The sequence below is a fragment of the Micromonospora sp. NPDC049230 genome (genome assembly GCF_040647875.1).
Taxonomy (GTDB): domain Bacteria; phylum Actinomycetota; class Actinomycetes; order Mycobacteriales; family Micromonosporaceae; genus Micromonospora.
The window spans coordinates 55,267-111,744 of record NZ_JBEZCZ010000017.1; the positions used below are offsets into that span (position 1 = coordinate 55,267).

The window sequence follows — 56,478 nt, forward strand, 5'->3', positions numbered from 1 at the left end:
TTTCCATTGCCCGCACCTCCCCCGACACGCCCGGTCAAGCCGGCCCAGGACCGCCCACGCTCGATTCCGGCCAGGTGATCGACGGGCGGACCTTGGCGGCCACTGTACGTTTCATTCACGTCCCGGGACCGCTCGGTGAGCCCGGCTCAGGTGACGGGTTTCCGACTCGCTGACCGCATCCCGGCCATCGTGGGAAGAACAATGACGGCCGATGCCACCGCCGCACGCCGGTGGTGTCACGGTCCGCCTCGGCAACCGCCGCGTCGGCAACCGGGAGCAGCAGGAAGAGCGAGGTGGATCGGGCATGGAGGATCGGGAACCGCCGCTACCGCGCCCCGTCGCTCCCGCTGCCGCGACCACCGTTGCCCGACACGTGGAGGTGCATCGGCTTGCTGTCGCCGGTCAGCAGCCGGCGATCGCCCGGGACGTCGGTGCCCGGGTGTGTTGGATGTGGCTGCGCATCTCGCGGTTTGCCGCGGTCGAGGCCATGGCCACCGCGACCCTGACCCTCGGCCCGGAGGCCAGCGCTCTCTATCAGCGTGGCTGGGCGCGGACGTCGACCGGTCGGCCCTGGCCAGCACTGGAGGACTATCAGCAGGCCCTGACCATGCACCAGCAGGCCGGCAACCGGGCCGGCGAAGCCGCCACCCTCACCAACATCGGCAACGTGTACAACCGGTTGGGGGATCGACAGCGGGCCCTCGACCACTACCACCAGGCCCTCCCCATCCAGCGGGAGGTCGGCGACCGGGCCGGCGAAGCCGTCACCCTCAACAACATCGGCAGCGTGTACGACGGTTTAGGGGATCGACAGCGTGCCCTCGACCACTACCACCAGGCCCTTCCCATCCGGCGGGAGGTTGGCGACCGGGCGGGCGAAGCCGTCACCCTCAACAACATCGGCAGCGTGTACAACCGGTTGGGGTATCGGCAGCGTGCTCTCGACCACTACCACCAGGCCCTTCCCATCCGGCGGGAGGTTGGCGACCGGGCCGGCGAAGCCGCCACCCTCAACAACATCGGCCACCTGTACCACGGCTTGGGGGATCAGCAGCGTGCCCTCGACCACTACCACCAGGCCCTCCCCATTACGCGGGAGGTTGGCGACCGGGCCGGCGAAGCCGCCACCCTCAGCAACATCGGCCTCGTTCACGACGGGTTGGGGGATCGGCAGCGTGCTCTCGACCACTACCACCAGGCCCTCCCCATCCGGCGGGAGGTTGGCGACCGGGCCGGCGAAGCCGCCACCCTCAACAACATCGGCAGCGTGTACAACCGGTTGGGGGACCGGCAGCGTGCCCTCGACCACTACCACCGGGCCCTCCCCATTGCGCGGGAGGTCGGTGACCGGGCCGGCGAAGCCACCACCCGGTACAACATCGCGATGGCCCACCGGGCGGGCGGTGACCTCGACCAGGCGATCCGGGAACTCGAACACGTCGTCGACCTCGACCGGCAGGTCGACCACCCCGGCCTCGAAGCCGACACCGCCCTCCTCGAACAACTGCGCCAACAACGCGCGGAAGACAGCGGTTCTGAACCGCCTGCGGGACCGTGAGGGCAGCGCCGCCGACGACGAAGGCGATGTCCTGATGCCAAAGAGTGGCGTTCCGTCGACGCGCCGCAGGGCCCTTACAGGGAGGCGCGGGCGGAGAAGGCGATGCTGGCCAGCAGGAAACCGCCGTTGACGACGGTGAAGGCGACGAGCACCCAGAGGACCAACGCGGGAGCCACGGCCAGCACCAGCGCTGCCACGAAGACCACAGCGCCGTAGTCGCGGACCAGCTTCACCAGGCGCACCGGCAGGGAGGTCGAGGTGACCATGCTGGCGGCGTTCGGGCCGGCCTGCATGACCGACGTCACCAGGTTGACCATCCAGGTGCCCGCGAACGTCGCCACCAGCCAGGTCGGGGTCGACGGCTCCTGCGCGACGGCGGTGGCGGCGAGCGCGGCGACCAGGGCGATCTGCGCGGCCACGTCGCAGAGCACGTCGACCCGGGCCCCGGCCGCGCTGCCCTGCCCGGTCACCCGGGCGAGCTGCCCGTCGGCGCAGTCCAGGGAGTACGCCACCTGCCAGCCGACAAGGGCGAGCAGGCCGACCACCCAGGCCGGTACGTCCCCGTCCGCGACCGGGCCGGCGAGCGATACCACGGTGACCGAGGTGGCCAGCCCGAGCACCAGGTTGGTGATGGTCAGCGCCGTCGGTCGCAACCCGAGCCGCTGGGCGACGAGCGCGAAGACGGCACCCAGCCACTGGCTGATCGACTCGCTGAACAGGCCGCCGCCCCGGTTCACCCGGTGGAAGTCGGCGACGGTGGGACGGGGGTCAGCCAAGCTGGTCGCGGATTGCACCGGCGTAGTCTGCCAGCCGGTCCCGGGTCTCGGTAGGCGACAGCGCCAGGTGTTCGAGGATGGTGTACCGGTCCGGTCGGGTACGTGGCGCGAACTGCACCGCCTCCACGAACTGGTCGTCGCTGAGCGCCACCTCGGCGGGGAGCCGGGGCAGACCGTGCCGGGCCAGGCAGGCCGACATCTCCGCGAAGCGGCGCAGGTCACCGCGCAGCCAGGTGCAGAACAGCGCACCCAGCCCGGCCAACTCGCCGTGTGAGGCGGTGCCGGGGAAGAGCGCGTCGATGGCGTGCATGATCTCGTGGCAGCCGCCACTGCACGGGCGGCTGGTGCCCTCGATGGCCATGGCCAGGCCGCTGGAGATCAACGCGTCGGCCAGCACTGTGACGAAGGCGTCGTCGGCCATGTCGCCCGGGTGGTTGAGTACCGCTTCGGCACCGGCCCGGGACAGCGAGGCGGCGAGCCCGTCGAACGGTTCGACGCGTACCCGGCGGGCCAGCTCCCAGTCGGCGAGCGCGCTGATGTTGCTGATCACGTCGCCGATGCCGGCCCGGTTGTGCCGGTCCGGGCCGCTCTCCACGAAGTCCAGGTCGACGATCACCGCGATCGGGATGTGCACGCCGTAGGAGCCCTTGAGCCCGTCGGTGATGAGGCTGGCCACCGGGGAGGCGATCCCGTCGTTGGCGAGGCTCGTCGCCACCGACACCATCGGGAGGCCCCGGCGGGTCGCCGCGTACTTGGCCACGTCGATGGTCTTGCCGCCACCGATGCCGACGACCGCGTCGTACGAGCGGGCACGGAGCTTGCCGCCGAGGTCGTCGGCGGCGTCCAGGGTGCCCCCGGAGACGGTGAACACGTCGGCCGTTCGCAGTGACGGTCGGATCAGCTCCGCGATCTGGGTGCCCTGACCCGGGCCGACCACCACCGCGACGTCACCGCCGGCGGAGATCCGCCCGTCGGAAAGGATCGCGGCCAGGTCGGCCACCGCCCCCCGGCGTACGTCGATGTGCAGCGGGGTGAGGACGCTCCGAGCTAGTAGCGGCACGCGATCTCCCGTGCGCGGGCCAGGTCGGCGTGGTTGTCGACCTCGACCCACGGGACGTCGCCGATCGGCGCCGCCCGCACCTCCCCGCCCCGGTCGGCGAACTCCTGGTAGCCGTCCTCGTAGTAGAGGTTCGGGTCCCGTCGCCAGGTCGCCTCCAACGCGTCGGCGAGGGCGTCGGCGACCTGCGGCTCGATGAGCGTCGCGCCGATGTACTCCCCGTACGCCTCGCCCGGGTCCATGATCTTGGTGATCCGGGTGAGCTGGCCGGCGGCGTCGAAGGTGGTCTTCATCTCCTCCTCGGCCAGCGCCTTCAGCGTGTCCACCGCGAGCAGGATGCCCGGCCCGCGCTCGGCGAGCAGGGTCTTCTCCACGCTCACCGGGTGCACTGTGTCGCCGTTGACGAGCAGCACGCCACGGGCGAAGTACTCCCGGGCCAGCCAGAGCGAGTAGGCGTTGTTCCACTCCTCGGCCCTGTCGTTGTGCACCAGGGTCAGCGTGACCCCGTACCTCTTCTCCAGGTCGGCCTGCCGCTCGCGGACCGCGTCCGCCGCGTAGCCGACCACGATCACGATGTCGGTGAGCCCGACCTCGGCGAGGTTGCCCAACGCGATGTCCAGGATCGTGGTCTCGCCGTCCACCGGCACCAACGCCTTGGGCAGGGTGTCGGTGTACGGGCGCAGCCGTCGTCCCGCCCCGGCCGCGAGCACCATTCCGATCATCGCGACATCCTCCCTCGTCCTGCTCCCCGTCACCGCTGGAGGATAGCCCCGGCTGGCCTCGCGCTGGGGCCAACCGGGTCAGCCGGGCAGTGCGGCCAGGTCGGCGAGCATTGTCAGTCGCTCGTCCGCGCTGAGCACGGAGTACGGGCCGGCGGCCCGGCGGTCGGTCTCCAACTCGATGGCGAGCCGTTCGGGGCCGGCCGGCAGGGCGGTGATGCTCGACGCGGTGTGCCCGGCGGCGGCCCAGGCGGCGGCGTGCGCGTCGGCCCGGTGGTAGCGCAGCGTGCCGAGCCGGTTGAGCAGCAGCACGCCCGCCGGGGTGCCGTCCGGCTCGTGGGGAGGCGCCAACGCCGCGAAGGCCGAGCCACCCCGGTCGCCGTCGGTGTCGGCCAGCACCAGCGCGTACGACAGCAGGCGGCCGAGCACCGCGACCAGCCGGGACACCCGCTCGTCGTGCCCGGCCCACAGCTCCTCGGTGACCTCGGCGTGCACCTGGTACAGCTCGGCGAGGAAGGCCGCTCCCCGCTCGGTGGCGGACAGCGCGCCATCGGGGCGGCGGTGCAGCATCCCGTGCGCCACCTGCTTGTCCACCGTCCGGCGGGCGACGACCGGGTCTGCGTACCGGGTGATCGCCGCGAATCCCCGGGCGTCGACGGTGCCGCCCGGTGCCGCCAGCCGGGTGCGCAGGTCCACCAGGAAACCGCTCGCGGTCGGCCCGCCGTACCGCTGGCTCAGCTCGGCGCCTCCGCCGTCGCGGCCGGCCAGCATGCCGGCGCGGAAGACCCGGTCCACGGCCGGGGCGAGCAGCCCGGCGATGCGGTGCGGCGCCAGCTCGACGGTGTTCACAGACCGATCGACCGCAGGACGGCGAAGCCCTCCTCCGCGATCCGCCGGATCAGCCCGTCGTTGACGTCGCGGTGCTCGTCCAGCGCTGTCACCTCGTGCTCGGCCAGCCAGCGGTACTCGGTGTGCTTGCCGGCCTCCAACGTCGGGCGGTCGAGGTCACCGTCGACACGGACCAGGAAGTCGTACTCGATCCGGGTCAGGCCGTCGTCGCCCACGTAGGTGTACTCGCCCACCTGGCCCAGGACGTGGGAGAGGACCCAGCCGGTCTCCTCGGTGATCTCCCGGCGCAGCGCCTCGTCGATCTCCTCGCCCGGCTCCAGGTGGCCGCCGACGATGTCCCAGCAGTTGGGGAAGAGGCGTCGGTGCGGTGAGCGGCGCTGGAAGAAGATGCGGCCGTCGTGGTCGACGATCAGCGCGCCGGCGCAGCGCAGGGGCTCGGTGGACACGGTCCGACAGTAGCGAGCGGCCGGTGGTTCGGCGACGTTCGGTCTTGTCCCTGAAACATCCACGGACGACCATGTCCGTACCGGAGGCCACCGTCCCGAAGGAGTGATGTGTGATGCAGGTACGGGATGCCATGTCCAGCCAGGTCCTCGTCGTCGGTCCGGAACACACGCTGCGGCAGGCGGCCCGGATGATGTCGGCTCGCGGTGTCGGGTCGGCGGTCGTGATCGACCCGGATTCCGAGGGCGTCGGGATCATGACCGAACGCGACGTGTTGAAGGCCATCGGCGCCGGCCTGGACTGCGACGTGGAACGCACCGGCGCCCACCTGACCTGGGACGTGGTCTACGCCGGCCCGGAATGGACGGTGGCCGAGGCCGCCGCCGCGATGGCCCGGGGCGGGTTCCGGCACCTGGTGGTGCTGGACGGCCGCGAGGTGGCCGGGGTGATCTCGGTGCGGGACATCATGCGGGTCTGGGCGGGGGATCAGGCCGCCGTCGCCACGACCTGACCCGTGCAGGTGTGGCGGGCCGGATCGACGGGTAAGGATCCCTTGCGGGCGCGGAGATGCCGTGGCCCGCGGGGGAGGTCTCCGATGCGTGACGCGGAGCGGCTGGTCGAGCAGCAGTACGCCATGCTCCTGCGTCGGGACGTGGCCCGTCTTCCAGATCTCTACGCCCCAGAGGCGTTCTACTCCATGCCGGGCGTGACGGTCCGTCCGATCGAGCTGCCCGCACTCCTGCGCACCTGGACGGGTGCCTTCGGGGACCTGCGGGTCGACCCGCTCGGCGCGGTCCGCACCGGCGGTGGCGCCGCGGTCGAGCTGCGTCTGACCGGCACCCACACCGGCACGCTGCATTCGCCGTACGGCACCGTCGCGCCCACCGGACGGCTGGTGAGCTGGGAGGTGGCAGACGTGGTCCGGGCTCGACACGGCCGGATCACCGCCTGGCGCTCCTACTTCGACTGGAGTCAGCTCCTCGACGCGATCGGCGTGCAGTTTGACGGGCTGTCCCGGGTGGCGCACCACGACGCGCTCGCCCTTCCGGTCTGATCTGCCGCCGACCGGTGGAGTCGAGTCACCCGTCCCGGTGGCTCAGGATGCGGACATCGCCGTGCCGTCCGCGCGTCGCCCGCCGCCGCCCGTACGCTCAACATCCATGACCGCCGAGCAGTTGATCTCCTTTGCCCGTGGGGCTCCCTCGCTGGACATCGTCGATGTCGAGGGTCTCAAGGCCGCAGCCGTCCGCGCCTTCGACGCCGACCCCGCGGGGGTCACGGCGTACGGCACCTCCGTCGGTTACCTTCCGCTGCGGAAGTGGATCGCCGACAAGCACGGCGTCCAGGCCGACCAGGTGCTCGTTACCAACGGGTCGCTCCAGGCCGACGCGTTCCTCTTCGACCACCTGGTCCGCCCCGGCGACGCGGTGGTGGTGGAACGCCCGACGTACGACCGGACGTTGCTCAACCTCCAGCGGATGGGCAGTGAGCTGCACTCCATCTCGGTCCAGCCGGATGGCCTCGACACCGCCGAGCTGCGCAAGCTGCTGGAGTCCGGGGTCCGGCCCCGGCTCGCGCACGTCATCCCGAACTACCAGAACCCCGCCGGCATGACGCTGTCGCTGGAGAAGCGTCGGGAGCTGCTCGACCTCGCCGCCGAGTACGAGTTCACGATCTTCGAGGACGACCCGTACGCGGACGTCCGGTTCCGGGGCGAGGCGCTGCCGTCGATGCTCTCGCTGGACACCCGCAACGTGGTGGTGCACGCGTCCAGCTTCACCAAGACGGTCTGCCCGGGTGTGCGGGTCGGTTACCTGGTCGGCCCGGCGGATCTGATCGCCGCCATCGCCAAGAACGCGACGAGCCTCTACATCTCGCCGGGCATGGTGTCCCAGGCGATCGTGCACGAGTTCTGCGTCTCCGGCGACATCGACCGCTCGATCGAGACGGTACGAGCGGCGCTGGGCGAACGGGCTCGGGTGCTCGCCGAGTCGTTGCGCCGGCACCTGCCGCAGGCGCGGTTCGTGGAGCCCGACGGCGGCTACTTCCTCTGGGTCGAGTTCCCGCAGGACGTGCTTGTCGACCGGCTCGCCCCGGCGGCGGCCGAGCGTGGGGTGGCCGTGGTCAAGGGCAGCGACTTCGTGCTGGACGGTGGGCGGCACGCGCTGCGGCTGGCCTTCTCGGCGGTGACCGCGGACAAGATCGACGAGGGTGTCCGTCGGCTCGCCGAGGCCGTGGAGGCGGTCCGCAGCTAAGCCAACTGTCGGGTTCCCGACAGAAAGACGATGCCGGCCGCCCCGGGACTCCCGCCCTGGCGGTCGGCGGCCCACAATGCTGCGAGCGTCACCCATCAGCTGTCGCGGACGTCACCGGCCGGCCTCCGGGCCGGCCGCGACCTGGGTGACGCGGCAGCACAACCTCCCGCCCCCACAGGTGCCGGGTGGGCCGTGTCGTCCCCGCACACCCCCCGATGCGGCCCGGCCCGCCCGGTGCCGCCCCACGCGACCGCCGTCACAGGCGTCCGGGAGCCCGGTCGGCGTAGCCTGCAAGCCGCAGCCGAGCGTGGGAGGTGACGCGATGACGGATCGGACAGAGCGGGACCGGACGGCACCGCCGTCCACCGGCCGGGTGTTGCGACCTCGGGCGTGGCCCTCCCCGGTCCGGGCGATGACCCGGATCCTCAACGCCGACGGTTCGCCGCCCGTGCCGGCCCCGACGGGCACGGGCACCGGCCGCAGCGCAGTGGTCGACTGCGCGCTCTACGTCGACGGCAAGCGGCAACCCGGTGACTGGACGTACGCCGACGCGCTGACCGCTGCCCGCCAGGAGGAGCACGGCTTCGTCTGGATCGGTCTGCACCAGCCCGAGTTGGCCGAGATGACAGCCATCGCGGAGACCTACGGGCTGCACGAGCTCGCCGTCGAGGACGCGGTGAAGGCCGAGCAGCGCCCCAAGCTGGAGCGGTTCGGCGACGTCGTCTTCCTGGTGCTGCGTACCGCGCGGTACTGCGAGCACGCCGAGCTGACCGAGAACTCCGAGGTCGTGGAGACCGGGCAGGTGATGCTCTTCATCGGCCCGAACTTCGTGATCAGCGTCCGGCACGGGGATGCCTGCCGGCTCGCCCCGATCCGCGCCGACCTGGAAACCAAGCAGGAGTTGCTGCTGCACGGCCCGTGGGCGGTGGCGTACGGGGTGACCGACCGGGTGGTCGACCTCTACCTGGAGGTGGCCGAGCAGATCGAGGACGACCTCGACGTGCTGGAGGCCGAGGTCTTCGACAGGCAGGGCCACGGGCGGATCCAGCGGATCTATCAGATGAAGCGGGAGCTTGTGGAGTTCAAGCGGGCGGTGGTGCCGTTGCAACGGCCGCTGATGACGCTGACCTCGCAGGTCAACCGGGACGTGCCCAAGGAGATCCGCAAGTACTTCCGGGACGTGCAGGACCACCTGAGCCGCACCGTGGAGCAGGTGAACTCCTACGACGACCTGTTGAACTCGATCCTCCAGGCACGGCTGGCCCAGGTCACCGTCGACCAGAACAACGACATGCGCAAGATCGCCGCATGGGCGGCGATCGCCGCGGTCTGGACCTCCATCGCCGGCGTCGAGGGCATGAACTTCGACAACATGCCCGAGCTGAAGATGACGTACGGCTATCCGGTGGCCCTGGCCCTCATGCTCGGCGTCTCACTGGCCCTCTACCGCTGGTTCCGCCGCAACGGCTGGCTCTGACCGCGCGGCGGTAGCGCCCGGGACCGCTCCGCGAAAGCGCCGCGCACGCGGAAGCGCCGACGAGCGGGGGCAGCCCACTCGTCGGCGCTCGATGCGCTGTCGCTGCTGTCAGCGGCGGCCGTTGGTGCGGGCGGTGTCCTTCTCCTTGCCCAGCGCCTTGGTGAGGTCGTCGGTCGGCCGACCGGAGACGTCAGTGGCACCCTCGGCGACCGACGGGACCTTGTCCGTCGGGCGGATGCCGGTCTGCTTGGCCGGGCCGGTGGTGCTCGCGCTGGTGCCGCCGGCCACCGCCGAACTGCCGGCACCGGTCATCCCCGCGGCGCCGGTCATTGCCGCCCCGTCGGTGCCCTTGGTGGCGGACGGGGTGCGTACCTCGATCGAGTCGACCTCGTCACGCATCGGTTCGAGGCTGCCGCGGGTCGGGTCGTACTCGGCCCACTCCTGCTGCTCCCGGCGGCGACGCATGGCCACCGCGCCGGCCAGGCCGGCGACGACACCTGCTGCCAGCAGGCCGGTCATCATCGGGCCGCGACGGCGCGGCTGCTTCTTCTTGCCGGTGATCCGCATGGTCTTCGACTTGGCCTTCCTGGTCAGCGGCCCTGCCTGCGCGGCGCCGTCACGGGCCGCCGCCGCCAGCGGTGCCAGCGTGGTGAGTGTCGTCCCCCAGCCGGTCGACGCCTGGTCGCGAACCCTCGCCGCGGCCGGCCCGACGTAACCCCGGGCCACCTGGACCCGCGGGCCGACGGTCGCGCCGGCGCCCTTCGCGGCGTGGTTGGCTGCCTGCATCAGGTGGCTGATGCTCTGGTTCAGCTCGGCCTTGGCCAACTGCCCCTGGGACTTACGCCGCCCGAATCCAAACACGGTCCTACCTCCTGGGAGTTGTTCCTTCGTCATCCTCCACCAACGGATGCCTCCGCGATGCCAGATCGGGCACATGGGAGGATCCGCATGGAACTGACCAACGAGTGAGGAGTACCCGTGGCCGAGGCTGTCTACGCCACCCTGCACACCAACGCTGGCCCGATCCGGCTGGAGCTCTTCCCGAACCACGCGCCGAAGACCGTCCGCAACTTCGTCGACCTGGCCGAGGGCAACCGTGAGTACACCGATCCGCGCACCGGTCAGCCGGGCAGTGGGCCGTACTACGACGGCACCATCTCGCACCGGGTGATCAGCGGTTTCATGGTCCAGATGGGCGACCCGACGGGCACCGGTCGGGGCGGGCCGGGCTACAAGTTCGCGGACGAGTTCCACCCGGAGCTGCGCTTCGACCGGCCCTACCTGCTGGCGATGGCGAACGCCGGACCGGGCACCAACGGTTCGCAGTTCTTCATCACCGTGTCCCCGACGCCGCACCTCAACAACCGGCACACCATCTTCGGCCAGGTTGCCGACGAGCAGTCGGTGAAGGTCGTCGACTCGATCGCGAGCACCCCGACCGGCCCGAGCGACCGTCCGCTCCAGGACGTCGTCATCGAGCGGGTCGAGATCGAGCGGTCTGCTTCCTGACCGAGCGGCGAGGTACCTTTGCTCGCATGATTGAGCGCTCCGGAGCACCGCACCGGCCGGCGTCGGTGGATCGCGCGTCGGTGGTTCGCGCGTCGGTGGACGGAGGGTCGGCCCGGTGAGTGAGTCTCCGCCGACCGCCCCGGTCTGCTACCGGCACCCCGGTCGGGAGACCTACGTGCGGTGCACCCGCTGTGACCGGCCGATCTGCCCGGACTGCATGCGGGAGGCGTCCGTCGGGCACCAGTGCCCGGAGTGCGTCGACGAGGGACGTCGCAGTGTCCGGCCGGCGCGTACCGCCTTCGGTGGCGGTATCGCCGGCCGGCACGGCTACGTCACCAAGGCGCTCATCGCGCTGAACGTGTTGTTAATGGTGCTGTCCATCGCCTCGGACCGGGGCGGGGACGCGGCGGCGGGCGGTTCCGGCTTCGGCGGTCTGCTGGGCGGCGACACGCCGCTGACGCTGTGGGGCGGTGTGCTCGGCTACGCCTCGTACGTCCCCCTCGGCCCGGTGCACGGGGTCGCGGCGGGCGAGTGGTACAGGCTGATCAGTGCGATGTTCCTGCACTACGGCCTGCTGCACCTGCTGCTCAACTCCTGGGCGCTGTGGGTGATCGGCCGGGAGTTGGAGGCGGCGCTCGGTCGGTGGCGATTCCTCGCCCTCTACCTGATCGCGGGCTTCGGCGGCAACGTCGCGGTCTATCTGTTCAGTGCGCCCAACCAGCCGCCGACCGTCGGCGCGTCGACGGCCATCTTCGGCCTCTTCGCCGCGATGTTCGTGATCATGCGACGCCTCGGTCTCGACACCTCGTCGATCGTGCCGGTCCTCGTCGTCAACCTGGTCTTCACGTTCGCCGTGCCGAGGATCTCCATCGCCGGGCACCTCGGTGGGCTGGTGATCGGGGCGCTGACGGCGGTGGTGCTCGCGTACGCGCCGCGTGGTCGGCGCACGTTGGTGCAGGCCGTCGGCTGTGCGGTGATCGTGCTGGTCCTGCTCGGCGTTGCCGTCTTCCGCACCGTCTACCTGCTGGGCTGACGCAGCCGTCTACCTGCTGGGCTGCCTCATCCGGTCGAGGTCGGCCGGGCGGCCCGCAGCGCGGCGGCCACCTCCTCCGGGGTCGCGCCCAGGTCGTACCTGCCGAACAGGTGCAGCGAGTCGCCCGCGTCGATCTCCAGGGTTTCGCTCGTCAGCCCCAGCCGTGGCCGCCGGTCCACGGCGATCTCCTCGACCGCCGACCAGGGCAGCAGCCGCCGGCCCGCGAATCCGTGGATGACGGTGAGCCCCGCCGGGTCCACCGCCAACCGGACCGGCGCGACCAGGTCGCGTACCGCCCAGCCGGCCAGCGCGGCGGCGGCCAGGACGGCCACCACCAGCCGGACCGGGTCGCCGTCGGCGAAGAGCAGCCCGAGCGCGGCAAGCAGGACCGCGCCGGCCAGCTTCACCGCCGGCAGGGCCGCCGGCACCCGCCACTGCCGCACCGCGGGGATCTCGTTCACCAGCCCAGCATGCCAGCGGCGGCCGGGTGTCGGGGGTACGGGCATCTCGACGCCCGCCCGGATGGCCGAGCCCTGGACGACGTAGGATCGGGGCAGCCCAGGTTACCGGGGAGTAAACATGAGTGACGCGGTCATCGTCGGCGCGGTGCGTACCCCGGTCGGACGGCGCAGGGGCAGCCTCGCCGACGTCCACCCGGTCGACCTCTCCGCGCACGTGCTGCGTGCCCTCGCCGAGCGCACCGGGATCGACCCGGCCCAGGTCGACGACGTCTACTGGGGCTGCGTGTCCCAGGTCGGCGAGCAGTCGTGGAACGTCGCCCGCAACGCCGTGCTCGCCGCCGGCTGGCCCGAGACGGTGCCCGGCACCAGCCTGGACCGGCAGTGCGGCTCCAGCCAGCAGGCCCTGCACTTCGCCGCCGCGACTGTGCTCTCCGGTCAGGCCGACCTGGTGGTCGCCGGCGGCGTCGAGTCGATGACCCGGGTGCCGATGGGCTCCAGTGTGGCCGGCGGCATGCCGTTCAGTGACCAGCTACGCGCCCGTTACCGGGGCGTCGAGGGCTTCGCCGACGATGCGCCGCTGCCGTTCAACCAGGGGGTCGGAGCCGAGCTGATCGCCCAGCGGTGGCGGCTCTCCCGCACCCAGCTCGACGAGTTCGCGTTGGCCAGCCACGAGAAGGCAGCCGCCGCGCAGGACGCTGGCGCGTTCGATCCGGAGCTGACCCCGGTGCCGCTGGCCGACGGGGGCAAGTTCGCCGCCGACGAGGGCATCCGCCGGGAGACCTCGCTGGCGAAGCTGGGCGAGCTGGCCACCCCGTTCCGTGCCGAGGGCGTGGTGACCGCCGGGTCCGCGTCCCAGATCTCCGACGGCGCCGCCGCCCTCGCGGTGACCACCTCCGACTGGGCCAGCCGGCACGGCCTGCGCCCGCTGGCCCGGATCCACACCGCGGTGGTCGCCGCCGACGACCCGGTCACCATGCTCACCGCGCCCATCCCGGCCACCGCGAAGGCGCTGCGCCGCGCGGGGTTGGGCATCGAGGAGATCGGGGTGTACGAGGTGAACGAGGCGTTCGCCCCGGTGCCACTGGCGTGGCTGGCGGAGACCGAGGCGGACCCGGAGCGGCTCAACCCGCGTGGTGGGGCGATCGCCCTCGGTCATCCGCTCGGCGGCTCCGGTGCCCGGATCATGACCACAATGCTCCAGCACATGCGGGACAACGGGATCCGCTACGGCCTACAGACCATGTGCGAGGGCGGCGGCATGGCCAACGCGACGATCGTCGAGCTGGTCTGACTCCCCCCGACGCCGCAAACGTGCTCGCGTCGGCGTGGGCGGGCCGCCTAGGGTGCCCAGCGTGACGACGAACGCTGACACGCACGCCGCGCCGTGGTCCACCGAGCGGTGGCAGGCAGGGGCCCGGTCCTGGGTCGACGCGCGGCTGAGCCAGGCCGGCCGGCGGGTGACCGGGCCGGTGGAGCCTCGGGTGCGCCCGTGGTCGCTGGTCTGGCGGGTGCCCACCGACGACGGCCCGGTCTGGTTCAAGGCCAACAATCCGGGCACCGTGCACGAGGCGGTCCTGATCGCGACGCTCGCCCGGTTGACGCCGGAACGGGTGCTGACGCCGATCGCTGTGGACCCGGCGCAGGGCTGGTCGCTGCTGCCCGACGGCGGCGAGTCGTTGCGGGACGTGCTGGCGCGCGATCCCGATCTGGCGCACTGGGAGCGGGCGCTGCCCGGGTACGCGGCGCTCCAACTGGCCACCGTGCCGCACGCCGACGAGTTGGTCACCCAGGGCGTGCCGGACCACCGCCCCGAGGTGTTGGCCGGGCTGCTCGCCGAGCTGCTCGACGATCGCGAGTCGCTGCTTGTCGGTGCCGAGGGTGGGCTCAGCCCGGCCGTGCACGAGCGGCTGCGGGCGGAGCTGCCGTCGTACGCCGAGCGGTGTCGACGGCTCGCCGACATCGGCATCCCGGCCACCGTGCAACACGACGACCTGCACGACGGCAACGTCTTCGCGGCCTCGGACGGCTACCGCTACTTCGACTGGGGCGACGCCTCGGTGGCGCACCCCTTCGGCACATTGCTGGTGACCCTGCGGTCCATCCGGTACGCGACGGGGCTGGCGGCCGACGACGCCCGGCTGGCTCGGTTGCGGGACGTCTACCTGGAGGCGTGGACCGACAGGTACGACCGCCGGACCCTCGTCGAGGCCGTCGACCTCGCGATCACCCTGGGGGCGGTGAGCCGGTCGCTGTCCTGGCGTCGCGCTCTGGACACCGTCGACAGGTCCCGCGCCGAGTACGCCGAGGCGGTCCCCGGCTGGTTGGAGGAGTTGTTCTCCGCCAGCCCGCTCCAGCCCGATTCCTGACCATGATCCGTCCACGTCGGAAACCGGACAGCCAGTGCGACTGTTGGCGTGGAACTTCCAAAAGTGCATCGTGACCCACGTCACCCTGCTGGGGTGGTCGTTGGGCAGGTCATGGACGTCTTCTCCCGAACGTTCCTTCCGGCCGCCACCGAGGCTGGCCTGGCCGTGCAGACCGTGAGCCGGCACATGCCGGTCTTCCGGCGCTGTGTCGGCTCCGGTGACGCCACCATCCTGGTCACCCGTTGCAGCCGTCCCGACCGCCCGGTCACGGGCGACTACCTGCTGCTGCTCACCCACCGTCGACTGGTGGTGACCCAGCAGACCCGACTACTGCACCGTCTGCGCCTGCATCTCAACACCGAGTTGCGCGAGCTGAGCAATGTCACCTGGAGCCCGGACCCGAGACTCCAGTCGGTCGAGATGGCGGCCACAGCGATCGACGGGATCCGTGAGCGGTTCCTGATCCGCACCAGCCACCCGAAGCAGGTCTGGCAGCTCGACGCGCTGCTCAACCAGGCGTTCCGCAGCCGCCTGCGGCCGCCCGGCGCGCGGGTCGTCGCCAGCATCGGCGAGGCGCCGGCCGGCGCGCGGCCCGGAATGTTCGCCCCGTCCTGGTGAGCTGACACCGACCGGGTTTGCCACACCTTTACCGAACTCGAACACACACCGATCGCGTCGAGCGTTCGGTGTCGGCAATCATGGGCCGGTGACCGTCGAACCGCCGCACCGCGGGCTCGTCCTCGTGGTCGAGGACGAGCCGGCCATCGCCGACCTGGTCCGGCTCTACCTCGCCCGGGACGGATTCGGCGTCCACCTGGAACGGGACGGCGCCGCCGGCCTGAGCGCCGCCCGCCGGCTGCGCCCGGTGGCCTGCGTCCTGGACATCGCGTTGCCGGGTCTGCCCGGCACCGAGATCTGCCGCCGGCTGCGCGAGGTCGGCGACTGGACCCCGGTCATCTTCCTCACTGCCCGGGACGACGAGGTGGACCGGATCGTCGGCCTGGAGTTGGGTGCCGACGACTACGTCACCAAGCCGTTCAGCCCTCGCGAGTTGGTCGCCCGGGTGCGCGCGGTGCTGCGCCGGGCCGCCGGTGGCCCGGAGGGCGCGGACCGGCCGCGTGTCGTCGGCCCGGTGACGCTCGACCCGGGCCGCCGCACGGTCACCGTCGCGGGCGCACCGGTGCAGCTCACCTCCACCGAGTTCGACCTGCTGGCCCACCTGATGGCCCGGCCCGGCCGGGTCTTCACCAGGGAGGAGCTGCTGGCCGGGGTCTGGGGTTACGCGGCACACGCCGGCACCCGCACCGTCGACGTGCATGTCGCACAGGTGCGGGCGAAGCTCGGCCCGGCCAGCGTGATCCGCACCCACCGTGGCGTGGGGTACGCGGTAGATGCCTGATCACCCCGCGCGCGCCGAGTCACCGACCATGTCCCTGCCGGTGGTCGGCACCGGCCGGCCGGCAACACCTCGTCGGGGGCGGTTCGGCCGCACCCTGACCGCCCGGGCGGTGCTGGTGACCTGTGCTGTGGCGTTTGTGTCGGTGCTGGTCACCGCGATCGTCGCCGTGCCGTTGGCGATCCGCCGCGCGGAGCGCAGCGATCAGGAGGCGCTCGCCGCGCAGGCCCGGCTCGCCGCCGAGGTGCTGCGTACCCGCCTCGACCGGGGCCGCACCGCGGACGAGGAACGGCTCATTCAGCAACTGCGTGACCAGGGCATCAACGCGTACCTGATCCGGCGCGGCGCGGCCGACCGGCCGGGGCTGCCGGCCCGGGTGGTGCAGCGGATCGGGCAGGGGCGCAACGTGTCGGCCCGGCGTGCCGTCAACGGCGATCGTGCCCTGGTCGAGGGTCGGGCGTTGGCCGGCGGCAACGGGGTGGTGCTCTCCCGTCCCCTGGCGAACGGGCTGTGGGCCCAGGTGCTGCGCAGCCTGTGGCTGCCGCTGCTGGCCGGGTTGGCCGCCGGTGTGGTGGCCGGGCTGCTGCTGGCCCGCCGGCTGGCCCGGCCAATCCGTGTCGCGGCCACCGCCGCCGCCCGGCTACGCGCCGGCGACCGCGCCGTCCGGGTGCCGGTCGAGCCGCCGGACGAGGTCGCCGACCTGGCCGAGGCGTTGAACGGACTGGCTGCCGCACTTGCCACGAGTGAGGGGCGGCAACGGGAGTTCCTGCTGTCCGTCTCGCACGAGTTGCGTACCCCGTTGACCGCGATCCGGGGGTACGCCGAGGCACTCGCCGACGGGGTGCTCGGCGTGGACGACACCGTCGACACCGGCCGGACGATGCTGGCCGAGGCCCAACACCTGGACCGGCTGATCGGTGACCTGCTGGCGTTGGCCCGGCTGGAGGCCGCCGACTTTCCACTCGAACCGGTGTCGGTGGACCTGACCCGGCTGGCCCTGGACGCCGAGCCGACCTGGGCCGGTCGGTGTGCGGCGGTGGGCGTGCCGTTCCGGGTGGAAACGACCGGTCAGCCGGTGCCGGCGTACACGGATCCGGGGCGCATCCGGCAGGTGCTGGACGGGCTGCTGGAGAACGCGCTGCGGGTCGTACCCCCGGGGTCGCCGGTGGTGCTCGCGGTCCGGGCGGCCGGCGCGGACCCGGCCGCCGGCGGTGTGCTGGAGGTCCGCGACGGCGGGCCGGGCTTCACCGACGACGACCTGGCGGTGGCATTCGAACGCGGCGCGCTGCACCAGCGTTACCGGGGGGTGCGCAAGGTGGGCAGCGGGTTGGGGTTGGCGCTGGCGGCCGGGCTGGTCCGGCGGCTGGGCGGGGAGATCACCGCCGGGCACGCGCCGGAGGGCGGAGCCGCCTTCACGGTCCGACTGCCCGGCGATCCTTACCTGGCTCGAACATCTGCTTGACGCTCCGCTCGTCGTCGCGGGAGAGGCTGAGACCTCCACGGACGAGAGGAAAAGGCCATGCCACGTTGGGGATTCGCCACCGGCACCACGGCGCTGCTCGCGGCGGTCACGCTCGGTGTCAGCGGTTGCGGCGCGGCCGAGGTGGCCAGCCAGCCCGCCCGGGAGGCCGCCGTCGAGGTCGCCGCCGCGATGGGCGTGGAGGGTCAGGCGCTGACCGCGATGGGCTTCGACGCGGACGACCTGGACGTGCGGACCATCGCCGCGCCGGCCACCCCGACGCCGGGTGCCTCGCCCACCGCGAAGGACAGGGCCCGGGAGAAGCGGGGCGAGGAGCTGCGCAAGCGCCACCAGGCCCGCGTGCAGTTGCGCAAGAACACCCTGCACGGCGAGGCCGTGGTGAAGAACAAGGACGGCGGTACGCAGACAGTCGCCGTGCAGCGCGGCGAGGTGACAGCGATCGACGGTGACTCGATGACCGTCAAGTCCACCGACGGCTTCACCATGACCTGGACCTTCGGCGACGACCTGCGGGTCGTCGAGCGGCGCGCCACGGTGCAGCCGAGCCAGGTCACTGTCGGCGCGACGCTCGGCGTCGCCGGCGCGAAGGACGGCGACAAGGGCGTGGCCCGGCTGATCCTCATCCCCGGCGCCAAGTGAGCGGTAGGGGCCCTGGCCGACGCCAGGGCCCCTCCTCCGTCAGTAGACGCGTGAGCCGATGAAGTCGTCGTGACCGTAGCCGATCGGGTTGGCAGCGGTACGGGCCTCGAACGACCACTGTTGCCGGCTGCTGCTGGAACAGTTGGCCAAGCGCAGGCGGGAGCTGCCCAGCAACGGGTTGTCGAACGCCACGCAGAGGTTGCTCGCCGCCGCCGGCCTGAGCTGGTTGCCGACGAACACGAACTGCTGTGCGCCGGTGCCGTTGCAGTCGTAGATGTTGACAGCGGTGCCGGCGGTCATCGAGCTGTTTGACACGTCCAGGCAGCGGTCGTGGGACAGCTCCGAGTGCAGCGACCGCCGGGTCGAGTCGTACCAGAAGCCCTGGTTGCGCCCACCGTGACAGGCGTGCGGCTGCTGCGCGGTGCCGTTGCGGGAGTCGTACCCCTTGCCGTCGACGCAGGTGCCGGTGGCCAGGTTGCGCAGTTGCCTGAACTCCAGCAGGCCCGGGTAGAGCACGCCGCCGCCGGTGCTGGCCGGATCGACGCAACTGGCCCGGTCCTGACCGGAGTTCCAGAACTGGGTGATGCACTGGGCGAACATGCCGTGCCCCCGGGCGTTCGGGTGGAACGACTGGCGGGCGGCGTTCTCGTTCCAGATCCCGACCTCGATGAACAGGCCGCGGACCGAGGTGTTGTCGGTGCACACCTCGTGCCCGTGGAAGAGTCGGCTGGCGTCCAGGTAGCGGGTGCCGGTCGCGCTGGCGGCGGCGCGCAGCGCCGACTCGAACAGCGGCACCGCCTTGTTCCGGGCGAACGCCGCATCGGCCAGGTAGAGCAGACAACCACCGGAGTACCAGCCGGGGAAGTTCGGGTTGTCCTCCACGTCCGGGCTACCCGGGCTCGGGTACGACATGAGCACGAGTTCGTAGTCCGAGCGGAGATAGCCGGCGTTGGACATTGTCTGCCGGATGTCGGTGAGCGCGTCGGTCACGGCCTGCCGACTGCCGTCGGTGCGGATCGTCCACTGGTCGGTGTAGGTGGGATAGCAGGCGCCCTGGAACAACACCCGGCGGACGGCGCAGTCGGTGGCGACCGGCCCGAACTGCATGGTGCCGTCACCGTTCGCGCCGACCACCACCCAGATCAGCTTGACGTGCGTGTTGCGCGCCTTGATGCCCAGGTAGTCGCCCTGGTTCAGCTCGTTGTGCTGGGTCGGGCCGCCGGCGACGAGGTTCCACGGGGTGGCACCGGAACAGGCGATGTTGTACTGGGTGTCCGACGGGATGTCGGTGCGGAAGACCGCCTGGTCGTACGAGCGGTCGCACCAGTTGCCGTCCTGGTGGGTGCCGGGGACGTAGTTGCCGACCCCCTCGCCGGAGATCTCGCTGTCGCCCATGGTGATCAACGCGGTGCGGCGTTGCTCGATGGGGCGGATCGCCGGGCTGCCGTAGAGGGCGGTGGCCTCGGCGGCGCGGACGGCTTCGAGGTTGGCGGGGAGTGGTTGGACGGCCGGTCGGTCGGCGGCGCTGGCGGGGGCGGCAGGTCCGGCGAGCATCGGTAGCACCAGAGCGGCGACGGCGACGAGCACGGTGCTGGCCCGTCGTCGGGTCGCGCGTTCGGGCCTGGCGGGGATTGCAGGCATCGACGCACTCCTTTCGGCTCAGTCACGGGACGTCGACTGAGTTACCAGACGGTAACGTCCGGATCAACCGATGTGAATGCGTCTCGGATCCTTGCGCGCGGGCTGCCGAACCGCCCGGATCGGACGATCCGGGCGGCAGCGAGCCCGTGGAGTGCGGATCAGCGGCCGGGTGGCAGCGCGTAGCCCACGTAGTCGCGGAACTCCAACCGCCAGCCGGCCGGGACGAGCTTGGCGCAGGCCGCCTTGGCGCCGGTGCAGACGATCGCGTCCACCGAGGTGGGGTCGGCCGGCGGTCGTTCCGGCAGGACCGACTGCAACGACACCAGCTCCGGCGAGCGGCCGTCCGGCTGGCGCAGCAGCAGCCACCACGGGTACTCCCAGTTGTCGTTCTGCTCCACCAGCCCGATCCGCCGCGCGCCGCTGTCCCGGACCGCCCCGGCGGCCCAGCGGAACTCGTCGGCCCACTGCGGGCGGCGCAGGAACCGGGTGTCCCAGTCCGAGGTGGTGAAGACCGAGCCGGAGCCGACGAGTCGGCGCGGGAACCCGTACGACAGTGCGAGCATCCCGGCCAGCGCCGAGGTGACCAACACGACGGCCACAGTCACTGTGGCCACCGACCGTCGCCGCCCACCCCGGCCGGCCGCGTTCGTCGCGTTCCGGGCGGCGCTGGCCCCGCGCCGCAGGAGCGCGTCCAGCCACAGTCCGGCGAGTGGCAGGGCCAGCACCAGGGCGTAGAGCAGGAGGCGGTTGCCCCACGGCTGCCATTTGATCATCGAGGTGTGCAGCAGGACCGTCGCCAGCACCACCACCGCGTACGCCCGCAGCGGCCCGACCTGCCCGCCGTCGATCCGGCGCGGCCGGGCCAGCGCGAGCACCGCGCCGACCAACGCCAGCGCCCCGGCGATCGGGAACGCCACCCGATCCTCGTCCGGATACCAGGCGGGTTCCGGGAAGCGCTCCCGGCCGAACGTGATCGCCCGGTCCTGGGGGTCGACCCCGATCGCGTCCGCGCCGCCGATGATCGCCTTTCCGCCGAGGTCACGCAGCGGCGCCAGCGGCGTGTCGAACGCGGTGTGCCCGATCCGCAGCGCGTTGACCAGGATCGACGGCGGATCGTGCCGTTCCATCGGGATCGACTCCCGCAGCCGGGGCGGGCCGAGCGGATGCCCGAACTCGGCAGTGACCCGGGCCAGGAACGGGCCGACCACCACGGCCGCGACCAGCAGGATCAGCACCGAACCACAGATGACGCGCGCCGTCCCGGCGACCGGGCGGTGCGCCGGGGCCGGGCGCGCGGTCGACCCACCGGCCGCCGCCGCCCGGCCGGCCAGGGCCAGCCGGAGCTGCGCCAGCCCCCAGAGCACGAGCAGCGGACCCACCGCGATCAGGCCACTGGTCTTCGTCACCGCGGTCAGACCGGTGGCCGCCCCCAGCCCGAGCAGGGTGCCCCAGCCGGTCCGCCGACGCAGGCCGTCCAGTACCAGTGTCGCCGTGCAGGCCACCCAGGCCGCGCAGACCAGGTCGGTCTGTGTGCTTGTCGCCTGGAGCACCACCATCGGCGTGGTGGCCAGCACGAACGCGGTCAACAACTGGGCCCGCCGGCCACCGCCGAGCTGCGCGGTGATCCGTGTGGCCACCAGCAGGCAGAGCACCCCGGCGGCCCACTGCACCAGGTTGTGCAGGTGGTCCCCGCCGGTCAGCAGGCGCAGGTGCAGCAGCAGGTACTCGGCTCCGGGCGGGATTGTCACCTGCCGGTGGATGGCGGTGGGCCAGAAGTCCAGGTCACCCTGGGCCACCCAGTGCTCCACCTTCGGCAGGTGGTACGTCTGCGAGTCGAAGTTGTTCGGCTCGGCCAGCAGCGCGACGAGCAACTCCACAAGGACCAGCCCGCCGACAGTGCCGGCGAGCAGGCGCTCGCCCCGCCCCGCCGTACGCCACCTGTCGAGCGCCCTGGCGAGCAGGCTGCCGCGGGCCCGGCCGGCCGGCCGGTCCCCGCGCCCGGCCGGGCCCTCGTCGGTGCCCGACGCGGACAGCGCCGGGCCGACGCCGACGGCCACCGCCGCGCCGACCGGCACCGGTCGGGGTGCCGCGGCGGGCTGCCGCGCGGCGGTGGCGTCCCGACGCCAGCGCACCCGTGCCGCCGCCGCGCACGCGAGCAGGAAGAACAGCCAGGCGGCGACGAACGCCGGACGGGTCAGCGCGTGCGACGCGCCGAGCACCTCGACGACGAGCACCGCGTACGCCCCGCCGAGCAGGGCGGCGCGCACCACGGCGAGCCGCAGCGGTGCCACCCCGGCGGCCCCGCGCGGCCTCGTCACGACGGTGAGCAGGAGCACCGCGGCGGCTGGCACCACCGCGAGCAGGGAGCCGGCAGCCGACATGGCGGGAAGTAAACACCATCGGTCTGGGACTGCCACGTCGACTGCCCGGCGGTGGCGGCCAACGTCGCGCTGACCAGCCGGGCTAGGCTAGGCCCGACGTGTCGTCGCCACCGTGGAGATTCCCGTGAAGCTCTCGATCCTGATGCCGGTCTTCAACGAGGAAGAACGCATCGCGGATGCCCTCAAGCAGGCATTGGCGGTGGACTACCCGTGCGAGATCGAGCTTGTCGTCGTCGACGACGGGAGCCGGGACGGCACCGGCGAGATCCTCGGTCGCGCCGACGACGCACGCCTGCGGGTCATCACCCACCAGCGCAACGCCGGTAAGGGCGCCGCCATCAAGACGGCCGTCGACAGCGCCGAGGGCGACTACATGGTCATCCTCGACGCCGACCTGGAGTACGACCCGCAGGACATCCCCAAGCTGCTCGACCCGGTGCTCGACGGACGCGCCACTGTCGTCTACGGCAACCGCACCTTCGGCAGCCACAGCGCCTACAGCTTCTGGTACGTGATGGGCAACAAGGGCGTCACGATGGCGGCCAACGTGCTGTTCAACTCGTACATCGGTGACCTGGAGACCTGCTTCAAGTTGATGCCTGTGGCGCTCTACCGGTCGCTGGAGGTGCGCTCGCGCGGCTTCGGCATGGAGGCCGAGGTGACCGGCAAGCTGCTGCGCCGCCGGATCCGGCCGTACGAGGTGCCGATCAGCTACCGGGCACGTGGCCGCGAAGAGGGCAAGAAGATCACCTGGAAGGACGGCGTCGAGGCGATCTGGATCCTCGGCCGCGAGCGCGCACGCCGCCGTCCCGCCGCCTCAGCCCCGCGCTGACTCCAGGAACGCGCCTATCGACTGCCGCAGACCGGCGGCGTCCAGGCCGTGCCACCGGGTGTGGTCGGCCGGGCCTCCGTAGCGTCGCAGGTCGGTCCGACCCACCCCGAGCGCGAGCAGCCGGTGCGGCACGTCCGCCATCGCCCGGCCGACGAGAGCGCTCGACGTGCCAGCCAGGTACGGCTCGACAAGCACCACCTCGGCCCCGGCGAGCGCCCGTAGCCCGAGGGTGTCGAGGGGCCGGGGCGTGTGGGTGTACGCGACAGTCACGTCCATCGCCTCGGTCGCCGCCAACGTGGCATCGAGCATCGGCCCGACGGCCACCACCAGCGGCGCGTCCGCCCCGCCCCGCCGGAGCACCAGCAGCCGGTCCGCATCCGGGTACGCCTCGGCGTTGCGCTGTTCACTGAGCCGCAGGTAGATCGGGTCGTCACCGGTCGCGGCGTGCCGCAGCAGCGGGGCGACCTCGTCCGGGTGGCCGGGCACCCGCACCGTCCAGCCGTCGCCGAGCGAGTCGAAGAGCGCCACATCCGCCGGCGACTGGTGGGTCCGGCCCTCCGCCGACCCGTCGTACGACGCGCCGATGCTGACCAGGACAGCGCCCACGCCCTGGTGGTCCAGATCCAGCTTGATCTGCTCGTACGCCCGATCCACCAGGAACGTCGCGTACGAGTGCACGATCGGGCGGAGCCCGGTCAGGGCGAGCCCGCCGGCCACACCGATCATCAGTTGTTCCCGGATGCCGACGTTGAGCACCCGGTCCGGGTGCCGGTGACCGGCCGGGGCGAACTGGCTGGCCGAGATGTCGGCCACCACGAGTGCGGTACGCGGGTCCTCGTCGAGAAGGGTGGTGGTGGTGTCGATGAAGGCGTTACGCATGACTGTCATCCCCTGCTCTCGACCCGGGCGACCACCAGGTGCGGCAGTCGTGGCCGGTGCCCGGTCAGCGCCGCGTACAGGGCGGTGTGGTTCCGGCCGTCGACGGTGTCGGCGGTCCAGCCGTTGACGGTGAACCGGCTGGCGATGCCGCCGGCCCAGCCGTGCGTGGCGGACGAGTTGTCGACAACGATCGCGGTGAGGCTGTCCAGGCCGGTCGCCCCCGCGTACGCGATGGCCTCGTGGTTGGCGCCCTCGTCGAGTTCGGCGTCGCCGAGCAGCACGTACACCCGGGGGGTGCGCAGCCCCTGGGCTCGCAGGCCGAGGGCGGTGCCGACGGCCAGCCCGAGCCCGTGACCGAGTGAGCCGGAGCCGATCTCCACGCCGGGCACCAGCACCCGGTCCGGGTGGTGGCCGAGCCGGCTGTCCGGCCCGGCCAGGTCGTCGAGCCAGGCGTCCGGGATGAAGCCGTGCGCGGCGAGCACCGCGTAGTAGGCCGCCGGTCCGTGCCCCTTGGAGAGCAGGAACCTGTCCCGCTCCGGGTCGTCGGCGGTGTCGGGGGTGACCCGCAGCACCCGGTCGTAGAGCACCTGGAGCACGTCGACGGTGGAGTGCGCGCTGGGCGCGTGCTTCTCGTCGCCGGTCAGTCGTCCGATCAGCCCGGGGAGCCGGGCGCCGGTGTCGGTGGTCAGTGTGGTGGTCATGCCACTACTGTGTGACTTGAAGTGCACTTCAACTCAAGGACCTGGTGATGCAGGATCTATTGACGATCGGCGAGTTGTCCGCCCGCTCCGGCGTGGCGCCGTCGGCGCTGCGCTACTACGAACGACTCGGGCTGATCCGCGCCGACCGTACCGGCGGCAACCAGCGCAGGTACGCCCGCGCCGAGTTGCGCCGGGTCGCCTTCATCCGGATCTCCCAACAGGTCGGCGTCTCGCTCGACGAGATCCGGGCGGCGTTGGAGTCGCTCCCCGAGGCCCGCACGCCCAGTCCGCAGGACTGGGCGCGGCTCTCCGCGAGCTGGCGCGGCCGGTTGGACGAGAAGATCCGGCTGCTCACCAACCTCCGCGACGACCTGGACGGCTGCATCGGCTGCGGCTGCCTGTCCCTGCAACGCTGCACACTCAACAACCCGGGTGACGCGCTGGCCGGCGAGGGGCCGGGCGCCCGCCTGATGCTGCCCGGACCCACTGACGACACGCTCGTCTGACGCCCGCCCTCACCCGCGCGTGAGCAGCACCTTGCCGAAGTGGTCGTTGGACTCGACGAGCCGGTGGGCCGTCGCCGCCTCGCTCATCGGCACCCGCCGGTCCACGAACGGTCGGACCGTGCCGGCCTCGATCAACGGCCACACCTCGTCCCGGACACCCTGGACGATCTCCGCCTTCTCCGCGAGCGGTCGGGAGCGCAGCGACGTCGCGGCGACGCTCGCCCGCTTGGTCAGCAGCGCGCCGAGATCCAACTCGGCCTTGCGCCCACCCTGCATCCCGATCACCACCAGCCGGCCGCCGGTGGCCAGCGCGGAGACGTTCCGGCCCAGGTAGGACGCGCCCATGATGTCCAGGACGACATCGGCGCCCCGACCGTCGGTGACCCGCCGGACCTCCTCGACGAAGTCCTGCTCCCGGTAGTCGATGGTGTGTGCCGCGCCCAGCTCCCGCAGCCGGGCGTGCTTGGCCTCCCGCGCGGTGGTCAGGACCGTCGCGCCGAGAGCCGCCCCGAACTGGACCGCGAACGTGCCGATCCCGCTGCCCCCGCCGTGCACCAGCAGCGTGTCACCCGCGCCGAGCCGACCCACCTGGATCAGGTTCGACCAGACCGTGCAGGCCACCTCCGGCAGCGCCCCGGCATCGACCGGGTCGCAGGCCGGCACCGGCAACAACTGCCCGGCGGGCACCGCGACCCGCTCGGCGTACCCCCCGCCGGCCAGCAGCGCGCACACCTGCTGCCCGACCGCCCACCCGGCGACCTCCGACCCCACCTCGGTGACCACCCCGGAGCATTCCAGCCCGGGGTACGCGGACGCGCCCGGCGGCGGCGGGTAGTGCCCCTGCCGTTGCAGCAGGTCAGCGCGGTTGACCCCGCTGGCCCGCACATCCACGACCACCTCGTCGGGGCCCGGCTCCGGGTCGGGCACCTCGGCCCAGACCAGCGCGTCGGGTCCACCGGGCTGCGGAATGGTGATGGCTCGCATGAGCCCAGTCTTCCCGATCTCGACGGATGCCGCAGGCGCACCCGTTCAGCCCACAGTGGACGGCCGAGATGCCCTGGTCACCGCGTTCGGGGAGGGACGCCGGGCCGACCGGAGGGAGTCGTGGCAGACTGTGCGTGGCCGTACGCCCGCGGGTGACGGCCCAGGAGGGTTCGCCTAGTGGCCGATGGCGCTGGTCTTGAAAACCGGTAAGGCAGCGATGTCTTCGTGGGTTCGAATCCCACACCCTCCGCCTCTTGGACAGCAAAAACGCCCTTGACCAGCGCAAACGCTGGTCAAGGGCGTTTCTGTGTGCGGTGTCGCTGGTGCCGCTTTGCGGATGTTCGGCATGGTTGACTTTGACGTTACGTCAACCTCTAACCTTCGTTTCACACCGACGAGTTGAAGGGGTGGTCGAGGTGGATTGGTCGATCCACGACATCGCACGCATGGCCGGAACGACCAGTCGCACCCTGCGCCACTACGGCGACGTCGGTCTGCTTCGGCCGAGCCGGTTCGGCCGCAACGGGTACCGGTACTACGACCAGGAGAAGCTGCTCCGGTTGCAGAGGATTCTGCTGTTGCGGGAGCTCGGCCTCGGGCTGCCCACAATCGCCGAGGTGCTCGACGGGAGCCAGCACACAGTCGAAGCGCTGCGCACCCACCTGAAGCTGCTCGAGCAGGAGCGCGAGCGGATCGGGAGGCAGATCGAGTCGGTGAGGACGACCCTGCGCAAGACGGAAGGAGGTGAACCACTCATGCCTGAGGAGATGTTCGACGGTTTTGACCACACGCAATACGAGCAGGAGGTCACCGAACGGTGGGGCCGCGAGGCATACGCGAAGGGTGACCGGTGGTGGCGCTCACTCAGCCCGGCTGAGAAGATCGCGTTCCAGCAGCGCCAGGTCGAGATCGGGCGGGACTTCGGCGCGGCGCACCACGCCGGGGCGGCGGCCGACAGTGACCAGGTACAGGCGATCACCCAGCGGCTGTACGACTGGCTGTCGGGGACGTCGACGACCCCGACCAGGGAGTATTTCATTGGGCTCGGCGAGCTGTACGTGTCCGACCCGCGCTACGCGGCGGCGTTCGACAACGCCGAGAACACCGCCGGCACCGCGACGCTGATCCGCGACGCGATGCACGTTTACGCCGAGCGCAACCTGTAAGCAGGTGAGCGGGGCTGCAGACCCGCTCGCCCGTTGCGTCGCTCCTAGCCGACAGTGGCCGCCCGGGACGTCGCGGCGTCGGACCGGATCGATGCCAGCAAAGGAACTTGGTCCACTCGACTTCCCGGAAATCGGGGCGTCCTGTGCTCAGAGATACCCGACAGCACTGAATGGGAGTCGACCATTTAGGTCGAGGGCTGCGGCGAGTAGGCATCGACGGGTGCCTCATCGCGGCGTACGGTCGGGGTACGCGATGTACCCGAAACGGTGAGGTGCCTCATGGCGGATCAGCAACCCACCCCCGGCCAGCGCGTCGAGCGGCTTCGTCGAGCCGCCGGCCTGTCTCGCGAGCAGCTTGCCGGCCTTGCCGGGCTGTCGCCGACCACGATCAAGTTCGTGGAGAACGGGCGTCGGAGCCTGACCTTGCGGGCCGCCCAGCAGATCGCCCCGCACCTCGGCGTACGTGACCTTGGTGATTTGTTCGGGCCGCAGGTGACCCTGTCTCTGGATGGCCGACCCAGCCACCCCGCGATCGGCGATGTCCGTCGGGCGTTGACCGCCTGGCACATCTCCGTCTCTGGCGAGCCGGAGTCCCCCGACTATCTGCGCGGCGCTGTCGACTCCGCGTGGCAGACCTGGCACACCTCTCGGCATCAGCGCACAGAGGTGAGCGTCGTCCTACCCGGGCTGCTCGGAGCCACTCAGCGGGCGGCGCGGCTGCACACCGGCGACGATCGGCGTGACAGTCTCGCTCTGCTCGCGCAGGCGCATCACCTCGCGCAGTCCTATCTTGCCTGGCACGGTGACCGCGAACTGTGTTGGCTCACCGTCGACCGCGGTATGGCTGCGGCCCTCGATGCTGACGACCCCCTAGCTATTGCCCAGTCCACCTGGTACGCGGCGCACCTGTTGCGCGCCGTTGGCCGGGGGGACGAGGCGTTGGAGCGTTTGCGGGAGGCTCGCGGCCTGATCGAGCCCCGAGTTGCCGATGGTGGCAGCGAGTGGGCCGAGATGCTGGCCGACCTGCATCTCTGTACGGCGTTGACGCGGGCTCGTGCCGGTGACCAGGGGGCCTGGTCCGACTGGGATGCCGCCCGTCGGGTGGTCGAGCAGGCCCTGCCGACCGGTTTCGTTGGCCTTCGCACCCGGGTGTCGCGGCCGTTGGTCGACGTGTACGCCGTGATGTGCGCTGTCGACCTGGGCGATCCTGACAAGGCGCAACGGCGGGCGCACTCGCTCGACCCGGCGTCGATTCCGTCGACTGAACGGCGCGGCCGGCACTATGTGGAGTTGGCTCGCTCTGCCGACTTGGAAGGGGCACGGGAGGCGACGCTTCACCTGTTGAGCCTCGCGGAGTCCACCTCTCCCGAGACGGTCCGTTACTCACCGGCGGCACAGGAGTTGGCGGGCCGGCTGGCCAGGGAGGCACCGGCGGCCATCCGCGCCGAGGCGATTCAGTTGGAGAGCAGGATCGCGGTGCCGGAGTTGTAGGGGTACCTCCTGTCGCCGGGTACACCGCGTACCCTTCACGCCCTTTTTCGCTGCATATCGTGTTCTCGCGATTGCAGTGGGTGTGCGGCATTGCCTCCGGGTTGGGGCGATGCCCGCACGCTTCTGAGACGGGAGGGCACCGCAATGATGTGGCCGTTCAACCTGCTCCGTCGGCAGGCTGGGCGACTGGCGGCTTCTGTACCGCTCGGTGCTACCGGCCCGGCGATTCAACGCGCGGAGCAGGAAGCTGCCCGGGAACGCTTGTTGGCTCAGGCTCGGCGTCACCCCGCCGGCAAACGCGACGGCGGGGCTGGCCGATGATGGGCGAGGTCCCCACCACCGTCAGAGCGGCCACGAATGCCCGATCGGTACAGGGGCAACGGGCTGCCGCCGTCCTGGCGAGCCGCCTCGCCGACCAGCACATTCCGCGCCGGCCCGAGTGGACCTGCCGTACCTGCGAGCAGGACACCCCGTGGCCCTGCGCGCCGGCCGGAGCACGGCTGTCCGAGGCGTACGGCGGTGATCGGGTCGGTCTGTCGATGTACCTGGGCAGTTTGCACGTGGTGGCGGTGACGAAATGCCCGCCATCCCGGCGGCGGAACTGTTCGAGCGCTTTGTTCGGTGGGCGCGTTGAGGGGCCCGGTCAGTGTGCCCCGCCGCTCGTCGCGGATCGCCTGGCCCACGCCTCGTAGCTGAGGAGGGCGACGAGGAACGCGGTGAGCAGGCCGAGCGCGGCCAGGCCGGGCAGGTAGCGGCCGACCGGCAGTAACAGCAGGGCCAGACCGGGTGCGACAAACTGCTCCGCCCGCACGCGCTGGCCGGTGAGACTCAGGAACACCGTTCTGCCCGCGAGGTACAGGGCGGTCCCGCCGAACAGCGCGATGGCCGAGATCCAGTTCAGGCTGGCGTGGGATTTCTCGTGCGCCAGGGCGGCGAGCACCTCCTCGACTCCCAACGCCACGTAGATGGTCCCGGCGAGCAGCGGGAGATGGGCGACGCTGTAGGCGTTGCCAGCCACCAGGCCGCGCCGCAGGCCAGACGCCTTCGTCAGTGCTTGCCCGGCGTTCGCCGCGCTCGCGGAGTAGAGCCAGTACAGGCAGATCGTTATGGCGAGGGTGAGCAGCGCCGCCACCAGGGTCGGCGTGTGGATCATCCGAGTTCCGATGCCGGCGCCGACCGAGATCAGGGACTCACCGAGCGCAATGATCACCACGAGGCCGTGCCGTTCCACGAAGTGGCCGGGGCTGCGTACCGGCCACCCGTTCACCAACAGGGCGAGCACCCCGCCGCTCATGTCGATGATGAGCGCCAGCGCCCACAGCAGGAGCTGCGCGGTGCCGCCGAACACGGCCCCGAGGACGAGGGGGATCCAGGACAGCGCGGTGGTGAGGGCGTAGAGATGGATGGTCCGGAGCAGTCGGGGGTCGTCCGCCGCCACCCAGTGGAAGAGGGCGGAGTCGATCACCCGCACCACGACGTACGCCAGCACCAGGATGAGACGTGGCTTCGCCGAATGTGAGCCGCTCTGCCAGGCCTCGGGGATGACCAGCGCGATGAGGAAGACGGCTGCCATCGCCACGGTGACGCCGGCACGGACCGGCCCGACGTCCGTCCGGACGTAGTTGCCCAACCAGGCGTAGACGAGCCAGGAGTTCCACAGCAGCACGAGGACGAGGAGTCCCTGCGTCAGGGTCACCCCATCGGGTCATCTTGACTGTTCGCCTCGAAGCGGTTCGGCGCCTCGCGTCCCGGTCACTCCCGCGGGTCGGTGGCCCCTCGCTCCGCGGATCGTCTCCTCGGCCAGTCGCTCCACCGCGCGTCGGCGTTCCTGGGCGAGCGACTGCTCGTCCGGCTTGCGGAGCGCGGTGACGACGGCGACCAGGAAGTCACGCCAGGTGCTTGCCAAGAACTCCCCCGTGGAGCGCCGCGGTGATGATCGCAACTTCGCAGGTTGCTGCTGATCGAGTAGGAAACTCCCCGGCCTGAGCTGGAACTGCTCGTACTGCGACCTGGAGAAATTCAGACAGGGGCTTCATGCGTGCCTGGCACTACCGCAATTCTCTCTCCACCCCGGCGACGGATACGTTAGGGGGAAGCTCCGTGCGGCCCGCCATCGAGAAAAGGTAGTCCTTTGAGTGGAACGCTGAACTTCGGCGTGCTGGGCCCGGTCGCGGCCTGGCGTGACGGGGACGAGCTGGATCTGGGCTCTCCGCAGCAACGCGCGACGCTCGCGACACTGCTGTTGCGGGAGGGCGCACAGGCATCGGTGGGCGAGATCGCGACCGCTGTCTGGGGAGAAACTCCGCCTCGGGCGGCAGCGGGGATCGTTCGAACGTACGTCTCTCAACTCCGCCAGGCTCTCGGCGGCGGCAGCGCTTCCGCGATTGAGTCCGTGGCGGGTGGCTATGCCCTGCCGGTCGGACCGGAGACTCTCGACCTGGCCCTGTTCCGTCAGCTGGTGGCGCGTGCGGAACAGGCCCGACGCGCCGCCGACCCGGCCCTGGCCGCCGTACACCTGCGCGACGCGCTCGCCCTGTTCCGGGGCACGCCACTGGCTGGCGTCCGGGGGCACTACGCGGAGGCACAGCGGGGCCGGTTGAACTTCCTCCGGGCAGCCGCGGTGGAGGACCGGCTCGCGGTCGAGCTTGAGCTGGGTCGGCATGCGGGAGTGGTGGCCGAGCTCTGGGCACTGGTCGCCGAGTACCCCCTCCGGGAGCGGCTGCGTGAGCTGCAGATGCTCGCGCTTCACCGGGCCGGGCGGCCGGCCGAGGCGTTCGCCGTTTACCAGGACGCCAGGCGTGTGCTGGCTGCTGAGCTCGCCGTGGAGCCGGGTCCGGCTCTGCAGGAGCTGCATGCTCGGCTGCTGCAATCCGATCCGACACTGCTTGGCCCGACCTCATCCGCCGGCCCGGCCGGGAACGGCCCGTTGCCGCTGGGCGTCGGGCCGCGGCGCCCGGCCGCCGACCGCCCGGTGCCGGCGCAGCTACCGGCCGATCTCGCCAACTTCGTCGGCCGGTCGGAGACCGTACGGGAGTTGACCGGTCTGCTGACCCGGGCCGACGAGGTGTCGGTGGTGGGCATCGTCGGCCTTGGTGGGGTGGGCAAGACGGCCCTGGCGGTACACCTGGCCCATGCCGTACGGGATCGGTTCCCAGATGGTCAGGTCTATGCCGACCTGGGCGGGATGACCGAGCAGCCGGCAGACCTGGGCATGGTCCTCGCGGGCTTCCTGCGGGCGTTCGGCATCACCGACCAGGCCCTCCCCGCCGACCTCGGGGAACGGGCGGCACTGTGGCGCACGCTCCTGGCCGAACGCCGCGTCCTGATCGTGCTCGACGACGCGCGCGACGGTGCGCAACTTCAGCACCTGTTGCCCGCCGCTGCCGGTAGCGCCGTGATCATGACCAGTTGGCGGCGGTTGCTGGACCTTCCCGGTGTGCACTGGCGGAAGCTGAGTGTGCTCCGGCGGGACGAGTCGTTGGCGATGTTGGAGAAGTACGCCGGCACCGAGCGGGTGCGTGCGGAGCCGGACGTGGTCCAGCGGTTGGCGGTGGCGTTCGACGATCATCCGATGGGCCTTTGGCTCGCCGGTACCCGGCTGGCTGCCAGACCGGACTGGAGCATGGCGGCCATCGAGGGCCGAATGATCGACGAGTTCAGCGATCCGGTCATCTCGCAGGAGGACTGCCTGCAACTGGTGGCCCGCTTCGAGCGGATCTATCGCCGGCTGGCGGCTCCGCACGCCGCTGTGTACCGGCTGCTGGCGGCACCGGACTGGTCGGAGTTCTCGCTCGCGACCGCCGCGGTCGCCCTGGGCCTGCCGGAGCGGGAGACCGATCGGCTCCTGCTCCCGCTGGCGGACGCGCACCTGCTGGAGGCGCTGCCGGCTGATCGGTACCGGTTCCTCGGCCTGATCAAGTTGTTCGGCTGGCGCCGGGGGTTGGTCGAGGACGATCCGGCGCTGGCGAAGGCGGCGATCCGCAGGCTGGCCCGGTACTACCTCGCCGTGGCCCGCAACGCGCTTCGGGCAATCGAGCCGTCCCCGGACGCCGTCCCGCAGTCCCCGTTCTTTCCCGCGCTGGCGGAGGGGCCGTCGTTCGCCGACGCCGCGTCAGCCGGCGCCTGGCTCCGGGTTGAACATGCCCAGGTCCAGGCCGTCGCAGCCCAGGCTGCCCGCTATCCGGACCTCGACTCGGAGCTGGCGGGATTCTGGCCGGTCAGGCGTCGCCTCGAGACGATGAAGGCCGGCCTTGGCGGGCGCGATCAACTACTGATGGGCCTGGCCAGCTAGTCCTGTTTCAGAAGAACTGGCGGGCCCGGACCCGGCGTGAACCGTTTCTGGACGGGAACTGGAGCACCGGGTGTTTCGGTGGACCCGGCACGACGCGTCGCCGTCGTGTCCCGGAGGTACCGGAACCAGGCAGTTGAGAGCCAGGAGAGCTGATGGCGAACATCATTATCGCGGCCGTGCCGATCTACGGGCACGTCGCACCCATGCGGGCCATTGCGGTGGACCTGATTCGGCGGGGGCACAAGGTCACCTTCATCACCGGAACGCTGTTCCGCGACGCGGTCGACGAGCCCGGCATGGATTTCATCCCGTTGACCGGTCTGGCCGACTACGACATCACCAAGATCGATGAGCTCTGGCCCGCTCGGGCCTCGATCCCGCCCGGCCCGCAGCGTTTCGACTTCGATCTCCAGGTGTTCGTCGACGGTATGCCCTACCAGCACGAGGCCCTCCAGGACGCGTTGGCCAAGGCAGGCGACGAGCCGACCGTGGTCCTCTACGACACGATGTTCTTCGGCGCCGCACCGATCCTGCTCGGTGCCCCCGGTATCCGTCCCGCCGGAGTGGTCGGCGTAGGCGTGGTGCCACTCATGATCACCAGCGTCGACACCGCCCCATTCGGCATGGGGGCACCGCCGGACAGCTCCGAGGAAGGTCGGGCACGTAACAGCGAGACGAACGCGATGGTGGCGGCGCAGGTTTTCAAAGACTCGCAGTCCCACCTGGTCGACACTCTGCGCGGGCTGGGAGCCACCGAGCAGCCGCCGTTCATCCTGGACAGCGCCGTCTCGTTGCCCGACCGCTTCCTCCAGTTGGCCGTCCCGAGCCTGGAGTACCCCCGCAGCGACGCACCGGCCGGCCTGCGCTACGTCGGCGGACTGACCGACACCGGATCCAGGTCGAGCAGGCCACTACCGACCTGGTGGGACGACGTGCTGGCAGCGGACAAGGTGGTCGTGGTCTCGCAGGGCACGGTGGGTAACGTGGACTTCACCCAACTCGTCGAGCCGACCCTGCGGGCACTCGCCGACCTCGACGTCCTGGTCATTGCGACGCTCGGCCGCGAGGCCACCCTGACCGACGTGCCGGCCAACGCGCGGGTCGCCGAGTTCATCCCGTTCGACCAGTTGCTGCCCCACGTTGACGTCCTGGTCAGCAACGGCGGCTACGGAGGGGTGCAGCAGGCGCTCAGCTACGGCGTGCCGATGGTTCTCGCGGGGCTGAGCGAGGACAAGGCGGAGGTGACCGCCCGTACGGCATGGACGGGTGCCGCGATCAACCTGGCCACCGAGCGTCCGGAAGAGGGACGGATCCGCGAGGCCGTCGAGAAGATCCTCAGCACGCCGAGCTTCCGGCAGCACACCCGCCGGTTGCAGGACGAGTACGCCGCTTACGACCCCTTCACTGCGATCGACGCGACGATCGCCGAGCTGGTCGGCGACAGCCGCTCGTAACCGGGTCCAGGTAGTCCCGCTTGGTCGTGCCCGCGGCGGTCAAGCGGGACTGCTGGCATCCTGCGCCGTGTGGTCGAGGCGGTCCGGCGCGGGGGCAGGCCGGTCACTCCAGCCCGACCGGGCGTGCTTAGGGTCGTTGGAGAGGCCGCGGCGGGGTATGAAGGGGCTGATAGCTCCGCACACCGGAAGGACCTGTCCCGATGACCCTGGAACGACCGATCGCCCCGGACCCGTACGAGCTGTTGCCGACGCTGCCCTCGTTCACGCTGACGAGTGACGACGTGCGGAACGGTGAGCCGATGGACGCCCGGCACGCGCATGGCAGCACCGGGGGTGACAACGTCTCGCCGCAGCTGGCCTGGTCGGATTTCCCCGCCGAGACGAAGAGTTTCGCGGTGACCTGCTACGACCCCGACGCGCCGACCGGCAGCGGTTTCTGGCACTGGGTGCTCGTGAACGTGCCGGTCGAGGTCACGCAGTTGCCCAGCGGCGCCGGTGGCGCGGCCGGCACCGACCTCGGCGAGGCGTTCGCGGTCCGCAACGACTACGGCGACCAGGGGTACGGCGGGGCGGCCCCACCCCCCGGCGACCGCCCGCACCGGTACGTCTTCGCGGTGCACGCGGTAGACGTCGACCGTCTGGACCTGACCCCGGACGCGAGCCCCGCCTACGTAGGCTTCAACCTGACGTTCCACACCCTGGCCCGAGCGGTGATCCGCCCGACGTACCAGATCAAGGACTAACCCGTACCCCGCGATCTTGTACTTTCTGCCCCGACATTCTTGGCGCAAAGGGATATTGGGGGCGACAGCAAGTGCAAGATCGCGGGGGCGGCGGGGGTCAGGAGGGGACTCGGGCTACGGCGAAGACGGACTGGCCGAACGGGGGGCGTACCAGTTGCTCGGCGGCCTTGGTGACGGGTAGGACGAGGGTGTCGTACACCTTGACCATCGGGCCCTCCTTCGGCATCAGCCGGAAGACCTTGGTGGCCATGAAGTAGCCGATCAGGCCCAGCGCGTTGGCGTAGTGGATCTTCTCGACGGCCAGCCCGGCCTCGGTCATCGCCGCGTGGAGGGTCTTCTTCGTGTAGCGGCGGACGTGCCCGGTGGCGACGTCGGCGGGGCTCATCGCGAACTGGAACGCCGGCACGATGATGATCACGGCACCACCGGGTCGGACCAGGTCGCGCATGCTGCTCAGCGCGCCCACGTGGTCCTCGATGTGCTCCAGGACGTTGTACGAGACCGCGGCACTGTAGTGGCCCCGGTCGCTGTGCGGCAGCAGCATCTGCCGGACGTCGATGTTCGGTCGGTCGGCGAGGCGCTCCTTGAGCTGCACCAGCCGGTCCGGGTCGGCCTCCGTGGCGGTGAACCGGGGCAGCAGCTCGGACCACTCCAGCGCGTAGTCACCGAGGCCGCTGCCGATCTCGATCGGGTCGTCGCCGAGGTACGGCACGGCCAGCTCGATGAACCAGCGCCGGTGGTTGACAGCCGTCGCGAGGCCTTCCAACACCTCGGACTGAACGCGCTGATCCCCAGTGATTTCTGCCATGCGTCGATTCCTCACGATATGAACTCGACCCGTGCCTGGACCGACAGAGTGAATCATCCGCTGGGACGGCAGAAGAATCGGGGCATCGGGGGTGGCCGAATTGTGGTCGGGGGTGGGCTCGTGATCGGCGGTCGGCGAACCCGGCACATAGTACGGCAGTACCCCGAAACATGTCACGGCAGCGCCATGCCCTGACTACCCTGTGAATTGTCATGACTACTCCTGAGCCGGCCCCGCCCAGCGGCAGCGACGGGCCGGCCGCCGCCTCGTCGGCGCGCGGGAGCCCTGGTCGCGCTCGGCCCTTCCGTGGGGGTCGGCGGACCGACCTGTTCGCCGTGCTGAGCTTCGTGCTTCTGGGCCTGTGGGTGACCGCTCGGCTCTGGTTGGATCCGGGCAGCGGTGTGCGGGACAACAGGTCCGATCAGTCACAGTTCGAATGGATGATGGCGCACGGTGCGCGAGTCGTGACGCACTTTGCGTATCCGTTTCATTCCAATCAGATGAACGTCCCGGACGGCGTGAATCTGATGGCCAATACGTCCGTATTATCCATTTCGCTGCCACTGACGCCGGTCACCCTGCTCCTGGGGCCACGCGTGGCATTCCTGGTCTTTCTCACCCTCGGCATGATTGCCACAGCCACCGCCTGGTATTTCCTGCTGTCCCGGGTGCTGATCGGCAGCCGCGGGCCGGCGTGGCTGGGCGCCGGCTTCTGCGCGTTCGCGCCGGCCATGGTGTCGCACGCCAACGGGCATCCGAACATCGTGTCGCAGTTCGTCGTCCCGTTGATCATCTGGCGCACCCTGCGACTCGGCGACCCGGGCCGCTGGCTTCGCAACGGGATCCTGCTCGCGCTCGTGATCGTCTGGCAGGCCTTCCTCAACCTGGAGATCCTGCTGATGACCGCGATCGGGCTCGGCGTGGTCGTCGGCGTGCTCGCCATCGGTCGGGCGGATCTGCGCTCCCGCGCCCGGTCCTTCCTCGCCGGTCTCGCCGTCGCCGCCGGGGTCGCCGCGCTGCTGCTGGCGTACCCCCTCTACGTGCAGTTCTTCGGACCTGACGCGTACTCCGGGTTGTCCCGGCTGATCCGCGGCTACTCCAGCGACCTGGCGTCGTTCGTCGCGTACTCCCGGGAGGCCCTCGCCGGCAGCCCGCGCACCGCCGCGGGCCTGGCCAAGAACCCGACCGAGGAGAACAGCTTCTTCGGCTGGGCGCTCGTGGTGCTGGTGGTCGGCCTGGTCTGGTGGTTGCGGCGCTCGGTCGTGGTGCTCGCGCTCGCCGGGCTCGGGCTGCTCTTCGCGGTGCTCTCGCTGGGTCGGGAGGTCCGCTTCGACAACCGGGGTACGGGTGTGCCGGGCCCCTGGGCGGCACTGGAGAACCTGCCGATCCTGCACTCGGTGGTGCCGACGCGGTGGGCGTTGGCGATCACCCCGATCATCGGGCTGCTCCTCGCCTACGGCGCTGAACGCGCCCGCGAACTGGCCGACTCGCACCCGGCGGCCCGGGGGCAGGTCCGCTTCGTCACCGCCACGGTGCTCACGATGGCCCTGTTGCCGATCGTCCCCACTCCACTGCCGGTGACCCATCTCGACCCGGTCCCCACCTTTGTGACAAGTGGCGCCTGGCGGCCGTACGTGGCAGGTGGGCGCAGTGTGGTGACCCTGCCGCTGCCGGACACCACCTACGCGGAGCCACTGCGGTGGTCCGCGCGGACCCGGCTGGACATGCCGCTGGCCCGGGGCTACTTCCTCGGCCCGGACACCCGTCCGAACGCCGAGGCCCCGCGCGTCGCGCTGTTCGGTGCCCCACCCCGCCCCACCAGCAGCTTCTTCGCCACCATCAGGCGTACCGGGGCGGTGCCGCCGATCACCCCGCAGGGACGGGTCCGCGCTGTCGACGACCTGCGCTTCTGGCGGGCCGGTGTGGTGATCCTCGGGCCGCACGAGCACGAGACCGCGCTGCGTCGGGGGATGACCGAGCTGACCGGGATCCAGCCGAGCTTCACCGGCGGTGTGTGGGTGTGGGACGTCCGGTCGTTCACCGACTGAGCCGACGAGCGGCTAGCGGACGCAGCAGCCCTGGCAGACCTTCGGGCGGGGCAGGGTGAAGGCGAGGCAGCAGGTGCGCCGCTGCACTGTCGGCTCACCTGTCGGCCCCGGCACCAGCTCGATCAGATCGGCCAGGTCGAGCGCGCCGAGCAGGGTGTCGATGCTCTGCACCGTTGAGCCGGGCAGGCCGTCCGCGGCCCGCAGGATGCCGTGCGCGATGCCGGAGGCGACCGAGCCGAGCAGCGTCCGGGTGCCCACCCGGACCTCCGACTGGATCGCCGTGATGAGCGGTACGAGGTGGGCGTCGAGCAGGGAGGCACGCAGTGCGCCCAGCAGCTCCGCCTCGTCGGCCACGACCCGCACCTCCGGCAGGCCGGCGAGCGCCAACGGGTCGTTCGGCAACACCGCGACAGCGGTGCCGCGACGCAGGCCCATGGTGAGCAACTGCCGGTGGTCCTCGAAGTGGATCAGCATGTCGGCCGGATAGAGCAGCGGCACCCGCCGGGCGGAGGCCCAGCCGAGCACGACCGGCAGCGCGGCCCAGTAGCTGTACGACTTCCAGGCCAGCGCGGCGCACGCGTGCGGGGTGCCACCCCAGCGGACGGCGGCGCCGCGCAGCAGCTCCGGCAGCCGACTGCCGTCGAGCAGGGTGGTGGCGGGCGCCCAGCCGAACTCGTCATCGACGACCAGGCCCCGGGCCAGCCCGGGAACATCGTCGGTGCCGAACATGGCCCGCAGCGCCGCGGTGACGGAGGCGAGTGGCGTGGCGATGGCGTCCCGCCTCGGCATCACCGCTGTCACCTGAGTCATCCCCCGTCTGCGTGACCGAGGAGTGCGCCCCGGCGGACGAACCAGTGCCGTCCTGAGCTAAGGCTAGCCTAACCATCCCCTCGGCCGTAAGGGAAGCCTCACCTTGGACGCAGATGGCCCCACGTCCGACGGGGGTAGCGCTTCGCGTACTACCCGGAGTCGGCCCTGGGAAACGGAACCGCACGATCGATGGTCATCGGTGAATTGTCAAGCGGTGTGTCGAAAACATGCCAGATGCGTGTGCGCTCACGCACAGAACGTGAAACTTAATGCCCCGGCCGCGAGGAAGCTGATGACGACCTCACCCCTCGAACGGGCTGCCGAATCCTTCGCGGCCGAGCTCGCCCGCCAACGGACCGGGCGTGGGCTGTCCAAGAAACAACTGGCAGTTCTCATGGGGTTCGACCCGTCCTACGTGAGCCACGTCGAAGGGCGCCGGCACCGTCCGACCGAGGACTTCGCCCGCCGCGCCGAGGCCGTCCTGGAAGCCAACGGCGCGATCTGGCAGCGCTTCCGGGAGTACGACGACCTGCGGCACGCCCGCAGCGGTCAGCCGCACCGCGAGTCGCACCAGCCCGGCCAGTGGCTGCCGCCCGGCACCGGCCTCGTCGTGGAACGGGAACTCGCCACCCTCACCCACACCGACGCCGGCTACCGGTGCGTCATCCACCGTGAGCTGTACAACGCGGGGACCGAGCCGGTCACCCGTTACCTGGTCCGGGTCGCCGTCGACCGCTTCCCCAACGATCCCGGCCGCTCCAACCGACACCACCGGGAGCACCAGCTCACGTTCGCCGAGCTGCAACTACAGGCCCATCGAGACGACGGCAGCGGCGACCCGGAGCCGATGCACTGGCGAGCCAAGCACGACCGGGACGCGTTCAAGGAGATCTGGCTGCTCTTCGAGAACGGCGAACGGCGCTTCCCGCTCTATCCGGGCGACCGGGCCACCATCGAGTACGCGTACAGCGTCGGGCACGAGAAGTGGGGGCCCTGGTTCCAGCGGGCCGTCCGGCTACCCACCCGACACCTCGCCGTACGCCTGGACCTGCCCACCGCGCTCGACCCGCAGGTCTGGGGCGAGGAGACCTCGCTCTCCGCGGAGGAAGGCCCGCTGCGGACGGCACCGCAACGGCACGACGAGGGTGACCGGGCGATCTACGAATGGCAGACCGACGACCCGCCGCTGAACGCCCGCTACCGGATGCAGTGGCGCTTCCGTGCCCGTCCGGACACCGAACCAGACCCCGGCCCCGGCGGTGTCCGGGTGCGGCCCAGCGACCGGATGCGCGGCCTCGGCATCGTCCAGCGCGGCGCCGACCTGCTCCGCCAGCCCGCCCGCCCGTTCGACCTGCCAGCGGAGGAGCAGGTCGCGCGGGACGTCGTCGACCGGCTCACCACGGCCCTGGCCCGGCTCGACGAGCTGCACCCGTTCAACAAGGGGGTGGGCGTCGCCGCCCCACAGTTCGGCATCGGTCGGGCCGCGGCAGTCGTGCGGCCCCCGGACCGGTCGGCCGAGCCGGTCGTGCTGCTCAACCCCCGGGTGGTCGACGCCGCCACGGACACCGACGAGCAGTACGAGGGTTGCCTGTCCTTCTTCGATCACCGAGGTCTGGTGCCCCGGCCGCTGCGCCTGGACGTGGAGCACGCCCAGTGGGACGGCAGCCGGATCATCACGTCGTTCGAGTTCGGCATGGCTCGGCTCGTCGCTCACGAGATCGACCACCTGGAGGGCCGGCTCTACGTCGACCGGATGGCACCCGGCGTGCCGCTGGTGCCGGTCGAGGAATACCGCGAGACCGGGCACCCCTGGCGCTACTGACCAGGAAGGGACCGGGGCGCGTGCCCCAGGGGGCGGGGGCACGCGCCCCGGTGTGGGGGGAGGAACGTCTAGAGGTCACCAAAGGTGTCGTAGCGGATGTGCGGCGGCGGCACCTCGTCCGCGGCGAGCACCCGCAGGGTGGACCGGACCATCCGGGCCGAGCCGGAGACGTAGCAGTCGTGCGTGGTCCACGGGCCGTACCGGGCCACCACATCCGGGATGTCGCCCAGCTCACCGTCGAAGTCCGGGTCCTCGCTGCACGCCGCGGTGACCGACAACCACGGGTGTGCGGCGACCAACTCCCGCAACCCGGCCAGGCCGTACAGGTCGGCTGCCTGTCGCGCACCGTAGAAGACGTGCACCCAGCGGGCGCGGTTGCAGGTGGCCAACTCCTCCACCAGCGCCTTGATCGGTGCCAGGCCGACCCCGCCGGCCACACAGAGGATGTCCCGTTCCGAGGTGCGGTCCAGGGTCATCGACCCCATCGGCGCCGCCAGGCGGAGCAGGTCACCCGGCCGCACCCGACGCACCAGCGCGCCGGACACCCAACCGGCCCCCGGCGACCGCACGTGGAACTCCAGCACGTTGTCGTCGTTCGGGGCGTTCGCCACCGAGTAGTTCCGCCACTCCCTGGGATGGTGGCGTGGCACCTCCAGGCTGACGTACTGCCCGGCCTTCCAACGCAGTGGATGCTGCAACGCCCGGCAGGTCAGCACGGCGGTGTCCGGGCCGTACCGCTTGTGGGTCAGCACCTCCGCGTGCCAGAACGGCGGGCCGTCGTCGTCTGTCGCCCCGGCCACCATCAACGCGGCGACCGCACCGTACGCCTCCCGCCACGCCTGGTCGTACTCCAGGTTCCAGCCGTCTCCGGCGATGCTGCGCAGCGCGTCCAGCAGCGCGACGCCCATCGTCGCGTAGTGCCGCTCGTCGACGTGGTACTTCCGGTGGTCGCGGCCCAACGCCCGGAGGAACTCGTCGAAGCTCTCCGGGTCGTCGACCGAGTGGATCGCCGTGATGATCGCTTCCAGGAGCCGGTCGCCCTGGCCGCTCATCTGCACCGGAAAGAGGTGCCGCAGGGCCGGGTCGAGCAGGAACACCCGGGCGTAGAAGTGGGCGCTCAACCGAGCCCGATCGTCCTCGACCAAGGTCCAGCTCTCCTTCAGCAACCGTGCGAGGTTGTCCACGGGCGCTCCTCCTCCAGTCGGCAGCGGATCGGGCACCGACAGAATCTCCACGGAGCGTGTCGACCGGTCGCACAGAATGTGCGATCGGCTCATGCTGGCCGGTCAGTCGTGTCACAGGTACCCGTCGTCGGGCAGAGTGGTGCGGTGACAGTTGCGCTGACCCGCCCGGTGTCCCGCCGCCTGCTGGGCACCGAAACACTGCTGGTCCTCGGCCTGTCCCTCGGCCAGTCGGCGGTCTACGCGCTGGTCTCGATCATCGCGAAGTTGACCGCCGAGGGTCCGCTCTCCAAACAGACCGCCTCGCTGAACACCTCAGCGTCGCCCCGGCCCTGGCTGGACCTCACGTACCAACTGCTCGGCATCGTGTTCGCGCTGCTTCCGGTGCTGCTCGCCGTACACCTGCTCAGCCGTGACCCCGGCGACCCGGCGCGGACCCTCGGCGTGGACGCCCGGCGGCCCGGCCAGGATCTGGCCCGCGGCGCCGGCCTGGCGGCGCTGATCGGCCTGCCCGGGCTGGCGCTGTTCTTCGTCGCGGCCCAGCTCGGCCTCAACGCCACGCTGGTGCCGGCCGCGCTGCCGCCGGTCTGGTGGGCGATCCCGGTGCTGATCCTCGCCGCCGTGCAGAACGCCGTGCTGGAGGAGGTGATAGTGGTCGGCTACCTGGTCACCCGGCTGCGCCAACTCCAGTGGCGGCTCGCCGCGATCATCGCGGCCAGCGCGCTGCTGCGCGGCTCGTACCACCTCTACCAGGGCTTCGGCGCGTTCGTCGGCAACGCGGTGATGGGCGTGATCTTCAGCCTCTTCTACCTGCGCACCCGGCGGGTGCTGCCGCTGATCATCGCGCACACCCTGCTCGACGTCGTCGCCTTCGTCGGCTACGCGTCGCTGCCCCGGGAGTGGTTCGACTGGCTCTGACCGGTCAGCGCGGCCGGTAGACCGCCACCGTCCGGGCCGCGAGCCGGTCGGCCGCCGCCGCGTCACCGAGCGCCGCCGCGAGCACCGCCGCGCCGGGCAACAGCCGGGCCACCAGCCGCAACGCCACCCAGCCACCGGCCTGCGCGGTGAGCGGCGCGGCCAACCGCCAGGCCGCCTCCGCAGCCCGCGGCCAGGCCCCCTCGACCGGATCGCCCGCCGTCTGCGCCGCGGCCAGGGCCTCCCGTGCGCTGCCCGCGTCCGGATGCACCTGGGTCAGCACCAGCAGCTCGACGGCCCGATCGGGATGCGCGGGATCCTTGCCGTACACCGCAGCCAGGTGCAACACCAGGTTCGCCTGCGTCCACGACACCGAGGCCAACTCGGCGAGCGGCGCGAAGAACCCGGCCAGCGCCGCGGTCGCCCCACCCGCACCCGCCGCCCGCACATACCGCCGGGTCACCAGCCGGGCCAGACCGTCCGCCGGAGCGTCCGGATACCTGTCGCGCACCCGCGCGGCCCAGTCGGCCGCGCCGGGCCCGAGCGACCGCACCGCCGCCAGCGCCAACAGCTCCGGCGCGAAGCCCGGATGATCGAGCACGCGGGCGGCGACCGCCCGCAACTCCGATTCCGGGGTACGCCCCGGCACCGGGTCACCGACCAGCGCTGGGATGGCCGCGGTCGGTGTTGCTGGGGTGGTTTCGGTGGGTGGGGCGCTCTGGGGTGGGGTCGCCGTGGTCTGTGGCGTTGAGGTGGTCTCCGAGGCTGGGGCGCTTCGGGGCGGGGTCGCGGCGCGTCTGGCCGTCGAGGCAGTGTGACTGGCCGGGGTGGCGGCCTGTGTGGCCGGGTTGGTCGCCTCCTCGGTTGGGGCGGCTGTCTTGGTCGGCGCGGCCCGCTTGGTCGGGGTGGCTTTCTTGGCCGGGGCGGCGCTCTTGGTCGGCGCGGCTTTCTTTGCGGCGCTCTTGGTTGGCGTGGCGCTCTTGGTCGGCGCGGCTGTCTTGGGCGGCGCGGCCCGCCTGGTCGGGGCGGTCGTCGCGCTGGACGGGGTCGTGGGTTGCTCGGTCGGGGTTGGCGCTTGCCCGGTCGGGCCGTCCGTCGTGCCGGCGACTGCGGGGCCGGCCGGGGCCGTGGCGGTCGACGTCGCGGTCTTCCGGGCGCTGGCCTTACGAGGGGTGGCGCGGGCCGTCGGCGTGCGGGCCGGCGGTGCGGTGGATGGTTGCCGGCCGCCTGCCGGTGGGCTGGCCTGTTCGGCGGCAGGGGTCGTTTCCGGTGTGCCGGCCTGGTCGGTGGCGGGCGGGGCTTGCCCGGTCGGGCCGGCCTGGTCGGTGGCGGGCGGGGCCTGGTCGGGCGGGCCGGCCTGATCGGTGGTCGGCGGGGCGCTCGGCGAGGGCGACAAGCGGTCCGGCTGCCGAGGTAGCGGGCGGTCCGGCTCCGGTGGCTGGAAGAGCACCGCCGGGGCGGACTTGGCCCGTCGAGGGCGCGGGCTCGCCGGAGCGGGCGCCGGTGGTGCCGCTGCCTTCTCGGGTTGTTCGGCGGCGGTCGGCGGTGTGAAGGTGGGCCGCGGGGAGCGCCGACGCGCCCGTTCAGCAGGCTCTCGACGGGTCGACTCGCTCGGCGGCTGCTCCTGCATATCGATGGAGCGTAGTCCCGATCACGCCGCCGCACAGCGCCGAAACACGGGGGCGGGCGGCTGCGGTGGGCGTACCCCGGAAGTCGTTTTGCTCCCAGTGGGGGGCGACCTGTATTCTCGGGCGCGGTGGTCTGCGGATCACCGGGGAGACTTCGCCTAGTCTGGTCTATGGCGCCGCACTGCTAATGCGGTTGGGGTCTTAAAGCCCCTCCCGGGTTCGAATCCCGGAGTCTCCGCGCGAAAGCCGGGTGTGTAGACTGGCTGAGCACGAGCGAGCGCCCGTAGCTCAATGGATAGAGCATCTGACTACGGATCAGAAGGTTAGGGGTTCGAGTCCCTTCGGGCGCACAAGATCAAAAGAGCCTGACCTGCGGAGACGCGGGCCAGGCTCTTTTGCTTGCTGTCCCTTGTGGACGCCTGACTGCTCGGTGACTGCTCACGGTTGCATCAGCTTGTTCGCCTCGCCTCGCCTCGCCTCAGCGCGGCATTTCGCGCACCGTGCGGCTAGGGGCTGTTCTCCGAGTGCTGACACGTCAACCGGACATAACCCTGGAGGGCCGAGGCCCTGCGGCCACCCAATGACGCGCTTGGCGGGTGACGCCTCGCGGTGCCGTCCGCCATGCGCTGGAAGATCTGCGTCTCCCACTGGTGACGAGCATCCTGGGAGGCCGTCCGCGATGGCATCGCGGCCAATCTACTCAACCGGTACGCCGCTCCGCTTGGCTGAGCGCGTCTCCCTGCGGGAGAGTCACGTCCACCAAGGTCACCATAATGCAACAGGTTTGGCACGGCGTACCGGACGTCAGCGTGTCGATCATTGTGCGAGATCCGGAACAACAGCTTCCCCCGCCTTTGGCAATGATTGAAATATGACTGCGATGTGTGCCGACACGGGCTGGGTTAAGAAGGTAGCCTCCTCCAGCACGCGTCCCCTGACGGAGTGGCGCAGCCCACCGCCGAGTCGAACGGGAAGTTGGCAACGTGGACTTGATGATCACGGCAACAGACGAGGCCGCCTCGGACGAAACGAGCGCCCTCTGGGCATGGCTGGAGCGGGAAGAAGATCTCCGGGCGCAGATGAAGCTCCGTCCCGGCGACATTCCGTCCGAAACGATGGGAGCGGAATATTTCATCGTCGCCTCGCTTGCTGCTGCCTCGGTCCTGGCCAAGTCCATCTGTGAGTACCTGGCAGTGCGCGATAACCGCCGCGGTTCGGACATCGTCCTGAAGATCACCACCAGATCCGGCGGATCGCAGGAGGTCAAGGTCAATCGGACCACCGATGCAGTTGAGTTGACGAAGCTCTTCCTGCGTGCGGAGACCAGCTCCAGTCCGACGAAGCAGATTCGCTCGGCGGAGGAAGACGATGCGCCTGCCGGTTCCTGAGAAGTCACAACTGGTCCTGATCGGCACCTCCCAATTCCAGGGCGAATTCGCCGATCATCCGTTGAGCGCCGTTCGGAACAACATACATGACCTGGCGAGTGTGCTGACCGATGCCAACTATGGCGGCTTTCTTCCCAGCCGGTGCACCAAGATTTTTGGTGAGGATGCCACCGGTCCGGACGATATCCTCACGCGGCTCCATGCGGCGGCTCAAGACGCGACGGACGTTCTGCTCGTATACCTCTCCTCCCACGCGGTGCGTGGCGACGCGGTGGGCAACGAACTGTTCATCGCTCTGCCCAAGACCGACCGGAACCACCCGGCATGGCGATATTGGTCACTGGCCTTCGACGACATCCGCCGCATCGTGCGGCAGAGTCCGGCTCCGCTGCGCATCGTGGTCATCGATACGTGTTACGCGGGCCTGGCCGCGCCCGAGGCGATGGGGGCGGAGCATCTGGAGATCTTCGGCACCGCCACCCTGGCGGCCGTCGGACCGAACCATCGGGCCGTGGCACCCAAAGGTGGTCGTCACACCGCCTTCACCGGCGCCTTGATCAGGCTGTTGAACCGCGGGGTCGACGGCACCGGTCCACTGCTGTCAATCTCTGATATCTTTCCCCATCTTGAGCGCGAGCTGGCATCGAGTGCGATGCCGAGGCCGTCGTTGCACCGGTCGGAGAACATCGACGGGCTGGCGCTGGTGTCCAATCGCGCCCATGAGTCCCACCGGATGCCCCCGGCACTGACGACTCTGACCGAGCATGCTGACACCCCCACCCGGCTGACCGCCCTGAACGATTTGGCGACCTCGTACGCCGCCGCGAACCCGGTGGTGCAAAGCCTGATCAGAGAGGCGGTTGCCGCACTCCGCCACGACGACAGCAAGATGATCGCTGCGCGCGCAGAGGCGCTCCTCGTCGAGATCAACGTGGGCGAGGTCTCCGCCAACTACCCGAGACGGTTTCTGGCTCAGCTGACCTACGCATGGTGGATCGCCGCGGGTGTCGTCGCGGCGGCGGGCTGCGTCCTCGTGCTGTGGTGGCTCGACTGGTACCTGCTGTACGCGGCTGTCGCGGCCGTACCCGTCGCGGTGATCGGATATCTGGGAGCAGTGGCTTCGTCCGCGCTTTTTCCCGCGGCCCTACCGGAGACGGACCTGGAAGGTCGACCGTGAAGCGAGCCCTTCTCCGCAAGCTGGGACCACTGGCAGTGTCACTCGTGCTCAGCGCCGGTGCGATAGCCACGGTCAACAAATACGAAGCATTCTTCTATCTGCGTGGCGATGTGTCGGTCGGGATCAACGGTATTCTGCCCGGCTGGAGCAACTGCCCCGGTTTCTGCTCGGCGAGCGACGCCACCGGCTTCGACGTGCGGTTGGTAAACTTCCTGGCCGAAAAATACCACTTCTCCCCGGTCTTCAAGCCCTTGACCCCGGACCAGCGGGAGCGGGCGCTGGTGGACGGGGAGGTCGATCTGGTGGTCGCCAACTTCTCCATGGACGGGATCAGTTCGGTCGATCCGACCAAGAAGCGTCGCGAGGTGGTGAACTTCGCCGGGCCGTATTTCCTCGACCAATCGGGCGTCATGTACTCCGAGGTCAAACTCAACCAGTATTACAAGGACGATCCGACGTTCGCACGCGAACATCCGAACGCCTTTCCCTCTGACCGGATCTGCTTGAGCAAGGGCACGACAGCACCGGATTACATGCGGGGCCAGGGCCGAGTCCTGGACCAGTCGGATTGTTTCGACAGGTTCGGAAAGAGCGACGACCCCATCCTCGGCGCCATCACCGACGAAACGATCCTGCGGGCCTACTCGAAAGCCAAGTACCCGGACATGGCGGCCGGCCCCGTGTTCTGGGAGCACCAGAGCTCGCCGATCCACGATGAGAAATACGGTGTCGGCACGCGCAAGGATGACTCACGACTGTGTCACCTGCTCGCTCAAGGCATCGAGGAGTTCCTGAGCGACCCGGACAATGCCGGGCCGGACCGGAGTCGTTGGCAGGTGGCGTATGACGCCGACCTGGCCGCCAGTGACGAGAACCTGCCCAAGCACCGACCCGGCGGGGTCGACTCCTCCTACTGCGATTGACGCGGATCCGACCCGTCGCCAACGTCTATGCACAGAACACCTAGCCGGAGATCAGGGCCTCGAAGCCGGTCGAGCGCCGTTGTCAGTCGAGGCGTGCGGGACGAGCCACCCGCCACGGTCGAAGCCGCCGGAGCGGTCCTCGTCGGGATTTCCGGGTCCTTGCACGACGCCGTCGAGACTGACGAAGATATTGACGCTGAGTAGCACTTCCGCTCAGGGCTCCGCCCCGAGCCCCGGCCCTCCTCAGAGATCCGCTTGAGTCCGCAGGGACCTGGGCCAGAGGCACTGGAGCTAGCCTCTGCACGTGATCTCCTACCGCGCCATCGCCCCCGCGGACCTCGACCGCGTGACCCCGTGGATCGTGACCGAGCCCGTTGGGTGGATCCCCGCCGACCGTTACCGGGCCGAACTGGCCGAGGACATGTACCGGCCGGAATGGACATGGATCGCCGAGCACGACGGCCAGGTCGTGGGACGGGCATTGTGGTGGGGGCCGAAGGGCAGCCCGCATCCGGTCGCGCTCGACTGCCTCGACGTGGATCCAGCCGTGGGCGACCGCGTCGCCGTCGCCGCCGAGCTGATCAGGGCCGCGCTGGCCGGGTTCCCGAAGCCGGTGCAGTACAGGATCAAGGTCACCGGTGGCTGGCGTGACGACCCGGCCACCTTGGCGGCCGTCAGGTGGCGGCGGGCGGCGGCGGATGCGGCGGGCCTCACCCGCGAGGTGGAGCGGTTGCAGTTCGAGTGGGCACCCGCCGACGGGGTGCCCCCAGCGGCCGGCAGGCTGCGGTTCACCGAAGCCTCCGACGAGGATTTCCTCGGGTTGTTCAGGAGAATCGCCGAGGGCAGCCTGGATGCCCAGACCCGTGCGACCCTGGCCCTCAAGGGTGTGGACGCGGCCGCGCAGGAAGAAATGGACTTCTATCTCGCGGCGCCGGGCAAGCGGGAGTGGTGGCGGATCGCCTACACGCGCGAGGGCGAGGTGGCGGGCATGGCGATTCCCTCCGCGACCCCGTACAACGTGAACGTCGGCTATCTCGGGGTGGTGCCGGAGTTCCGCGGGCGCGGCTACGTGGACGAGGTGCTCGCCGAGATCACCCGCCTGCACGCGACCAACGGGGAGTCGCGCATCACCGCCACCACCGACATGGGCAATGCGCCTATGGCGGCCGCTTTCGGTCGCGCCGGATACCGCAACACGGGAGTCCGGATCAACTTTTCCAACGACGTCCAGCCCTAGGTCTGTGTCAGAGCCCCTGGCCGGCCCGCGGCGGGGCGAGCGGAGCCGGGCGAGCCCGGACCGATCCAGCTACCGAGCGAGCGGCGACCAGGGGCGCGCGGAGCGGCGCCGAAGAGCCACGTTGCGGTGGGGGGACCTGCGCCCTAGCGTGTACAACATAGATTAACGCGAATCGATTCTCGGGGGGCGTGAATGCGCGCGATAGCCGCTGTCGTTGTCGCTTGTCTGGCCATGACCGTCGCCCCAGCCCGAGCGGCCAGCGGGGCGACCCTCTCGTGGCGGGCCTGCCCAGGTGTCGATGACACGCGCCTGCGCTGCGCCACCGTCCAGGTGCCGCTCGACAATGCGCGGCCAGCCGGCCCAACGATCGACATCATGATCTCTCGCCTCCCCGCGACCGACCCGGCGCTTCGCCGCGGTGTGCTGATGACCACGGGCGGCGGGCCGGGTGGTGCCGGTGTCCCCGAGCCGCTGAACCTCGCCGCCATCGTCGATCCCGCGGTGCGCGCCCGGTACGACATCGTCGGGTTCGACATGCGCTTCGTCGAACGCAGTACTCCGATCACCTGTGGCCAGCCGGAGGAGGAGCCGGGCGGCTACTGGGTGCGCACCGCGACATACCAATCCCTGAAGGACACCGCCGCCGAAGCTCGCGAGTACGCCCGCGCCTGCGCCCGGCACGCCGGCTGGGCGCTGCCGTTCGCCACTACCGCACAGGCCGCCCGCGACATGGACGTCATCCGGGCAAGCCTGGGCGAGCGGAAGCTGTCCTTCCTCGGGGGCTCGTACGCGGCGATGCTCGGCGTCGCGTACGGCACACTCTTCCCGCACCGGGTGGACCGGTTCGTGCTGGACAGCCCGGTCAACTACGACCTCGCCTGGCGTCCCTACGAGTTGAACCGGATCCCGGCCTTCGAGGAGAACTACGCCGCTTTCACCGCGTACCTCGCCGAGAACAGCGCGGCGTTCGGGCTCGGCGCGACACCGCCCGAGGTCGCGGAAACCCTGAGACAGGCTTTCGCCGAGGCGGCGATCGAGCCGATCGTGGCCGGAGATCACGCCTGGACCACCGGCGAGCTTGGCTCCCTGACGGTCATCGCGACGTACTTCGAGCATCTGTGGCCGGTGGTCGCGACCAACCTGGCCGCCATCCTCGCCCGCACGCCGCCGCCGATCCCACTCGACCCGCGACCGGCCGCCCTGCCCGGGACCCCGGGCGTGCCGGCGGACAACCACACAGCGGTCAACATGGCCTTCCGCTGCGGCGACAACGCGTGGCCGCGCGACCTGGCGACCTACCGCCACGACCTGGCCCGCCTCGGCGCCCGCTATCCCGTCTTCGGCCCGTCGATGGCCAACATCAATCCTTGCGCCTTCTGGTCGGTCAGTCAGGACAACACCCCGCCGCTTGCCAGCAACCGGGCGCCGGCGGCGCTCGTCGTCGCCGCGCGGCGCGATGCCTCGGTGCCGCCGGCCAACTCGATCGCGACGGCCCGGTCCATCACCGGCTCCCGGCTGGTCACCGTGGACAAGCAGACACACGTGCCTCTGCTCAGTGGTCAGGCCAACGCCTGCCTGACCGGCATGGTCACCGCGTACCTGGTGCACGGGCACCTGCCGAGGCAGAACACCGCCTGCTAGGCCGCGTGCCGGAGGCGGGTGCGCTGGTGGGCACGTGGAGCCGCGCGGGTCCTCGTCCGCGTCGATCCCGGACGATCCAGGGCCTGGTCGTACCCATCTTTATATTTCCGTTTGTCGATGTTAGCGTTAACTTATGTCGTCGTCTGCCGGCCTGCGTGACCTTCGGCGGAGGGCCTGTGGGATCGGAGAACGCTTATGACCACATCCGGCAGGATTCTTCGCTTGCGCTCGGTGGCGGCGGTGACGGTGTGCGCGCTCGCCGCCGCAGTTCCGATGGCCTCTCCCGCGTCCGCGGCCACGACCATCACCGTGGCCGCCGACGGCAGCGGCAACTACACGACAGTGCAGGCGGCGATCGACAGTGTCGCGGCGAACAACGGCGTTCCGGTCACCATCACCATCAAACCCGGCACCTACCGGGGTGTGGTCACCATTCCCGCCAACAAGCCCCACCTCACGTTGGCCGGCGCCGGCGGCTCCGCCGCCCAGGTGGTGATCGTCGAAGGGCACGCCTCCGGCCAGACCAAGCCCGGTGGCGGTACGTACGGCACGTCCGGCAGCGCCTCGGTCTTCGTCAACGCCAACGACACCACGATCAAGAATCTGACCATGTCGAACGACTTCAACGAGGCCGCGAACAACCTCGACGCCGAGCAGGCCGTCGCCGTGCACACCTCCGGCGACCGGGTGCAGTTCGACAACGTCCGCATTCTCGGCAACCAGGACACCCTGCTGGTCAACGCACCAAGTGTCAGTACGGTCCGGCGTCTCTACGTTCGAAACTCCTACGTGGAGGGCGACGTCGACTTCATCTTCGGCCGGGGCACCATGGTCTTCCAGAACGGCACGGTGCACTCGCTCACCCGGGGCTCGTCGTCGAACAACGGCTACCTCACCGCCGCGTCCACCGACATCAACAACAAGTTCGGCTTCCTGTTCTGGGGCACCACGCTGACCAGCAACGCTCCCGCCAGGACCGTCTATCTGGGCCGGCCCTGGCACCCGAGCGGCGACGTCAACGCCCGCGGGCAGGTCCTCTACCGGGGCGTCACGATGGGCGCACACATCCGCACCGATCCCTGGACCGACATGTCCGGCTTCTCGTGGAGGACCGCCCGGTTCGCCGAGTACGGCAGCACCGGGGCCGGCGCCGGCATCAACGCCAACCGGCCCCAGATGAGCGCCTCCACCGCCACCCAGTACACACCCACCGCCTATCTGGCCGGCAACGACGGCTGGAACCCGATCCGATGACGAAGATTCGCTCCCTCGAACATGGTCATCGTCTGGTGCGTCCGCGCACCCGACTCGCGGCACTCGTGAACACGCTGGCCAAGACGCGTACCGCGGCGCTCATCGCCGTCGCGGCCGGGGTGCTCGCCGCAGGTCTGCCAGTCCTCAGCGCCCAGGCCGCGGTCGGTGACGGCACGCCGACCGACTCGAACATCAGCTTCGTCGGCCGGTGGAACAAGACGAACACCTCGGCGTACGTGCCCTACTGGGCCGGCGCGTACCTGCGGGTCGGATTCACCGGCAAGACGGTGAAACTCAGGCAGCGCAACACCATCCAGCTGTGGGCCAGCATCGACGGCAGGGCGTTCACGTCCTTCACCGGCTCCGGCACGATCAACCTGACGCCGACCGCCCTGGCCGCCGGCAACCACACGTTGATCGTCAGCTACCGGCAGGTGGCCGGCTCCTACACCGGCGACGCGGTCTTCCAGGGGCTGATCCTCGACTCGGGCGCGAGAACGTTCCAGCCGCCGGCCCGCCCCAAACTTGTCGAGTTCGTCGGTGACTCGATCACCGCAGGCGCCACGAGCAGTCAGCTTGCCGTGACCGACTACGGCTTCAAGGTCGGTGAGAGGCTCGGCTACGACCACACCCAGATCGCGATCGGTGGCATGTGCCTGGCCGAGACGACAGATGGATGCTGGGCGCAGTCGACACGCTACTGGATGTCGTCCGGTGGCCAGGTCGGCACCGACCAGTGGGACTTCTCCCGCTACGCGGCCGACGGCGTGGTTGTCAACCTGGGCACCAACGACAAGAGCCACGGCGTGAGCGCCGCGGCCTTCCAGTCGACGTACACCACCTTCCTCACGAGGATCCGGGCCAGGTTTCCGAACGCCAAGCTCTTCGCCATGCGGACGTTCATCGGTCGCTATGCGGCGGAGACGGAGGCGGCGGTGCGGGCGCGTAACGCCGCGGGTGACGCGGGAGTGTTCTACGTGGACACCACCGGCTGGCTGCCGTCCGGCGGTCTGAGCGACTCGGTGCACCCGAACGACGCCGGCCACCAGGCCATCACCGACCGGCTGGCCCCGGTCCTCGGCGCAGCGCTGACCACGACCCCGTCCCCCACGCCCGCGCCGACGAGTCCCGCGCCGACCAGTCCCGCGCCGACGAGTCCCGCGCCGACCAGTCCCGCGCCGACGAGTGCCGCGCCGACAACGCCCGCGCCGACCAGTCCCGCGGGCGGAGACTGCGCGGTCAGCTACCGCAAGACCGGTGACTGGGGTACGGGTGCCCAATTCGACGTGACGCTCAGCAACACCTCCACCGTCCCGGTCAACGGTTGGACGCTGACCTGGTCCCTGCCGGGCGGCCAGCGGATCACGCAGTCCTGGAATTCCACAGTCACCCAGTCCGGCGCCGCGGCCACGGCGGTGAACGCCTCCTGGAACGCGGTGATCCCGGCCGCCGGTTCGGCAAGCTTCGGATTCGTCACCGACAGCCCGCTCGTCGGAGCGACGGGTTTCGCCCTCAACGGCTCCCCGTGCACCGCCACCACGTGATGGCGAGCGTCTCCGATCAAGGCAAGGAGTGACCCGATGAAGGTTCGCCGATCGCGTCTCGTGGTCCTTGTGGCAACGGTCCTGACCGTCGTGGCCGGCGGGCTCGGCTTCGCCACCGCCCAGGCCGCCAGCCCGGCGTGTGCCGTCGACTACCGGGTCACCAGCCAGTGGACCGGCGGGTTCGGAGCCGATGTCGTCGTCACGAACCTCGGCGACGCGGTGACCAGTTGGGCCGTGGGTTGGAGCCTCGCCCCCGGGCAGGGCGTGGGCCAGGCGTGGAACGCCGCCGTCACGGTCACCGGCACGGCGGTGACCGCCACCAACGTGAGTTACAACGGTGCCCTCGGCTCTGGCGCCTCGGTCAACTTCGGCTTCACCGGCTCGTGGAGCGGCGGCAACCCGGTGCCGTCGTCGTTCTCGTTCAACGGCGTCACGTGCGCCGGTCCACCGGCACCGACGCCCACGCCATCGCCGACGTCGACGCAAACACCGACGTCGCCACCAACGCCGACGTCAACACCAACGCCGACGGCAACGCCGTGCCCCAGCCCGAGCACGCCACCGGTGACGCCCTCCGACTCACCGGCACCCGCGCCGGTCAAGGTGTGGATGGCCGGCGATTCCACGATGATGAACGCCAGCTCCTGTCCGATCGGCTGGGGCAGCCAGTTCGCGTCCTACCTCACGTCGAACGTCACAGTGCAGAACAGCGCCGTCGGCGGTCGCAGCATCCAGACGTGGCTGTACGAGGGCAATGTGACATCCACCAAGAACTCGGCCGGCGAGTGCACGCTCAGCTCGACTGCCTACAGCGCACGGTGGGCGGCGATGCTGAACACCAGCAGCGGTTTCAAGGCCGGTGACTATCTGATCATCCAGTTCGGCATCAACGACGGCGACTCGGCCTGCCCGCGACACGTCGGCACCAACCGCTTCAAGGAACTGCTCGGCGTCATGGCGACGGCTGCCAAGGCCAGAGGCGTGAAGCCGATCTTCGTCACCCCGGTCGCGGCGATCACCTGCAGCGGCAGCACCGCCGTCGGCAATCGCGGTTTCGTCGCCGAGACGACGGCTGCGGCCGCCGCCAACGGCGTACCGGTCATCGACCTGCACGCGAAGAGCGTCGCGCTCTACAACACGCTCAGGCTGTGCCCGAACAACGGCAACTACTCGACGGGGGCGGTCGGTGCGTTCTTCTGCAACGACCACACCCACTTCGAGGCCGCCGGCGCCAGACAGATCGCCGGCCTGATCGCCACCGCGCTCAGGGCGCAGAACATCCCGCTCGCCGCTCACCTGAGGTGACAGCCACCCCGGCTGGATAAGGGCTCTCCTCCAGTCCGGCAGGCGACCCCGCGCTAACGGCACAGCTGAACGTGCAGGGTGTCGTATACCCACTGCTCCCAGCGGTCTGGAGTCCAGCCTCGGTCGCGGATGAACAGCAGGTACAGCTGCGGGCTCAGCAGGCCGTAGAGCAGGTCGGCGGCGTGTTCGACGGTCAGGTCCGCCTTGGCGCCGGGCTTGGCGATGAGGCTGCGCGCGGCTGCGGTTTGGACTTCGAGGCGCGGATCGGTGTCCTGCTGCCACATCCCGGCCAGGCTTGGGTCCTGTGCTCCGGCGGCGCGCAGTACATCCATGATCGGTGCCACCCGCTGAAGCACCTCGCAGGTGCCGCCCACGTGTGCCCGCAGCTGCGCCTCGGCGGTGTCAGCCGCCAGGGCGGCTCGGAACCAGGCCCGCTGCATCGTGGGAATCGGCTCGTCGTCACCGGCGATGGTGACGTCAACCAGCTCCTTGAGCAGCGACGGCTTGTTGCCGAACGCGAAGTAGATGGTCTGCACGGCGACACCGGCCCGCTCCGCGATTCCCTGGAGTGTGGTGGCGCCGTAGCCCTGATCGACGAACAGCTCGTACGCAGCCCGCAGGATGCGCCGCCGAGTCTGCCGCGACTTCTCGCCCTTCTTGCCGGTGCTCTTGACCAGTGGCATGAGTGCACTGTAACACTAGAGTGAAGCTCTAGAAATGAACTCTATAGAAGGGGAACAGTAATGTCTCTCATCCGGACCACTCGGTTCACCGCCGATGCCGCGGACGCCGACCTCGTGCTGGAACGGCGCGGCCAGCTCATCGCGGCGATCAGAGCGCAGTACGGCGGCCCGACCGAGACCAGGCTGATCCGCGTCGACGAGCGGACCTGGGTGGACATGTGGCGGTGGGAGTCGCCGGAAATCCTGAGCGCGGCCCTGGCCGGGGCGCCGCACCTGCCAGAGGCCGCCGTCGCCTTCGCCGTCGCCTGCGATGTCACAGCGGAACAGGGCGAGCTGGTCGCCGAGGACGGCTGGATCCGATGACCCGTTCCAGCCACCTCGCCGTCGAAGCCAGCGGCCTGGTCAAGACGTTCGGGGCCACGCGCGCTGTCGACGGCATCGACCTGAACATCCCCGCCGGCACGGTGCATGCGGTACTGGGGCCCAACGGCGCTGGCAAGACGACAACCATCCGGATGCTGGCAACACTGCTGCGCCCGGACGAGGGCACCGCCCAGGTGTTCGGCCACGACGTGGTCCGCCAGGCCGCCGCCGTACGGGACCGGATCAGTCTGACCGGACAGTACGCCTCGCTCGACGACGGCCTCACCGCCCGCGAGAACCTTGTCCTGCTCAGCCGGCTGCACGGTTACTCCCGGGCGGTCGCGGCGAACCGGGCCGAGGAGTCGCTGGCCGCGTTCGCCCTGACCGAGCCGGCTGACCGGCTGGTCAAGACGTACTCGGGCGGCATGCGGCGTCGGCTGGACGTCGCCGCCGGCCTCATCAGCACGCCCGACCTGCTGTTCCTGGACGAGCCCACCACCGGGCTGGACCCACGCAGCCGCAACGGGGTGTGGGCCATGATCCGTGGCATCGTCGCCGAAGGTGCCACAGTTCTGTTGACCACCCAGTACCTCGACGAGGCGGACCGGCTCGCCGACGGCATCGCCGTCATCGACCACGGCAGGCTCATCGCCCAGGGCACCA

At 70.5% G+C, this 56,478-nt stretch carries 52 protein-coding genes, 3 tRNA genes and 1 pseudogene (2 of these 56 cut by a window edge); 36 read left to right on the top strand and 20 right to left on the bottom strand.

Translation table 11 applies throughout. The features are described from left to right. Positions 1 to 7, bottom strand: partial view of a hypothetical protein gene (locus tag AB0A95_RS16655; RefSeq protein WP_357556601.1) — the 5' end (the start) only. Its footprint begins 323 nt before the window's first position; the window shows 7 of its 330 coding nt (coding positions 1-7); it begins with the start codon at positions 5 to 7; the stop codon falls past the left edge of the window. A 204-nt stretch (positions 8 to 211) separates the two neighbouring features. Here AB0A95_RS16655 and AB0A95_RS16660 point away from each other — a divergent pair, with 204 nt between their 5' ends. Further along, positions 212 to 1,558 carry a tetratricopeptide repeat protein gene (locus AB0A95_RS16660; RefSeq protein WP_357556602.1) on the top strand — a complete coding sequence of 449 codons (1,347 nt, stop codon included), beginning with the start codon at positions 212 to 214 and terminating at the stop codon, positions 1,556 to 1,558. Positions 1,559 to 1,632: 74 nt separating this feature from the next. Here the strand turns inward: AB0A95_RS16660 and AB0A95_RS16665 are convergent, their stop codons facing one another. The 5 genes from AB0A95_RS16665 to AB0A95_RS16685 form a co-directional block, all read right to left on the bottom strand. Continuing rightward, positions 1,633 to 2,352 carry a CDP-alcohol phosphatidyltransferase family protein gene (locus AB0A95_RS16665; protein WP_357556603.1) on the bottom strand — a complete coding sequence of 240 codons (720 nt, stop codon included), beginning with the start codon at positions 2,350 to 2,352 and terminating at the stop codon, positions 1,633 to 1,635. Beyond that, the gene (locus AB0A95_RS16670; protein WP_357556604.1) at positions 2,327 to 3,394 is read right to left on the bottom strand and encodes an iron-containing alcohol dehydrogenase family protein; all 1,068 of its coding nucleotides are present in this window, start codon (positions 3,392 to 3,394) and stop codon (positions 2,327 to 2,329) included. The genes AB0A95_RS16665 and AB0A95_RS16670 overlap by 26 nt, the downstream gene beginning before the upstream one ends. Beyond that, positions 3,382 to 4,113, bottom strand: coding sequence for a phosphocholine cytidylyltransferase family protein (locus AB0A95_RS16675; protein ID WP_357556605.1), 732 nt, complete (start codon positions 4,111 to 4,113; stop codon positions 3,382 to 3,384). Before AB0A95_RS16675 ends, AB0A95_RS16670 begins: the two co-directional genes overlap by 13 nt. Before the next feature lie 78 nt (positions 4,114 to 4,191). Then, positions 4,192 to 4,959: a hypothetical protein gene (locus AB0A95_RS16680; protein ID WP_357556606.1), complete on the bottom strand. Its 768-nt coding sequence runs from the start codon at positions 4,957 to 4,959 to the stop codon at positions 4,192 to 4,194. After that, positions 4,956 to 5,405 carry an NUDIX domain-containing protein gene (locus tag AB0A95_RS16685; RefSeq protein WP_357556607.1) on the bottom strand — a complete coding sequence of 150 codons (450 nt, stop codon included), beginning with the start codon at positions 5,403 to 5,405 and terminating at the stop codon, positions 4,956 to 4,958. The genes AB0A95_RS16680 and AB0A95_RS16685 overlap by 4 nt, the downstream gene beginning before the upstream one ends. A 113-nt stretch (positions 5,406 to 5,518) precedes the next feature. On the opposite strand from AB0A95_RS16685, the gene AB0A95_RS16690 reads away from it, so the two are divergent. From AB0A95_RS16690 to corA, 4 genes are all read left to right on the top strand, one after another. Then, on the top strand, positions 5,519 to 5,914 hold the full coding sequence (locus AB0A95_RS16690) for a CBS domain-containing protein (protein ID WP_357556608.1): 396 nt from the start codon (positions 5,519 to 5,521) through the stop codon (positions 5,912 to 5,914). Between the two features lie 84 nt (positions 5,915 to 5,998). Then, positions 5,999 to 6,457, top strand: a complete 459-nt coding sequence (locus AB0A95_RS16695; RefSeq protein ID WP_357556609.1) for an ester cyclase — start codon at positions 5,999 to 6,001, stop codon at positions 6,455 to 6,457. Between the two features lie 106 nt (positions 6,458 to 6,563). Next, entirely contained in the window at positions 6,564 to 7,658 is a 1,095-nt protein-coding gene (locus tag AB0A95_RS16700; protein ID WP_357556610.1) for a PLP-dependent aminotransferase family protein, read from the top strand. A gap of 322 nt (positions 7,659 to 7,980) precedes the next feature. Continuing rightward, on the top strand, positions 7,981 to 9,135 hold the full coding sequence (gene corA, locus AB0A95_RS16705) for a magnesium/cobalt transporter CorA (RefSeq protein ID WP_357556611.1): 1,155 nt from the start codon (positions 7,981 to 7,983) through the stop codon (positions 9,133 to 9,135). A 108-nt stretch (positions 9,136 to 9,243) separates the two neighbouring features. Here corA and AB0A95_RS16710 read toward each other — a convergent pair whose 3' ends face one another. Beyond that, the gene (locus AB0A95_RS16710; RefSeq protein ID WP_357556612.1) at positions 9,244 to 10,029 is read right to left on the bottom strand and encodes a hypothetical protein; all 786 of its coding nucleotides are present in this window, start codon (positions 10,027 to 10,029) and stop codon (positions 9,244 to 9,246) included. Positions 10,030 to 10,113: 84 nt separating this feature from the next. Here AB0A95_RS16710 and AB0A95_RS16715 point away from each other — a divergent pair, with 84 nt between their 5' ends. Both AB0A95_RS16715 and AB0A95_RS16720 read left to right on the top strand, forming a co-directional pair. Continuing rightward, entirely contained in the window at positions 10,114 to 10,644 is a 531-nt protein-coding gene (locus AB0A95_RS16715) for a peptidylprolyl isomerase (protein ID WP_203119037.1), read from the top strand. A 115-nt stretch (positions 10,645 to 10,759) separates the two neighbouring features. Further along, positions 10,760 to 11,677: a rhomboid family intramembrane serine protease gene (locus tag AB0A95_RS16720; protein WP_357556613.1), complete on the top strand. Its 918-nt coding sequence runs from the start codon at positions 10,760 to 10,762 to the stop codon at positions 11,675 to 11,677. 26 nt (positions 11,678 to 11,703) lie between these two features. Here AB0A95_RS16720 and AB0A95_RS16725 read toward each other — a convergent pair whose 3' ends face one another. Next, entirely contained in the window at positions 11,704 to 12,138 is a 435-nt protein-coding gene (locus AB0A95_RS16725; protein WP_357556614.1) for a PH domain-containing protein, read from the bottom strand. Between the two features lie 118 nt (positions 12,139 to 12,256). Between AB0A95_RS16725 and AB0A95_RS16730 the strand changes: the two genes are divergently transcribed. The 6 genes from AB0A95_RS16730 (at position 12,257) to AB0A95_RS16755 (ending at position 18,019) form a co-directional block, all read left to right on the top strand. After that, positions 12,257 to 13,429: an acetyl-CoA C-acyltransferase gene (locus AB0A95_RS16730; RefSeq protein ID WP_357556615.1), complete on the top strand. Its 1,173-nt coding sequence runs from the start codon at positions 12,257 to 12,259 to the stop codon at positions 13,427 to 13,429. Between the two features lie 61 nt (positions 13,430 to 13,490). Beyond that, a complete protein-coding gene (locus AB0A95_RS16735) occupies positions 13,491 to 14,504 on the top strand; it encodes an aminoglycoside phosphotransferase family protein (RefSeq protein ID WP_357556616.1) in 1,014 nt (337 codons plus the stop codon). A gap of 111 nt (positions 14,505 to 14,615) precedes the next feature. Further along, a complete protein-coding gene (locus AB0A95_RS16740; protein WP_357556673.1) occupies positions 14,616 to 15,122 on the top strand; it encodes a hypothetical protein in 507 nt (168 codons plus the stop codon). 88 nt (positions 15,123 to 15,210) lie between these two features. Further along, the gene (locus AB0A95_RS16745; protein WP_357556617.1) at positions 15,211 to 15,903 is read left to right on the top strand and encodes a response regulator transcription factor; all 693 of its coding nucleotides are present in this window, start codon (positions 15,211 to 15,213) and stop codon (positions 15,901 to 15,903) included. Then, complete coding sequence (locus AB0A95_RS16750; RefSeq protein WP_357556618.1) at positions 15,896 to 17,362, top strand: HAMP domain-containing sensor histidine kinase; 1,467 nt, start codon at positions 15,896 to 15,898, stop codon at positions 17,360 to 17,362. The genes AB0A95_RS16745 and AB0A95_RS16750 overlap by 8 nt, the downstream gene beginning before the upstream one ends. A gap of 57 nt (positions 17,363 to 17,419) precedes the next feature. Then, on the top strand, positions 17,420 to 18,019 hold the full coding sequence (locus AB0A95_RS16755) for a hypothetical protein (protein WP_357556619.1): 600 nt from the start codon (positions 17,420 to 17,422) through the stop codon (positions 18,017 to 18,019). Between the two features lie 39 nt (positions 18,020 to 18,058). Here AB0A95_RS16755 and AB0A95_RS16760 read toward each other — a convergent pair whose 3' ends face one another. Then, entirely contained in the window at positions 18,059 to 19,660 is a 1,602-nt protein-coding gene (locus AB0A95_RS16760; RefSeq protein ID WP_357556620.1) for a ricin-type beta-trefoil lectin domain protein, read from the bottom strand. A gap of 158 nt (positions 19,661 to 19,818) precedes the next feature. Beyond that, on the bottom strand, positions 19,819 to 22,041 hold the full coding sequence (locus AB0A95_RS16765; RefSeq protein WP_357556621.1) for a glycosyltransferase family 39 protein: 2,223 nt from the start codon (positions 22,039 to 22,041) through the stop codon (positions 19,819 to 19,821). 124 nt (positions 22,042 to 22,165) lie between these two features. Between AB0A95_RS16765 and AB0A95_RS16770 the strand changes: the two genes are divergently transcribed. Further along, positions 22,166 to 22,873 (top strand): glycosyltransferase family 2 protein, encoded by a 708-nt coding sequence (locus AB0A95_RS16770; RefSeq protein ID WP_357556622.1) that lies wholly within the window; start codon positions 22,166 to 22,168, stop codon positions 22,871 to 22,873. Here the strand turns inward: AB0A95_RS16770 and AB0A95_RS16775 are convergent. Further along, a complete protein-coding gene (locus AB0A95_RS16775; RefSeq protein ID WP_357556623.1) occupies positions 22,859 to 23,752 on the bottom strand; it encodes a transketolase in 894 nt (297 codons plus the stop codon). The genes AB0A95_RS16770 and AB0A95_RS16775 overlap by 15 nt on opposite strands. Before the next feature lie 5 nt (positions 23,753 to 23,757). Next, entirely contained in the window at positions 23,758 to 24,453 is a 696-nt protein-coding gene (locus tag AB0A95_RS16780; RefSeq protein ID WP_357556624.1) for a transketolase, read from the bottom strand. A gap of 47 nt (positions 24,454 to 24,500) precedes the next feature. On the opposite strand from AB0A95_RS16780, the gene soxR reads away from it, so the two are divergent. Next, complete coding sequence (soxR, locus tag AB0A95_RS16785) at positions 24,501 to 24,959, top strand: redox-sensitive transcriptional activator SoxR (protein ID WP_357556625.1); 459 nt, start codon at positions 24,501 to 24,503, stop codon at positions 24,957 to 24,959. A gap of 9 nt (positions 24,960 to 24,968) precedes the next feature. On the opposite strand, the gene AB0A95_RS16790 is transcribed toward soxR, so the two are convergent. Beyond that, positions 24,969 to 25,943 carry an NAD(P)H-quinone oxidoreductase gene (locus AB0A95_RS16790; protein WP_357556626.1) on the bottom strand — a complete coding sequence of 325 codons (975 nt, stop codon included), beginning with the start codon at positions 25,941 to 25,943 and terminating at the stop codon, positions 24,969 to 24,971. A 163-nt stretch (positions 25,944 to 26,106) separates the two neighbouring features. Here AB0A95_RS16790 and AB0A95_RS16795 point away from each other — a divergent pair. From AB0A95_RS16795 to AB0A95_RS16805, 3 genes are all read left to right on the top strand, one after another. Next, a tRNA-Ser gene (locus AB0A95_RS16795) sits at positions 26,107 to 26,193 on the top strand. Between the two features lie 4 nt (positions 26,194 to 26,197). Next, positions 26,198 to 27,109: a TipAS antibiotic-recognition domain-containing protein gene (locus AB0A95_RS16800; RefSeq protein ID WP_357556627.1), complete on the top strand. Its 912-nt coding sequence runs from the start codon at positions 26,198 to 26,200 to the stop codon at positions 27,107 to 27,109. A gap of 279 nt (positions 27,110 to 27,388) precedes the next feature. Then, complete coding sequence (locus AB0A95_RS16805; RefSeq protein ID WP_357556628.1) at positions 27,389 to 28,600, top strand: helix-turn-helix transcriptional regulator; 1,212 nt, start codon at positions 27,389 to 27,391, stop codon at positions 28,598 to 28,600. 643 nt (positions 28,601 to 29,243) lie between these two features. Here the strand turns inward: AB0A95_RS16805 and AB0A95_RS16810 are convergent. Continuing rightward, the gene (locus AB0A95_RS16810) at positions 29,244 to 30,296 is read right to left on the bottom strand and encodes a low temperature requirement protein A (protein ID WP_357556629.1); all 1,053 of its coding nucleotides are present in this window, start codon (positions 30,294 to 30,296) and stop codon (positions 29,244 to 29,246) included. A 435-nt stretch (positions 30,297 to 30,731) separates the two neighbouring features. On the opposite strand from AB0A95_RS16810, the gene AB0A95_RS16815 reads away from it, so the two are divergent. The 3 genes from AB0A95_RS16815 to AB0A95_RS16825 all read left to right on the top strand — a co-directional run bounded on the left by AB0A95_RS16815 (position 30,732) and on the right by AB0A95_RS16825 (position 35,088). Continuing rightward, positions 30,732 to 32,891 (top strand): AfsR/SARP family transcriptional regulator, encoded by a 2,160-nt coding sequence (locus tag AB0A95_RS16815; protein WP_357556630.1) that lies wholly within the window; start codon positions 30,732 to 30,734, stop codon positions 32,889 to 32,891. A 152-nt stretch (positions 32,892 to 33,043) separates the two neighbouring features. After that, the gene (locus tag AB0A95_RS16820) at positions 33,044 to 34,345 is read left to right on the top strand and encodes a nucleotide disphospho-sugar-binding domain-containing protein (RefSeq protein ID WP_357556631.1); all 1,302 of its coding nucleotides are present in this window, start codon (positions 33,044 to 33,046) and stop codon (positions 34,343 to 34,345) included. Between the two features lie 200 nt (positions 34,346 to 34,545). Continuing rightward, the gene (locus AB0A95_RS16825) at positions 34,546 to 35,088 is read left to right on the top strand and encodes a YbhB/YbcL family Raf kinase inhibitor-like protein (RefSeq protein WP_357556632.1); all 543 of its coding nucleotides are present in this window, start codon (positions 34,546 to 34,548) and stop codon (positions 35,086 to 35,088) included. Positions 35,089 to 35,185: 97 nt separating this feature from the next. Here AB0A95_RS16825 and AB0A95_RS16830 read toward each other — a convergent pair whose 3' ends face one another. Next, the gene (locus AB0A95_RS16830; protein ID WP_357556633.1) at positions 35,186 to 35,896 is read right to left on the bottom strand and encodes a class I SAM-dependent methyltransferase; all 711 of its coding nucleotides are present in this window, start codon (positions 35,894 to 35,896) and stop codon (positions 35,186 to 35,188) included. 212 nt (positions 35,897 to 36,108) lie between these two features. Here AB0A95_RS16830 and AB0A95_RS16835 point away from each other — a divergent pair, with 212 nt between their 5' ends. Continuing rightward, complete coding sequence (locus AB0A95_RS16835) at positions 36,109 to 37,944, top strand: hypothetical protein (RefSeq protein WP_357556634.1); 1,836 nt, start codon at positions 36,109 to 36,111, stop codon at positions 37,942 to 37,944. Between the two features lie 12 nt (positions 37,945 to 37,956). Here the strand turns inward: AB0A95_RS16835 and AB0A95_RS16840 are convergent, their stop codons facing one another. Beyond that, positions 37,957 to 38,733 (bottom strand): hypothetical protein, encoded by a 777-nt coding sequence (locus tag AB0A95_RS16840; RefSeq protein ID WP_357556674.1) that lies wholly within the window; start codon positions 38,731 to 38,733, stop codon positions 37,957 to 37,959. 313 nt (positions 38,734 to 39,046) lie between these two features. Here AB0A95_RS16840 and AB0A95_RS16845 point away from each other — a divergent pair, with 313 nt between their 5' ends. Continuing rightward, positions 39,047 to 40,576: a peptide deformylase gene (locus AB0A95_RS16845; RefSeq protein WP_357556635.1), complete on the top strand. Its 1,530-nt coding sequence runs from the start codon at positions 39,047 to 39,049 to the stop codon at positions 40,574 to 40,576. 68 nt (positions 40,577 to 40,644) lie between these two features. On the opposite strand, the gene AB0A95_RS16850 is transcribed toward AB0A95_RS16845, so the two are convergent. Further along, entirely contained in the window at positions 40,645 to 41,760 is a 1,116-nt protein-coding gene (locus AB0A95_RS16850) for a globin domain-containing protein (protein ID WP_357556636.1), read from the bottom strand. A gap of 144 nt (positions 41,761 to 41,904) precedes the next feature. Between AB0A95_RS16850 and AB0A95_RS16855 the strand changes: the two genes are divergently transcribed. Beyond that, positions 41,905 to 42,675, top strand: a complete 771-nt coding sequence (locus AB0A95_RS16855) for a CPBP family intramembrane glutamic endopeptidase (RefSeq protein WP_357556637.1) — start codon at positions 41,905 to 41,907, stop codon at positions 42,673 to 42,675. Between the two features lie 4 nt (positions 42,676 to 42,679). Here the strand turns inward: AB0A95_RS16855 and AB0A95_RS16860 are convergent, their stop codons facing one another. After that, entirely contained in the window at positions 42,680 to 44,302 is a 1,623-nt protein-coding gene (locus AB0A95_RS16860) for a hypothetical protein (protein ID WP_357556638.1), read from the bottom strand. A 145-nt stretch (positions 44,303 to 44,447) separates the two neighbouring features. Here AB0A95_RS16860 and AB0A95_RS16865 point away from each other — a divergent pair. From AB0A95_RS16865 to AB0A95_RS16885, 5 genes are all read left to right on the top strand, one after another. Next, positions 44,448 to 44,538, top strand: a tRNA-Ser gene (locus tag AB0A95_RS16865). A gap of 39 nt (positions 44,539 to 44,577) precedes the next feature. Beyond that, positions 44,578 to 44,650: transfer RNA gene (locus AB0A95_RS16870), tRNA-Arg, on the top strand. 642 nt (positions 44,651 to 45,292) lie between these two features. Next, positions 45,293 to 45,688, top strand: coding sequence for a hypothetical protein (locus AB0A95_RS16875; RefSeq protein ID WP_357556675.1), 396 nt, complete (start codon positions 45,293 to 45,295; stop codon positions 45,686 to 45,688). Further along, a complete protein-coding gene (locus tag AB0A95_RS16880; RefSeq protein ID WP_357556639.1) occupies positions 45,669 to 46,865 on the top strand; it encodes a caspase family protein in 1,197 nt (398 codons plus the stop codon). Before AB0A95_RS16875 ends, AB0A95_RS16880 begins: the two co-directional genes overlap by 20 nt. A gap of 35 nt (positions 46,866 to 46,900) precedes the next feature. Continuing rightward, the gene (locus tag AB0A95_RS16885; RefSeq protein ID WP_357556640.1) at positions 46,901 to 47,788 is read left to right on the top strand and encodes a transporter substrate-binding domain-containing protein; all 888 of its coding nucleotides are present in this window, start codon (positions 46,901 to 46,903) and stop codon (positions 47,786 to 47,788) included. A 93-nt stretch (positions 47,789 to 47,881) separates the two neighbouring features. Here the strand turns inward: AB0A95_RS16885 and AB0A95_RS16890 are convergent. Continuing rightward, positions 47,882 to 47,995: pseudogene (locus AB0A95_RS16890) on the bottom strand (dihydrofolate reductase); the annotation flags it as partial. Positions 47,996 to 48,092: 97 nt separating this feature from the next. Here AB0A95_RS16890 and AB0A95_RS16895 point away from each other — a divergent pair. From AB0A95_RS16895 to AB0A95_RS16915, 5 genes are all read left to right on the top strand, one after another. Beyond that, positions 48,093 to 49,025: a GNAT family N-acetyltransferase gene (locus tag AB0A95_RS16895; protein WP_357556641.1), complete on the top strand. Its 933-nt coding sequence runs from the start codon at positions 48,093 to 48,095 to the stop codon at positions 49,023 to 49,025. A gap of 375 nt (positions 49,026 to 49,400) precedes the next feature. Continuing rightward, positions 49,401 to 50,666, top strand: coding sequence for an alpha/beta fold hydrolase (locus AB0A95_RS16900; protein ID WP_357556642.1), 1,266 nt, complete (start codon positions 49,401 to 49,403; stop codon positions 50,664 to 50,666). Positions 50,667 to 50,897: 231 nt separating this feature from the next. After that, positions 50,898 to 51,920: a pectinesterase family protein gene (locus tag AB0A95_RS16905; RefSeq protein WP_357556676.1), complete on the top strand. Its 1,023-nt coding sequence runs from the start codon at positions 50,898 to 50,900 to the stop codon at positions 51,918 to 51,920. Further along, complete coding sequence (locus AB0A95_RS16910) at positions 51,917 to 53,464, top strand: cellulose binding domain-containing protein (protein WP_357556643.1); 1,548 nt, start codon at positions 51,917 to 51,919, stop codon at positions 53,462 to 53,464. The genes AB0A95_RS16905 and AB0A95_RS16910 overlap by 4 nt, the downstream gene beginning before the upstream one ends. Positions 53,465 to 53,500: 36 nt before the next feature. Further along, positions 53,501 to 54,769, top strand: a complete 1,269-nt coding sequence (locus tag AB0A95_RS16915) for a cellulose binding domain-containing protein (protein ID WP_357556644.1) — start codon at positions 53,501 to 53,503, stop codon at positions 54,767 to 54,769. A 53-nt stretch (positions 54,770 to 54,822) separates the two neighbouring features. On the opposite strand, the gene AB0A95_RS16920 is transcribed toward AB0A95_RS16915, so the two are convergent. Continuing rightward, positions 54,823 to 55,452: a TetR/AcrR family transcriptional regulator gene (locus AB0A95_RS16920; RefSeq protein ID WP_357556645.1), complete on the bottom strand. Its 630-nt coding sequence runs from the start codon at positions 55,450 to 55,452 to the stop codon at positions 54,823 to 54,825. A gap of 60 nt (positions 55,453 to 55,512) precedes the next feature. On the opposite strand from AB0A95_RS16920, the gene AB0A95_RS16925 reads away from it, so the two are divergent. Further along, positions 55,513 to 55,815, top strand: a complete 303-nt coding sequence (locus tag AB0A95_RS16925) for a hypothetical protein (protein ID WP_357556646.1) — start codon at positions 55,513 to 55,515, stop codon at positions 55,813 to 55,815. Further along, positions 55,812 to 56,478, top strand: partial view of an ATP-binding cassette domain-containing protein gene (locus AB0A95_RS16930; RefSeq protein WP_357556647.1) — the 5' portion only. Its footprint extends 329 nt past the window's final position; the window shows 667 of its 996 coding nt (coding positions 1-667); its start codon is at positions 55,812 to 55,814; the stop codon falls past the right edge of the window. The genes AB0A95_RS16925 and AB0A95_RS16930 overlap by 4 nt, the downstream gene beginning before the upstream one ends.

Bases quoted from the DNA above. Each gene is read 5' to 3' on its own strand.
- AB0A95_RS16700 (WP_357556610.1), top strand. From the start codon at position 6,564: ATGACCGCCGAGCAGTTGATCTCCTTTGCCCGTGGGGCTCCCTCGCTG.
- AB0A95_RS16830 (WP_357556633.1), bottom strand. From the start codon at position 35,896: ATGGCAGAAATCACTGGGGATCAGCGCGTTCAGTCCGAGGTGTTGGAA.
- AB0A95_RS16915 (WP_357556644.1), top strand. From the start codon at position 53,501: ATGAAGGTTCGCCGATCGCGTCTCGTGGTCCTTGTGGCAACGGTCCTG.
- AB0A95_RS16765 (WP_357556621.1), bottom strand. From the start codon at position 22,041: ATGTCGGCTGCCGGCTCCCTGCTCGCGGTGGTGCCAGCCGCCGCGGTG.
- AB0A95_RS16695 (WP_357556609.1), top strand. From the start codon at position 5,999: ATGCGTGACGCGGAGCGGCTGGTCGAGCAGCAGTACGCCATGCTCCTG.
- AB0A95_RS16740 (WP_357556673.1), top strand. From the start codon at position 14,616: ATGGACGTCTTCTCCCGAACGTTCCTTCCGGCCGCCACCGAGGCTGGC.
- AB0A95_RS16920 (WP_357556645.1), bottom strand. From the start codon at position 55,452: ATGCCACTGGTCAAGAGCACCGGCAAGAAGGGCGAGAAGTCGCGGCAG.
- AB0A95_RS16860 (WP_357556638.1), bottom strand. From the start codon at position 44,302: ATGCAGGAGCAGCCGCCGAGCGAGTCGACCCGTCGAGAGCCTGCTGAA.
- AB0A95_RS16910 (WP_357556643.1), top strand. From the start codon at position 51,917: ATGACGAAGATTCGCTCCCTCGAACATGGTCATCGTCTGGTGCGTCCG.
- AB0A95_RS16825 (WP_357556632.1), top strand. From the start codon at position 34,546: ATGACCCTGGAACGACCGATCGCCCCGGACCCGTACGAGCTGTTGCCG.
- AB0A95_RS16925 (WP_357556646.1), top strand. From the start codon at position 55,513: ATGTCTCTCATCCGGACCACTCGGTTCACCGCCGATGCCGCGGACGCC.
- AB0A95_RS16875 (WP_357556675.1), top strand. From the start codon at position 45,293: ATGATCACGGCAACAGACGAGGCCGCCTCGGACGAAACGAGCGCCCTC.
- AB0A95_RS16880 (WP_357556639.1), top strand. From the start codon at position 45,669: ATGCGCCTGCCGGTTCCTGAGAAGTCACAACTGGTCCTGATCGGCACC.
- AB0A95_RS16840 (WP_357556674.1), bottom strand. From the start codon at position 38,733: ATGCCGAGGCGGGACGCCATCGCCACGCCACTCGCCTCCGTCACCGCG.
- AB0A95_RS16710 (WP_357556612.1), bottom strand. From the start codon at position 10,029: ATGACGAAGGAACAACTCCCAGGAGGTAGGACCGTGTTTGGATTCGGG.
- AB0A95_RS16730 (WP_357556615.1), top strand. From the start codon at position 12,257: ATGAGTGACGCGGTCATCGTCGGCGCGGTGCGTACCCCGGTCGGACGG.
- soxR (WP_357556625.1), top strand. From the start codon at position 24,501: ATGCAGGATCTATTGACGATCGGCGAGTTGTCCGCCCGCTCCGGCGTG.
- AB0A95_RS16750 (WP_357556618.1), top strand. From the start codon at position 15,896: ATGCCTGATCACCCCGCGCGCGCCGAGTCACCGACCATGTCCCTGCCG.
- AB0A95_RS16790 (WP_357556626.1), bottom strand. From the start codon at position 25,943: ATGCGAGCCATCACCATTCCGCAGCCCGGTGGACCCGACGCGCTGGTC.
- AB0A95_RS16845 (WP_357556635.1), top strand. From the start codon at position 39,047: ATGACGACCTCACCCCTCGAACGGGCTGCCGAATCCTTCGCGGCCGAG.
- AB0A95_RS16835 (WP_357556634.1), top strand. From the start codon at position 36,109: ATGACTACTCCTGAGCCGGCCCCGCCCAGCGGCAGCGACGGGCCGGCC.
- AB0A95_RS16675 (WP_357556605.1), bottom strand. From the start codon at position 4,113: ATGATCGGAATGGTGCTCGCGGCCGGGGCGGGACGACGGCTGCGCCCG.
- AB0A95_RS16690 (WP_357556608.1), top strand. From the start codon at position 5,519: ATGCAGGTACGGGATGCCATGTCCAGCCAGGTCCTCGTCGTCGGTCCG.
- AB0A95_RS16760 (WP_357556620.1), bottom strand. From the start codon at position 19,660: ATGCCTGCAATCCCCGCCAGGCCCGAACGCGCGACCCGACGACGGGCC.
- AB0A95_RS16755 (WP_357556619.1), top strand. From the start codon at position 17,420: ATGCCACGTTGGGGATTCGCCACCGGCACCACGGCGCTGCTCGCGGCG.
- AB0A95_RS16820 (WP_357556631.1), top strand. From the start codon at position 33,044: ATGGCGAACATCATTATCGCGGCCGTGCCGATCTACGGGCACGTCGCA.
- AB0A95_RS16660 (WP_357556602.1), top strand. From the start codon at position 212: ATGCCACCGCCGCACGCCGGTGGTGTCACGGTCCGCCTCGGCAACCGC.
- corA (WP_357556611.1), top strand. From the start codon at position 7,981: ATGACGGATCGGACAGAGCGGGACCGGACGGCACCGCCGTCCACCGGC.
- AB0A95_RS16775 (WP_357556623.1), bottom strand. From the start codon at position 23,752: ATGCGTAACGCCTTCATCGACACCACCACCACCCTTCTCGACGAGGAC.
- AB0A95_RS16900 (WP_357556642.1), top strand. From the start codon at position 49,401: ATGATCTCTCGCCTCCCCGCGACCGACCCGGCGCTTCGCCGCGGTGTG.
- AB0A95_RS16805 (WP_357556628.1), top strand. From the start codon at position 27,389: ATGGCGGATCAGCAACCCACCCCCGGCCAGCGCGTCGAGCGGCTTCGT.
- AB0A95_RS16780 (WP_357556624.1), bottom strand. From the start codon at position 24,453: ATGACCACCACACTGACCACCGACACCGGCGCCCGGCTCCCCGGGCTG.